Annotated in this window: 47 protein-coding genes and 1 tRNA gene (1 of these 48 cut by a window edge); 28 read left to right on the forward strand and 20 right to left on the reverse strand. The window is 68.7% G+C overall.

All coding sequences use genetic code 11. The features are described from left to right. The 4 genes in view from AB0L91_RS14560 to AB0L91_RS14575 are tightly spaced (at most 5 nt apart) and all read right to left on the reverse strand, a layout consistent with a single transcriptional unit that may run on beyond the window. A protein-coding gene (locus AB0L91_RS14560) for a nitronate monooxygenase (protein ID WP_365010098.1) crosses the window boundary here: on the reverse strand, positions 1-596 show its 5' portion. Its footprint begins 490 nt before the window's first position; 596 of the gene's 1086 nt are visible here — the first part of the coding sequence; the start codon lies at positions 594-596; the stop codon falls past the left edge of the window. Beyond that, positions 593-1339, reverse strand: coding sequence for a CoA-transferase (locus AB0L91_RS14565; RefSeq protein WP_357346259.1), 747 nt, complete (start codon positions 1337-1339; stop codon positions 593-595). The genes AB0L91_RS14560 and AB0L91_RS14565 overlap by 4 nt, the downstream gene beginning before the upstream one ends. Then, positions 1336-2217: a CoA-transferase gene (locus AB0L91_RS14570; protein ID WP_357346260.1), complete on the reverse strand. Its 882-nt coding sequence runs from the start codon at positions 2215-2217 to the stop codon at positions 1336-1338. Before AB0L91_RS14570 ends, AB0L91_RS14565 begins: the two co-directional genes overlap by 4 nt. A gap of 5 nt (positions 2218-2222) precedes the next feature. Then, positions 2223-2987, reverse strand: a complete 765-nt coding sequence (locus tag AB0L91_RS14575) for an enoyl-CoA hydratase family protein (protein WP_355270823.1) — start codon at positions 2985-2987, stop codon at positions 2223-2225. A 69-nt stretch (positions 2988-3056) separates the two neighbouring features. Here AB0L91_RS14575 and AB0L91_RS14580 point away from each other — a divergent pair, with 69 nt between their 5' ends. From AB0L91_RS14580 to AB0L91_RS14600, 5 genes are all read left to right on the forward strand, one after another. Continuing rightward, on the forward strand, positions 3057-3833 hold the full coding sequence (locus AB0L91_RS14580) for an SDR family oxidoreductase (RefSeq protein WP_355270825.1): 777 nt from the start codon (positions 3057-3059) through the stop codon (positions 3831-3833). Between the two features lie 28 nt (positions 3834-3861). Continuing rightward, complete coding sequence (locus AB0L91_RS14585; RefSeq protein ID WP_357346261.1) at positions 3862-4776, forward strand: SDR family oxidoreductase; 915 nt, start codon at positions 3862-3864, stop codon at positions 4774-4776. Positions 4777-4977: 201 nt separating this feature from the next. Then, complete coding sequence (locus AB0L91_RS14590; RefSeq protein ID WP_365010104.1) at positions 4978-6243, forward strand: hypothetical protein; 1266 nt, start codon at positions 4978-4980, stop codon at positions 6241-6243. An 11-nt stretch (positions 6244-6254) separates the two neighbouring features. Beyond that, positions 6255-6770 (forward strand): ImmA/IrrE family metallo-endopeptidase, encoded by a 516-nt coding sequence (locus tag AB0L91_RS14595; protein WP_019044757.1) that lies wholly within the window; start codon positions 6255-6257, stop codon positions 6768-6770. After that, positions 6767-7801, forward strand: a complete 1035-nt coding sequence (locus AB0L91_RS14600) for a hypothetical protein (RefSeq protein ID WP_355270831.1) — start codon at positions 6767-6769, stop codon at positions 7799-7801. Before AB0L91_RS14595 ends, AB0L91_RS14600 begins: the two co-directional genes overlap by 4 nt. A 130-nt stretch (positions 7802-7931) precedes the next feature. Here the strand turns inward: AB0L91_RS14600 and AB0L91_RS14605 are convergent, their stop codons facing one another. Beyond that, entirely contained in the window at positions 7932-8348 is a 417-nt protein-coding gene (locus AB0L91_RS14605) for a helix-turn-helix domain-containing protein (RefSeq protein WP_019044759.1), read from the reverse strand. Positions 8349-8713: 365 nt separating this feature from the next. After that, entirely contained in the window at positions 8714-9877 is a 1164-nt protein-coding gene (locus tag AB0L91_RS14610; protein WP_355270832.1) for a steroid 3-ketoacyl-CoA thiolase, read from the reverse strand. Positions 9878-10009: 132 nt separating this feature from the next. On the opposite strand from AB0L91_RS14610, the gene AB0L91_RS14615 reads away from it, so the two are divergent. Continuing rightward, entirely contained in the window at positions 10010-11308 is a 1299-nt protein-coding gene (locus AB0L91_RS14615) for a cytochrome P450 (protein ID WP_365010108.1), read from the forward strand. A gap of 60 nt (positions 11309-11368) precedes the next feature. On the opposite strand, the gene AB0L91_RS14620 is transcribed toward AB0L91_RS14615, so the two are convergent. Genes AB0L91_RS14620 through AB0L91_RS14640 form a run of 5 tightly spaced genes read right to left on the reverse strand, consistent with a single transcriptional unit; the run spans position 11369 to position 15847 of the window. Beyond that, positions 11369-11791, reverse strand: coding sequence for a nuclear transport factor 2 family protein (locus AB0L91_RS14620; protein ID WP_365010111.1), 423 nt, complete (start codon positions 11789-11791; stop codon positions 11369-11371). Next, on the reverse strand, positions 11788-12678 hold the full coding sequence (locus AB0L91_RS14625; RefSeq protein ID WP_365010114.1) for a TIGR03619 family F420-dependent LLM class oxidoreductase: 891 nt from the start codon (positions 12676-12678) through the stop codon (positions 11788-11790). Before AB0L91_RS14625 ends, AB0L91_RS14620 begins: the two co-directional genes overlap by 4 nt. Next, entirely contained in the window at positions 12675-13844 is a 1170-nt protein-coding gene (locus AB0L91_RS14630) for a thiolase domain-containing protein (protein WP_365010116.1), read from the reverse strand. Before AB0L91_RS14630 ends, AB0L91_RS14625 begins: the two co-directional genes overlap by 4 nt. After that, positions 13841-14866: a thiolase domain-containing protein gene (locus tag AB0L91_RS14635; RefSeq protein ID WP_357346265.1), complete on the reverse strand. Its 1026-nt coding sequence runs from the start codon at positions 14864-14866 to the stop codon at positions 13841-13843. The genes AB0L91_RS14630 and AB0L91_RS14635 overlap by 4 nt, the downstream gene beginning before the upstream one ends. Before the next feature lie 9 nt (positions 14867-14875). Next, on the reverse strand, positions 14876-15847 hold the full coding sequence (locus AB0L91_RS14640; RefSeq protein WP_357346266.1) for an OB-fold domain-containing protein: 972 nt from the start codon (positions 15845-15847) through the stop codon (positions 14876-14878). A gap of 61 nt (positions 15848-15908) precedes the next feature. Between AB0L91_RS14640 and AB0L91_RS14645 the strand changes: the two genes are divergently transcribed. After that, positions 15909-16946 (forward strand): LLM class F420-dependent oxidoreductase, encoded by a 1038-nt coding sequence (locus AB0L91_RS14645; RefSeq protein WP_355270843.1) that lies wholly within the window; start codon positions 15909-15911, stop codon positions 16944-16946. A 22-nt stretch (positions 16947-16968) separates the two neighbouring features. Next, positions 16969-18504, forward strand: a complete 1536-nt coding sequence (locus tag AB0L91_RS14650; protein ID WP_357346267.1) for an acyl-CoA synthetase — start codon at positions 16969-16971, stop codon at positions 18502-18504. Positions 18505-18517: 13 nt separating this feature from the next. Here AB0L91_RS14650 and AB0L91_RS14655 read toward each other — a convergent pair whose 3' ends face one another. Beyond that, positions 18518-19516 carry a sigma-70 family RNA polymerase sigma factor gene (locus tag AB0L91_RS14655; RefSeq protein WP_355270846.1) on the reverse strand — a complete coding sequence of 333 codons (999 nt, stop codon included), beginning with the start codon at positions 19514-19516 and terminating at the stop codon, positions 18518-18520. 153 nt (positions 19517-19669) lie between these two features. On the opposite strand from AB0L91_RS14655, the gene AB0L91_RS14660 reads away from it, so the two are divergent. Then, positions 19670-20086: a VOC family protein gene (locus tag AB0L91_RS14660; RefSeq protein WP_355270848.1), complete on the forward strand. Its 417-nt coding sequence runs from the start codon at positions 19670-19672 to the stop codon at positions 20084-20086. Positions 20087-20139: 53 nt separating this feature from the next. Here AB0L91_RS14660 and AB0L91_RS14665 read toward each other — a convergent pair whose 3' ends face one another. Beyond that, entirely contained in the window at positions 20140-20922 is a 783-nt protein-coding gene (locus AB0L91_RS14665; protein WP_365010123.1) for a crotonase/enoyl-CoA hydratase family protein, read from the reverse strand. Positions 20923-20982: 60 nt separating this feature from the next. Here AB0L91_RS14665 and AB0L91_RS14670 point away from each other — a divergent pair, with 60 nt between their 5' ends. Beyond that, on the forward strand, positions 20983-22626 hold the full coding sequence (locus AB0L91_RS14670) for an acyl-CoA synthetase (RefSeq protein ID WP_355270851.1): 1644 nt from the start codon (positions 20983-20985) through the stop codon (positions 22624-22626). Between the two features lie 61 nt (positions 22627-22687). Here AB0L91_RS14670 and AB0L91_RS14675 read toward each other — a convergent pair whose 3' ends face one another. Further along, positions 22688-23866: an FAD-dependent monooxygenase gene (locus AB0L91_RS14675; RefSeq protein ID WP_365010126.1), complete on the reverse strand. Its 1179-nt coding sequence runs from the start codon at positions 23864-23866 to the stop codon at positions 22688-22690. Between the two features lie 99 nt (positions 23867-23965). Here AB0L91_RS14675 and AB0L91_RS14680 point away from each other — a divergent pair, with 99 nt between their 5' ends. After that, positions 23966-24547: a TetR family transcriptional regulator gene (locus AB0L91_RS14680; protein ID WP_365010129.1), complete on the forward strand. Its 582-nt coding sequence runs from the start codon at positions 23966-23968 to the stop codon at positions 24545-24547. A gap of 112 nt (positions 24548-24659) precedes the next feature. Here the strand turns inward: AB0L91_RS14680 and AB0L91_RS14685 are convergent, their stop codons facing one another. After that, positions 24660-25757 (reverse strand): acyl-CoA dehydrogenase family protein, encoded by a 1098-nt coding sequence (locus AB0L91_RS14685; RefSeq protein ID WP_357346271.1) that lies wholly within the window; start codon positions 25755-25757, stop codon positions 24660-24662. Between the two features lie 22 nt (positions 25758-25779). After that, positions 25780-26973, reverse strand: coding sequence for an acyl-CoA dehydrogenase family protein (locus AB0L91_RS14690; RefSeq protein WP_357346272.1), 1194 nt, complete (start codon positions 26971-26973; stop codon positions 25780-25782). A gap of 188 nt (positions 26974-27161) precedes the next feature. On the opposite strand from AB0L91_RS14690, the gene AB0L91_RS14695 reads away from it, so the two are divergent. The 12 genes from AB0L91_RS14695 (at position 27162) to AB0L91_RS14750 (ending at position 38707) form a co-directional block, all read left to right on the forward strand. Further along, complete coding sequence (locus tag AB0L91_RS14695; protein ID WP_019044780.1) at positions 27162-27350, forward strand: ferredoxin; 189 nt, start codon at positions 27162-27164, stop codon at positions 27348-27350. Positions 27351-27393: 43 nt separating this feature from the next. Then, positions 27394-28296, forward strand: a complete 903-nt coding sequence (locus AB0L91_RS14700) for a 3-oxoacyl-ACP reductase (RefSeq protein ID WP_365010132.1) — start codon at positions 27394-27396, stop codon at positions 28294-28296. A gap of 324 nt (positions 28297-28620) precedes the next feature. Continuing rightward, on the forward strand, positions 28621-29385 hold the full coding sequence (locus AB0L91_RS14705; protein WP_355271716.1) for an ABC transporter permease: 765 nt from the start codon (positions 28621-28623) through the stop codon (positions 29383-29385). A gap of 5 nt (positions 29386-29390) precedes the next feature. After that, entirely contained in the window at positions 29391-30242 is an 852-nt protein-coding gene (locus AB0L91_RS14710) for an ABC transporter permease (RefSeq protein WP_355270863.1), read from the forward strand. 4 nt (positions 30243-30246) lie between these two features. Further along, positions 30247-31452, forward strand: coding sequence for an MCE family protein (locus AB0L91_RS14715; RefSeq protein WP_365010135.1), 1206 nt, complete (start codon positions 30247-30249; stop codon positions 31450-31452). Next, entirely contained in the window at positions 31449-32477 is a 1029-nt protein-coding gene (locus AB0L91_RS14720; RefSeq protein WP_365010138.1) for an MCE family protein, read from the forward strand. Before AB0L91_RS14715 ends, AB0L91_RS14720 begins: the two co-directional genes overlap by 4 nt. After that, the gene (locus AB0L91_RS14725) at positions 32470-33537 is read left to right on the forward strand and encodes an MCE family protein (protein ID WP_357346275.1); all 1068 of its coding nucleotides are present in this window, start codon (positions 32470-32472) and stop codon (positions 33535-33537) included. The genes AB0L91_RS14720 and AB0L91_RS14725 overlap by 8 nt, the downstream gene beginning before the upstream one ends. After that, complete coding sequence (locus AB0L91_RS14730; RefSeq protein ID WP_365010142.1) at positions 33534-34799, forward strand: MCE family protein; 1266 nt, start codon at positions 33534-33536, stop codon at positions 34797-34799. Before AB0L91_RS14725 ends, AB0L91_RS14730 begins: the two co-directional genes overlap by 4 nt. Continuing rightward, positions 34796-36022, forward strand: coding sequence for an MCE family protein (locus AB0L91_RS14735; RefSeq protein ID WP_365010144.1), 1227 nt, complete (start codon positions 34796-34798; stop codon positions 36020-36022). Before AB0L91_RS14730 ends, AB0L91_RS14735 begins: the two co-directional genes overlap by 4 nt. Continuing rightward, positions 36019-37422 carry an MlaD family protein gene (locus AB0L91_RS14740; RefSeq protein ID WP_365010147.1) on the forward strand — a complete coding sequence of 468 codons (1404 nt, stop codon included), beginning with the start codon at positions 36019-36021 and terminating at the stop codon, positions 37420-37422. The genes AB0L91_RS14735 and AB0L91_RS14740 overlap by 4 nt, the downstream gene beginning before the upstream one ends. After that, positions 37419-38222 carry an Mce protein gene (locus AB0L91_RS14745; protein WP_365010150.1) on the forward strand — a complete coding sequence of 268 codons (804 nt, stop codon included), beginning with the start codon at positions 37419-37421 and terminating at the stop codon, positions 38220-38222. Before AB0L91_RS14740 ends, AB0L91_RS14745 begins: the two co-directional genes overlap by 4 nt. Next, the gene (locus AB0L91_RS14750; protein ID WP_365010153.1) at positions 38219-38707 is read left to right on the forward strand and encodes a h domain protein; all 489 of its coding nucleotides are present in this window, start codon (positions 38219-38221) and stop codon (positions 38705-38707) included. The genes AB0L91_RS14745 and AB0L91_RS14750 overlap by 4 nt, the downstream gene beginning before the upstream one ends. 39 nt (positions 38708-38746) lie before the next feature. On the opposite strand, the gene AB0L91_RS14755 is transcribed toward AB0L91_RS14750, so the two are convergent. The 4 genes from AB0L91_RS14755 to AB0L91_RS14770 all read right to left on the reverse strand — a co-directional run bounded on the left by AB0L91_RS14755 (position 38747) and on the right by AB0L91_RS14770 (position 42739). Beyond that, positions 38747-40198: a HAMP domain-containing sensor histidine kinase gene (locus tag AB0L91_RS14755; protein ID WP_365010155.1), complete on the reverse strand. Its 1452-nt coding sequence runs from the start codon at positions 40196-40198 to the stop codon at positions 38747-38749. Continuing rightward, positions 40195-40911 (reverse strand): response regulator transcription factor, encoded by a 717-nt coding sequence (locus AB0L91_RS14760; protein WP_355270880.1) that lies wholly within the window; start codon positions 40909-40911, stop codon positions 40195-40197. The genes AB0L91_RS14755 and AB0L91_RS14760 overlap by 4 nt, the downstream gene beginning before the upstream one ends. A gap of 67 nt (positions 40912-40978) precedes the next feature. Then, positions 40979-42514, reverse strand: a complete 1536-nt coding sequence (locus tag AB0L91_RS14765; protein WP_357346282.1) for a trehalose-6-phosphate synthase — start codon at positions 42512-42514, stop codon at positions 40979-40981. A gap of 66 nt (positions 42515-42580) precedes the next feature. After that, the gene (locus AB0L91_RS14770; protein WP_019044795.1) at positions 42581-42739 is read right to left on the reverse strand and encodes a hypothetical protein; all 159 of its coding nucleotides are present in this window, start codon (positions 42737-42739) and stop codon (positions 42581-42583) included. 172 nt (positions 42740-42911) lie between these two features. Between AB0L91_RS14770 and AB0L91_RS14775 the strand changes: the two genes are divergently transcribed. The 5 genes from AB0L91_RS14775 to AB0L91_RS14795 all read left to right on the forward strand — a co-directional run bounded on the left by AB0L91_RS14775 (position 42912) and on the right by AB0L91_RS14795 (position 45300). Further along, on the forward strand, positions 42912-43745 hold the full coding sequence (locus AB0L91_RS14775) for an alpha/beta hydrolase (RefSeq protein ID WP_365010159.1): 834 nt from the start codon (positions 42912-42914) through the stop codon (positions 43743-43745). 120 nt (positions 43746-43865) lie between these two features. After that, the gene (locus AB0L91_RS14780) at positions 43866-44102 is read left to right on the forward strand and encodes an MbtH family protein (protein ID WP_022565839.1); all 237 of its coding nucleotides are present in this window, start codon (positions 43866-43868) and stop codon (positions 44100-44102) included. A 127-nt stretch (positions 44103-44229) separates the two neighbouring features. Beyond that, a tRNA-Thr gene (locus AB0L91_RS14785) sits at positions 44230-44301 on the forward strand. A gap of 170 nt (positions 44302-44471) precedes the next feature. Further along, a complete protein-coding gene (locus tag AB0L91_RS14790; protein ID WP_365010161.1) occupies positions 44472-44693 on the forward strand; it encodes a hypothetical protein in 222 nt (73 codons plus the stop codon). A gap of 196 nt (positions 44694-44889) precedes the next feature. Further along, entirely contained in the window at positions 44890-45300 is a 411-nt protein-coding gene (locus tag AB0L91_RS14795) for a DUF4189 domain-containing protein (protein ID WP_365010162.1), read from the forward strand. Positions 45301-45467: the final 167 nt, after the last annotated feature.

Genomic DNA, 45467 nt, shown 5'->3' on the forward strand with positions numbered 1-45467 from the left:
AGGAAGCGAGTGCCCATCGCGACACCGGCCGCGCCGTAGGACAGCGCGGCGGCCAGGCCGCGCCCGTCGAAGAAGCCGCCCGCCGCGATCACCGGGATGTCGACGGCGTCGAGCACCGACGGCAGCAGCAGCGTGGTGGCGACCGGGCCGGTGTGCCCACCGCCCTCGCCGCCCTGCACGATCACCGCGTCGGCGCCCCAGGAGGCCACCTTCACCGCGTGCTTGGCGGCGCCGATCGACGGAACCACCACCACACCGGCGTCTTTCAGCTTGGCGATGAGGTTCTGCTTCGGCGCGAGCGCGAAGGAGGCGACCTTGACCTGCTCGCGGATGAGCAGGTCGATGCGCGCGGTGGCGTCGGTCGCGTCGGCGCGGATGTTCACGCCGAACGGCTTGGTGGTGAGCGACTTGGTCTTGGCGATCGCCGCCTCGAGCTCCTCGAAGGTCATCGTGGCCGAGGCCAGGATGCCGAGGCCGCCCGCGTTGGCGGTGGCCGCGACCAGGCGCGGACCGGCGACCCAGCCCATGCCGGTCTGCACGACCGGATGCTCGATGCCGACCAGCTCGGTCAGCGGAGTATGCAGCCGCGCGCTCACGCCGCCACTTCCTTCTCCCGGAAGCCCTTGGGGTCGAGCACGGTACGGATGATCCGCAGTTCTTCCTCGGAGGGCAGCCGGGTCTCGCCCGCGGTTCCCAGCTCGGCGACCTCGAAGGAGGTGTTCTCGGCGACCTCGTCGGCGCTCACGCCCGGATGCAGCGACAGCGCGCGCAGGGTGTGGTCGGGGCCGTTGAAGTCGAACACGCCCAGGTTGGTCACCACGCGGTGCAGGTGGTGGAAGCGGTAGGCCGGGTTCTCGGGATCGATGCGGTCGTAACCGATGCCGGAGATGATGTCGACCTGATCGACGAACACCCGCTTGTTGTGCCGGGGCACGAAGTAGCTGGTGGCGTGGTTGATGGTGTTGCCCGGCGCGCCGCGCACGCCGAACATCTGCCGGGTCGGCTGTTGCAGCGGACCGAAGGCCGACAGGTTCTGGTTGCCGAACCGGTCGATCTGGTTGGCGCCCATCACCACGTGCCGACGGCCGGAGGCGACCACGTCGAACACCTTGGAGAACGGAATCCAGCCCTCGACCGGGGCTTTCGCGCCGATCGCCGGAACCTCGGCGAAGAACAGCGCCTCGCCGTCGGACAGCAGCAGGTCGGGCTCGAAGGTGAGCCGGGCCAGCCGGGCACCGATGGTGGTGACCGTCGACATCGGGCTCGCCATGATCTCACCGGCTCCGCGGAAGATCTCTGCGGCGGCGACCACGCAGACTTCAGCACGGGTAATCGTCATAGCTTCTGCTCCTCGGCGAAAGCGGTAACAGCGGCCTGGTATTCGTCCTCGGAGACATCCAGGTAGCGAGCCTTGAACTCGGCCCACGACTCGGGAGTCGCCGCGGCGGCCACATAGTGCTTCTGGAACTTCTCGTCGCGGCCGTAGCTGCCGGAGAAGGTGAAGTGCGCGCCGCCGGGCGATTCGACGACGCCGTCGACCAGCATGCGGTTGAGGATGATCGACTGCTGCGGAACGGCTTTCACCAGTTCCTCGGTCTCGACGATGCGATCCACCGAGACGTAGCGCCGTTCGGCGGCCAGGCAGTAGAGATCGTCGAAGTACGGGTCGACGCCGGTGTAGGCGGCGTTGCCGTGCTTGTCGGCCAGATCCAGGTGCACGAAGGCGGCGTCGAGGTTCAGCGCCGGCATGGCGACGAGCGTCTCGGTCCGGCCGTCGGCGGCCGGGTACGGCGACTGGACCGTCGCCAGCTCGCCGTCCCAGAAGTCGATGACCGAGGAGCCGAGACCGGCCCGGATCGGCAGGAACGGCAGCCGGGCGGCCGCGGCCTGCAGACCGCACTTGACCATGCCCTCGTCCATCTCGCGCACGGTGATCGCGCCCTCGGTGCGCGCCTTGGCGAACCACGGATCGTAGAAGGGCGCCGAATCCAGCGAGACGAAGCCGTAGTACGCCTTGCGCACCTTGCCCGCCGAGCACAGCAGGCCCAGGTCGGGGCCGCCGTAGGTGACCACGGTCAGATCGGTGACGTCCGAGCGCAGCAGCGCGCGCACCAGCGCCATCGGCTTGCGCCGGGAACCCCAGCCGCCGATGCCGATGGTCATGCCGCTGCGCAGCTCGCCGACGACCTCGTCGAGCGTCATTCTCTTGTCGCGCATGGCGTCTACTTCTCCTTCTTCTGCGCGGCGAGATCGTCGTCGAAACGCGCCCGGATCTCATCGGCGACGCCGGCGAGGTTGAGCTCCATGGTGAAGCCCTGCTCGTAGCGGTAGGAGCGGTGCACGTCCTGCACGTCGATGCCGTTGAGCGCGCGCTTGGCGGCCCGGATCACGCGGCCGTCCTTGTTCGCGATGTTCTTGGCGACCTCCATGGCCGCGGCGTCGAGCTCGGCGCGCGGCACCACCTGGTACACCGAGCCGTAGTGGTGCAGCTGCTGGGCGGTGAGCTTGCCCGCGGTGTAGAACATGGTCCGCATCAGGTGCTGGGGGACCAGCCGGGCCAGGTGGGTGGCCGCGCCGAGCGCGCCACGGTCCACCTCGGGCAGGCCGAAGGTGGCGTCGTCGGAGGCGATGATCACATCCGAGTTGCCGACCAGGCCGATGCCGCCGCCGAGGCAGAAGCCGTTGACGGCGGTCACCACGGGGACCTCGCAGTCGTAGACGGCCGCGAAGGCGTCGAAGCAGCCGTGGTTCGCGCGGATCAGCGCGGTGTGGCCGGTGTCGGCGTTCATCTCCTTGATGTCGACGCCGGCGTTGAAGCCGCGGCCCTCGGCCCGCAGCACGACCACCCGGGTCTCCGGATTACGCCCGGCCGCCCGGACGGCGTCGGCCAGGGCGAACCAACCGTCGGACGGTAGTGCGTTGACCGGCGGGTAGTCGACAGTGACGACTTCGACGCCCTCGGTTTCGGTGTGACGGTTTATCCCCATCGCAAGTCCCATCGTGCGCGCCTCGGCGAACCCGAGACAAAGCAAGCAATTGCTTGGTAGGTTAGCACGGTGGCTGTAGAAATCGACCTTTCCGAGCAGATCGTTCTGGTGACAGGCGGAGTCCGCGGTGTCGGCGCCGGTATCAGCCGGGCCTTCCTCGCCGCGGGCGCGACCGTGCTGACCTGCGCGCGCAGGCCCGCCGACGAACCGATCACGGTGGGGGATCGCGGCACCGAACACCTCACCTGCGATGTGCGTGACCCCGACGCCGTCGCCGCGATGTTCGCCGAGATCGTCGCCAGGCACGGCCGGATCGACCATGTGGTGAACAACGCGGGCGGTGCCCCGTTCGCGATGGCCGACGCCGCGAGCCCCAAGTTCCACGCCAAGATCGTGGAGCTGAATCTGCTCGCGCCGCTGCTCATCTCGCAGCAGGCCAACGCGGTCATGCAGAAGCAGGACGCGGGCGGCTCGATCGTGATGATCACCAGCGTCAGCGGGCACCGGCCGTCGCCGGGCACCGCCGCCTACGGCGCCGCCAAGGCGGGCCTGGACAACCTGGCCACCTCGCTGGCCGTCGAATGGGCGCCCAAGGTTCGGCTCAACTCGGTGGTCGTCGGCCCGGTGGAGACCGAGCTCAGCCACCTGCACTACGGCGACGCCGACGGCGTGGCGGCCGTGGCGCGGACGGTGCCGCTCGGCCGCCTCGCCAACCCCGCCGACGTGGGCAACGCCGCGCTGTTCCTGGCCTCCCCGCTGGCCGCGCACGTCAGCGGCGCCACCCTGCTCGTCCACGGCGGCGGCGAACGCCCGGCCTTCCTGGACGCCGCCAACGCCAACCACTAGACCCACCGATAGACACAGGAGCTTTCACATGGACGACCAGCAGTTGATCTGCGCGGGCCGCACCGTCATCGTCACCGGCGCAGGCCGCGGGATCGGCCGCGCGCACGCGCTGGCCTTCGCCGCGGCGGGCGCGAAGGTGGTGGTCAACGATGTCGGCACCGCGCTCGACGGCGCCGCGACCACCGAGACCCCGGCCCAGCAGGTGGTCGACGAGATCGTCGCCGCCGGTGGCGAGGCCGTCGCCAACTACGACGACGTCGCCGACTGGGAGGGCGCCCGCAACCTGATCCGCCAGGCCGTCGACACCTTCGGTGGTCTGGACGTGCTGGTCAACAACGCCGGTTTCGTGCGCGACCGGATGCTGGTCAACCTGGGTGAGGACGAGTGGGACGCGGTGGTCCGCGTGCACCTCAAGGGCCACTTCGCCACCATGCGGCACGCGGCCGAGTACTGGCGCGGCGAGGCCAAGGCCGGTCGTCCGGTCGACGCCCGCGTCATCAACACCAGCTCCGGCGCCGGTCTGCAGGGCAGCGTCGGCCAGGGCAACTACGGTGCGGCCAAGGCGGGTATCGCCGGTCTCACCCTCACCGCTTCGGCCGAGTTCGGCCGCTACGGCGTGACCGTGAACGCCATCGCGCCCGCCGCCCGCACCCGGATGACCGAGACGGTCTTCGCCGACACCATGGCCGCCCCGGACGCGGGCTTCGACGCCATGGCGCCGGAGAACATCTCCCCGCTCGTCGTGTGGCTCGGCAGCACCGAGTCGGCGGGCGTGACCGGCCGGATGTTCGAGGTCGAGGGCGGAAAGGTGGCGCTCGCGCAGGGCTGGCGGCACGGCGCCCCGGTCGACCGCGGTGCCCGCTGGAACCCCGCTGAGCTGGGTCCGGTGGTGGCCGAACTGATCGAGAAGAGCACTCCGCCGGAGCCGGTGTACGGCGCATAGCAAACTCTATGAGCGCAGGCCGGGGAAACCTCCCCGGCCTGCGCTTATGGCATGTCACACACGTTCAGGGGGCTGGACGACTCTTGCTCTCTTCTGCGTGGAATCAGGGGTGGGTTTACTATGGGCTACTGTTCGTCGATCCCGGAATGTGTCGCGACCGGGGGTAATGCTGCGCTGAAAAACTAAGGGGATGACAAGCGCATGGCCGTTGGTCGCATCTTGCGCGTACTTGCCGCTGCGAGCGTGCTGGCCGGTTCCGCTCTACTGGGTCCGGCGGTAGTCGCCGTCGCCGCGCCGGAGAAACCGCCGACTCCCGCCGCGCAGGCGCCGGGGAGTGGCAGCAGCGGCCAGGACGACAACAGTCCGAACAACGGTGGTCAGAACACCGGCAAGCCCACCGAACTGCGCCTCCCCAGCGGTTCCGGTGCCGGCACTCAGGGCAACAACAACGGTCAGAGCGGCGCCGACGGCACCACCGGGCCCGGCCAGGCCGATCCGCAGCGCCCCTCGGGTGCGCCGGTCGCCGGCGAGGGCGAGTGGCAGCCGCTGACCATCCCCGGCCAGGTCGCCCAGGACATCCCCAAGAAGGAAGTCGCCGGTTCCGGTTCCGCCGCGGGTTCCGCGGCCGCCGGTTCGGCGGCGGGCTCGGCGGCCGCGGGCGCGGTCCTCGGTACGGGCTCGGCCGGTCTCGGCCTGCTGCTCGGTTCCGGTTCGGCGGGTGTCGGCGCGATTCTCGGCACCGGATCGGCGGGCGTCGCCGCGGTCCTCGGTACCGGCTCGGCGGGCGCGGGCGCGGTCCTCGCGACCGGTTCGGCCGGTGCGGCCGCGATTCTCGGTACGGGTTCGGCCGGTGCGGCCGCGGTGCTCGGCACCGGTTCGGCCGCCGTCGGCTCGGCCGCGGTGGGCACCGGGTCCGCCACCCTCGGCCTCGGCTCCGCCCTGCTCGGCACCGGTTCGGCCGCGGTGGGCTCGGCCGGTATCGGTTCGGCCGCCGTCGGTTCCGCGGGCACTGGTTCGGCCGCGGTCGGTTCGGCTGCCGTCGGTTCCGCCGCGGTCGGCTCCGCCTCCCCGCTGCTGTTGCTGCTGCTGCTCCAGGTCCCTTCCGTCCCGGCCGCGCCGGCCCTGCCCTCGATCGCGATTCCGCCCGCGCCCGGCGCGCCGTCGGTCTCCGCCCCGAATATCGCTGTGGCAGCACCGGTTCCGGCCGCGGCGCCGCCCGCGGTCGAGGCGCCCGCCGCGCCGCCCGCGGCCGCCGCGCCGGCGCCCGCCGCCAAGCCGAACCCCGAGTTCAAGCCGACCAGCGACAACAGCGGTCTGCCCGAACCGAAGCTGCTGTCGGTGATCGGCGGCCTGATCGCGTTGACCCTGGCCGGAACCGGTTCGGGCGCAGTGAGTTTCCAAGGTGCCGCGGCCGCCCAGGCACGGGTGAACGCGGCGCGTGCCGAATTCTTCGGACCGAGGTCGTGAGGGGATCTTCGATGAGCAAGAGCAAGACCCAGAGCACCTCCCGGTCCTACCGCCGCGTCGCCGCAGCGGTCGACGCGGTGTGCGCGGTCGCCGCCGACTCCGACGCGACCACCCTCGATGAGGTGGTCGCGGCGATCTCGCTGGAGCGGCAGCGTGAAATCGAGATCACCAGCGCGCAATTGGGCCCGGGCGTGTGCGGCCAGCGCCGGTTCTACCCGGAACGCGACATCATCGTCCTGGCCGATGCCCTGCCGAGCCGGGATCACACCCTCGCGCACGAACTCGGCCACATCGTCTTCGACCACGAAGGTGCCCCCGCGGTGGAGACGACGCTCGAGGTCAGCGACGACCTGATCGCCTACATGCTCAGTCAGCGCGCCCACGCGCAGATCGTCGACGACGGCGCCGACGATCTCGCCGAGTGGGAGGCCGAGACCTTCGCGGCCATGCTCATGACCCGGCTGCGCGTCTTCAACAACCGGGGCGCAGGCGTCTCGGTCCTTCGATTCGATGAGGCACTCGGATGACACTCTGGTTGACAGCCCTGCTGGTCTGGGTTGCCGCGGGTGCGCGAGTGGGTCGCGTGCTGGTGAAGCCCGCGACGACCGCCCGCGTCGCCATCGTCGTCGCGGTCGCCGCTGTCGCGCTCGCGTCGACCGTCGCGATTCCCGATATCGCGGTGGCCGTCGATAATCTGCTGCCCGGCGGGGTGCGTAGCGGGTGGTTGTCCACCGGCATCGTGGATTCGGCGTGGATTCTGTTCACCACCGCCACCTCGGTGGTCGCCTCGGCCGCGTGGCCGGTGGTCTCGCGGCGCAATCTGCGCCAGATCGCGATGGTGGTCTACGGCATCGGCGCGCTCGCCATCGCGATCACGCTGGGGTGGTCGTTCACCTTCGGCTGGATCGTGGTCGCGCTCGGCGCGGTGTTCATCGTGACCACCGGTCTGCGCAACCTGGATTGGACCACCCTGGGTCGCGGCATCGCGATCTACACGGCGGGAACGGCTTTGGTCGCCGTGCTCGCGGTCGCCAACGCGGGCCGCGCCTTCCAGCACGCCGAGCCGTCCCCGCCCGGCGAGCCGACCTGGGGCTGGCAGGCCTGGGAGATCGCGAGCCTGCTGATCGCGTTCGGCGCGGTGTCGATCGTGGTCGAGTTGTGGTGGCGGGCCCGGATTCTGCTGCGCCGGATCCGGCCGTTGCACAAGCTGATGGTCGGCCGCTTCCCCGATGTGGTCGCGCCCGAGCAGAACGCCACGTCGACGCAGCTCAAGGCGTCCGACCACGTGGCCCAGGTGATGGACGCGCTGTACCTGCTCTCCGGCAGCGGCATCGTCATCCCGGCGGCGGGCGAGCCGCCCGCGTCGGTACCGGAGCGGGCCGCGGTCGTCGCCGAGTGGGTGCGAGATCCGTTGGGGGACTTGTTCGTCGACGCGCGCTGGATCGCGCCCCCGCCCGGAGTGAGTCCGCGCGGCTGGGTGCTGGCGATCGCCTCCGAGTACGACTCGGCGGTCGCCGCCGCGGGCGCCGCGCCGAAGAGCGCCGCCGCTTCGAGCTGAAACGAGTACAGAGAACGGGCCTGAGCTGGTGGATCACACCGTCTCAGGCCCGTTCACTGTGCACGTATCCGTCTGTCACGGCCGGTCCCAGGACACCATCAGGTGCGTCAGGCCGACCGCTCTGTGGTTCCTATTCCGTTCCGTCCGGCGGAATTTCGGGCAAACCTTCGCTCGCCCGCAACTTCTCCGCCATGGAGGTGAGCAAATTCTGTGATTCTTCCGAGAGGTCGAATGCCCTGCTGGACAGTCGACGCAGCCCGTAGCCCTGCAGCTGCGCGAGCAGCTCCAGGTCGTGATCGATCTTGGCCGCGTAGATGTCGTTGAAGAAGTAGTCAGGCTTGACCTTGAAGAACTTCGCCAGGGCGGCCACCGTCTCGTCGGACGGGTTCGTTCGTTGTCCCGACCGCAGCTGCGAGAGATACGGCTTCGAGATCGGATGCCCGGAGGCAGTCAGCGCAGCCGCAACCTCTGCGTTGGTGTGCGGCTTGCGCCCCGGGGGATGCACGGTTTCGAACAGCTTGTTCAGCCGCGCCGCGAAATCAGCCATTGTGAGCCGCCCAATTCCCTTCACTGTACTAACAGTCGTTATCTCGGATACGTATCATTGATATTAGCGGCTCAGTAACTGAAAACCTACGCCTGATTCAGGATTTCTCTACGGTTTCCGACGCTCACCTGCGTGCAGGGGCCGCGACGGTCGCGTTTGCGGGTCACGCCAACGACTCTTGTGGAGCCGGAGGGTGCCCGGGTTCGTGCCCGTCGCGGGGTTCTTCAACCTTAGGTCGATGGTAGCCCAAAGTTAGCTGATGTCTCATGTTCCCCCTCGCCCCCTGGATTGTGTGGCGTACGACACGTTCCGGGCGCCCTGGGATGAATGTTCAACCTGGGCGCCCGGTTTCGGTGATCGTCAGTCTACAGGCGTTCGATGATCGTTCCGGTGGCGAGTGCGCCGCCTGCGCACATGAGCACCATGGCCGTGCCCTTGCCGGTTCGCTCCAGCTCGTGCAAAGCCGTCGTGATGAGCCGGGAGCCGGTGGAGCCGACCGGATGCCCGATTGCGATCGCACCGCCGTTGACATTTACCCGGTCCATGTCCGGCTGATGTACAGAAGCCCACGAAAGTGCGACGGAGGCGAATGCTTCATTGATCTCGAAAAGGTCGATATCCGAAATCTTCATTCCGGAGCGCTCGAGCAGCCGGGTGCACGCCTGCACCGGGCCGTCGAGGTGGAACTCCGGCTCCGCGCCGACGAGCACCTGGGTGCGGATGCGGGCCCGCGGGCGCAAACCCTTGTCGCGCGCGACGGTTTCGTCCATCAGCAGCACGGCGGCGGAGCCGTCGGAGATCTGCGACGAGGTGCCCGCGGTGTGGATGCCGTCGGCGACGACCGGCTTGAGCGCGGCCAGGCCCTCGAGCGTGGTGGCGCGCAAGCCCTGGTCCCTGGTCATCTCGAACTTCTCGCCGGTGGCGTTGCCCTCGCTGTCGAGCACCGGCGCCGAGACCGGGAGCACCTCGCGGTCGAAGCGGCCCTCGGCCCACGCCTGGGCGGCCAATTGCTGTGAGCGCAAACCGAATCCGTCGATATCGGCGCGGGTGATGCCGCGCCTGCGGGCGATTCGCTCGGCGGCGCCGAACTGGTCGGGCAGGTCGATCGACCACGACGCGGGCCTGCGCGGGCCCGCCTCGGTGCCGACGTTCGCGCCCAGCGGCACCCGGCTCATGGCCTCGACGCCACACGCCATGCCGACGTCGATCGCGCCGGTCGCGATGAGGCCGGCGATGAGGTGGTTGGCCTGCTGGGCCGAGCCGCACTGGGCGTCGATGGTGGTGGCGCCGGTCTGCCAGGGCAGGCCCGCGTGCAGCCACGCCACCCGGGTGACGTTGTTGGACTGCTCGCCCGCCTGGGTGACGCAGCCGCCGATCACCTGCTCGACCTCGGCCGGATCGATGCCGGCCCGATCGAGCAGCCCGCGCTGGGCCAGTCCGAGCAGTTCGGCCGCGTGCAGTCCCGAAAGCTGTCCGCGGCGCTTACCGATCGGAGTACGCACGGCCTCGACGATGACGGGTGTGCCCATCTGATTCTCCCTCGTAACTGCAACAAGTTCTGTTCCTGTGCCCAGGGTAAAACCGCGTGGTTCTTCCGTCACGGCAACCCCTGTGCTTGAATGATTGTAGAACGTGTTTCAGTTTGTCGAAGGAGACATCTGGTGGTAGATCCGCGCACCGAACACGCCGGCCCCGGTCACGCGACGGGTACCCGGCCGAACCTGCCGGACGGGTTCGACGTCACCGACCCCGATATCTACGCCGAGCGTGTCCCGGTGGAGGAGTTCGCCGAGCTGCGGCGGGCCGCCCCCATCTGGTGGAATGCGCAGTCGCCCGACGTCGGCGGTTTCCATGACGACGGCTTCTGGGTGGTGAGCAAGCACGCCGACGTGAAGGAAGTGTCGCGACGCAGCGATGTGTTCTCCACCTACGAGAACACCGCGATCCCGCGCTTCAACGACGACATCCAGCGCGAGCAGATCGAGCTGCAGCGCTTCGTCATCCTCAACAAGGACGCGCCGGAGCACACCAAGCTCCGCAAGCTGATCGCCAAGGGCTTCACCCCGCGCGCGGTCAACGGCCTGCGCGCCGAGCTGTCGGACCGGGCCGAGAAGATCGTCAAGGCGGCCGCCGAGGCGGGCTCGGGCGACTTCGTCACCCAGGTCGCCTGTGAGTTGCCGCTGCAAGCGATCGCCGAGCTGATCGGCGTGCCGCAGGAAGACCGGATGAAGGTCTTCGAGTGGTCCAACGACATGACCGGCTACGACGATCCCGACAATGTCGACATCGATCCGGTCGCCGCGTCGATGGAACTGCTCGGCTACTCGTACCAGATGGCCGAGGCGCGCAAGGCCAACCCGACCGACGACCTGGTCACCACGCTGATCGAGGCCGACGTCGACGGCGAGGCGCTCACCCCGGAGGAGTTCGGCTTCTTCGTCATCCTGCTCGCGGTCGCCGGTAACGAGACCACGCGCAACGCCATCAGCCACGGCATGGTCGCGTTCATGGAGAACCCCGACCAGTGGGAGCTCTTCAAGAAGGAGCGCCCGGCCACCGCGGTGGACGAGATCATCCGCTGGGCGACCCCGGTCACCTCCTTCCAGCGCACCGCGCTCGAGGACACCGAGCTCGGCGGCGTGCAGATCAAGAAGGGGCAGCGTCTGGTGATGCTGTACCGGTCGGCCAACTTCGACGAGGACGTCTTCGAGAACCCGGAGAAGTTCGACATCATGCGGGCCGACAACCAGCACCTGGCCTTCGGCGGCACCGGCGCGCACTTCTGCGTCGGCGCGAACCTGGCCCGGCTCGAGGTCGACCTGATCTTCAACGCGATCGCCGACCACCTGCCCGACATCACCAAGGTCGCCGACCCCAAGCGCCTGCGCTCGGGCTGGCTCAACGGCATCAAGGAACTGCCGGTCGACTACAAGACCTCCGGGTGCCCGGTAGCGCACTGATATCCCGGAAACGAAACAGCCCCGGACCGAAAGGTCCGGGGCTGTTCTCGTCGGTGCGGTTCAGGACACCTTGCGGGTGGTGGCCATGGCGCGGTCCACCTCCCAGAACGCGCGCAGGGCGGCGATCTTGCCCTCGGCGTCGACCCTGTAGGTGAACACGCCCTCGGCATCGATCACGTGACCCGCCATGGTGGTGCGGATCTTGCCGGTGAAGGCGATCTCGTTGCCGCAGGCGAAGGAGTCCTCGAAGAGGAACTCGATCGACTCGGTCAGCGCGATGGCCTTGTCCCAGAACGCGCCGATCGCCTCGTGGCCGCGATGGCCGACGCCCTCGGGGTCGAAACCCGAAGGGCCGACCGGATCTTCGACGATCCCGTCGGTCGCGAACAGGGCGATCCACGCCGCCCGGTCCCTGGCCCGCACCGCGGCCTGGGAGGCCAGGCCCGCCGCGCGCGCCGAGCGGTCCACCGTTGTCTCGGTCATGACTCGTCCTTCCCGATGATGGGGTCGGCGATGTACTTCGCGGCGAATTTGCGCAGCGAGTCCTGCTTGGCCGCCAGCTCGCCGTCGAAGCCGATCCCGTCGGAGAGCCACGGCACCACGATGGTGTCGGTGACGCCGGCGTCGGCCAGATCCTGGTAGCCGTCGCGACCGAACTTGTCGATGCACACGGCCTGGATCTCGAACGGCACGTCGGACCGGTCGTACTCCGCGCGCAGCTCGTGCAGGCTGGCGATGGTGGTGACCAGGTCGTCGAACTTCATCATCGCCGAGGTCCAGCCGTCACCGATCTTGGCGGCCCGGCGCAGCGCGGGGCCGGTGTGCCCGCCGACGTAGAACGGCACCCGCTCGCTCGGCGCCGGGCTGATCTGCAACTCGTCGAAGTCGAAGAACTCGCCGTGGTACTCGACCATGCCGCCGTCGAGCACCAGCCGGATGATCTCGATCATCTCGTCGACCCGGGCGCCGCGACGGGCGTAGGGGACCCCGCACCACTCGAATTCCTCGGGGGCCCAGCCGATCCCGATGCCGAAGCCGAAGCGGTTGCCCGACATGTTGGCGATCGAGCCGACCTGGCGGGCCAGCAGCAGCGGATTGCGCGAGCCGAGCTTGAGGACGTTGGTGTAGAACCGCAGCGTCGTGGTCACCGCGGCCATCGAGGCCGCGGCGATCAACGGGTCGACCCACGGCGTCTCCGGACCCCAGAACCGGCTGCCGTCCGGGGTGTACGGGTAGTCGGCCGCCTGGGACTTCATGTAGAACAGCGAGTCGGGCAGGCCGATCGAGGCGAATCCGCATTCTTCGGCCGTCTTGGCCAGCTCGGTGAGCTGGTCGAGCGGGCTCAGCGCGACACCGAGGGTGAACTTCATTCCGGTCGCTCGCTTCCCACGACCCACATCGAGAAGTACTGGGAGCCACCGCCGTACGCGTGGCCCATCGCCTTGCGGGCGTTCTCGACCTGGTAGTCGCCCGCGCGGCCCATGACCTGCTTGGCCGCTTCGGCGAAGCGGATCAGGCCGGAGGCGCCGATCGGGTTGGAGGAGAGCACGCCGCCGGACGGGTTCACCGGGATGCGGCCGCCGATCTCGGTCTCGCCCTTGTCGGTGAGCTTCCAGCCGTCGCCCTCGGCCGCGAAGCCCAGGTTCTCCAGCCACATCGGCTCGAACCAGGAGAACGGCACGTAGATCTCGGCGACGTCGATCTCCTCGAGCGGGTCGGTGATCCCGGCCGACTTCCACAGCGCGGCGGCCGCGTCCCGGCCCGCCTGCGGATTCACCTGGTCGCGGCCCGCGAAGGTGGTCGGCTCGGTGCGCATCGCGGTGCCGTGCACCCAGGCGACCTTCTTGCCCTGGGCCTCGACCACCGCGGCGGCCTCGGCATTGCCGATCACCAGGGCGCAGGCGCCGTCGGAGGACGGGCAGGTCTCGTCGAACCGGATCGGGTCCCACAGCATCTGCGAGGCCAGCACCGACTCCATGGTGATGTCGGGCTGGTGCAGATGGGCGAGCGGGTTCTTGGCGCCGTTGCGCCGGTCCTTCACCGCGACCATCGCGCCGATGTGCCCCGGGGCGTTGGAGCGGCGGATGTAGGAGCGCACGTGCGGGGCGAAGTAGCCGCCCGCGCCCGCGCCGACCGGCATGGTGAACGGCACCGGAATCGACAACGCCCACATGGCATTCGACTCCGACTGCTTCTCCCACGCGATCGCGAGTACCTTGCCGTGCACGCCCGCCTGCACCAGGTTGGCGGCCACGACACCGGTGGAGCCGCCGACCGAACCGGCGGTGTGCACGCGCAGCAGCGGCTTGCCGACGGCACCGAGGGCCTCGGCGAGATACAGCTCCGGCATCATGACGCCCTCGAAGTAGTCGGGCGCCTTGCCGACGACGACGGCGTCGATGTCGTCGATGGTCAGGCCCGCGTCGTCGAGCGCGCGATCGATCGCCTCACGGCACATGCCCGCCATGGACACGTCCGAGCGCTTCGTCACGTGATGGGTTTGGCCGGTGCCGAGCACCGCCGCGGGGAAGCTCATCGTGCCTCCGATTCCAGAACGGCGACCAGGTTCTGCTGCAGCGCGGGGCCACTGGTCGCATGAGCGAGGGTCCGGTTCGCGCCGCCGGAGATGATGGCGGTGGCGGCATTGCCGATCCGCTCCAGACCGGCCGCGAACATCGGGTTGGCGGCGAGTGCGCCGCCGGACGGGTTGATCGTGGTCCCGGCGGGCAGGCCGATGGCCTCGGCCAGGATCAGCTGCTGATGACTGAACGGCGCGTGCAGCTCGGCCAGGTCGAAGCCGGTGGTGTCGCCCCGGGTGGCCGCGGCGGCCGCCGCGGTGGCCGACGGCGCGCGGGTGAGGTCGCGTCCGCCTAGCGCCTGGGCATCGATGTTGTGCGCGATTCCGGTGATCCACGCCGGGCGCTCGCACAGTTCGCGGGCCCGATCGCCGACCGCGAGCACGATCGCGGCGGCACCATCGGTCACCGGCGCGATGTCGTGGGCGCGCAGCGGATCGGCGACATACGGCGCGGCCAGCAGTGCGTCGATGTCACCACCGGCGACGGCGGCCATCTCCTGCTCGGTCCAGCGGCCCGCGTCCAGCCCGGCCCTGGCCTGCAGACCCGCGATCGACACGGCGTCCGGCCACAGCGGCCCGACCAGGTACGGATCGAGCTGCATGGTCAGTACCTGCTGGATGGACGCCGCGGCCGAGGACTTGCCGAAGCCGTAGACGAGCGCGGTCTCGGCCTGGCCGGACAGCAGCTTCACCCACGCCTCGTACAGCGCCCAGGCCGCGTCCATCTCGACGTGCGACTCGTTGATCGGCGGCACGGCGCCGATCGCGTCGACCGCGGAGATGAACGAGAAGGCGCGACCGGCCAGGAAGTCCGACGACCCGGAGCACCAGAAGTCGATATCGGACTTGGTGATGCCGAGATCGGCGTAGAGCTGCTGGAAGCACGGCACGAGCATCTCGACGCCGTTGGTGGTGCCGAAGGTCTCCGGCACGTGCGGTGCGTGGGCGAATCCCACCACCGCGATTTCTGGTGTACTCAACGTCGCCTCTCAGAGGTGGTGCTGGTAGGACTCGTACGGGGCATCTGGCTCGCCGGACGGCCGGAAGTGATCGATATTGGCCAGCGCGTGGCCCCATTCCTCGCGGGGTTTCCACACCGCCTCGACCCGCATGCCCATCCGCACCTCCGACGCATCGCAGCCGAGAACCAGGTGCAGGAACGGGATGTCGGCGCCGTCGAGGAGCACGTAGGCGGCCACATACGGCGGCTTGATGCGCTGGCCGAGGAACGGCACGTTGACGATGCAGAAGGTGGTCACCGTGCCCCTGTCGGGCAGTTCCACCAGATCGTCGGTGGGCGTACCGTCGGTCGGGTTGGCCCCGCGCGGCGGGAAGTACACCTTGCCACCGGCCTCGGACCGGCCGCCGATCAGTTTGCCTTCGGCCAGACCGCGCAGGTAGACGCTCTCCTGAGGGGACGCGGTGTGCTTGTAGCTCAGATCGACGGGGGTGGTCAGCACGGTCACCGGCTCGGCGGGGTCGCCGGCGGGTGCCGCCTGCTCGACGGTCTCGCCCGGCTCGAAGCAGGCGATATCGGTGATGCTGCCGGTCGGCTCGTCGGCCCACCGGACACGCACCCGCATTCCGGTGTGCACTTGCGCGGGGTCGGTCACGTCCAGCGCGTGCAGCAGTGCCGTGTCGGCACCGTCGAGCTGGATCAACGCCCATGCGAACGGGCGGTCGAACGGCTGTCCTTGCAGCGGTTCGGCCACCCACGTCCACGACTGCACCGTGCCGGTCGGCGCGACCTCGACCAGCTCGGCCAGCGGGGCCGAGGTGATCGGGTCGTATTCCTGCGCCGGCACCAATACCCGGCCGTCACTGCCGCGCACGCCGAGTATCCGGCGGTCGCGCAGTCCGGTCAGGAAGGCGCCGATGATGGGTCCGACGGACCTGGTGTAGTCGAACTGCACCCGAAGGGGTGCACTCAATACTTCCACTGCGGTATTCCCCTGGGTCACGATATCGAGTAGAACAGGTTCTTATTCTGCTGGCAAGGATTCGCCGGAAAGGGCGTCGGTCATGAAATTCGGACTGCAACTCGGTTACTGGGGTGCGCAGCCGCCCGCCAACGCAGGCGAGCTGGTGATCGCGGCCGAGGAAGCGGGCTTCGACGCCGTGTTCGCGGCCGAGTCGTGGGGCTCGGACGCCTTCACGCCGCTGGCCTGGTGGGGCTCGTCGACCGAGCGGGTTCGCCTCGGCACCTCGGTCGCGCAGCTCTCGGCCCGCACGCCCGCCGCGGCGGCGATGCACGCGCTCACCCTCGATCACCTCAGTGGCGGCCGGGCCATTCTCGGCCTCGGTGTCTCCGGGCCGCAGGTGGTGGAGGGCTGGTACGGGCAGCCGTTCGCGCAGCCGCTGCGCCGCACCCGCGAGTACGTCGACATCGTGCGCCAGGTGCTGGCCCGCGAGGCCCCGGTGACCTCCGACAGCAAGTACTACGGCCTGCCCTACGCCGGTCCCGGCGCCACCGGCATGGGCAAGCCGCTCAAGCCGATCGTGCATCCGCTGCGCGCCGACCTGCCGATCTGGCTGGGTGCGGAGGGTCCGAAGAACGTCGCCCAGACCGCCGAGATCGCCGACGGCTGGCTCGCGATCTACTACGCCCCGCGCCTGGCCGGCATGTACAACGAGTGGCTCGACGAGGGCTTCGCGCGGCCCGGCGCCCGGCGCAGCAGGGCCGATTTCGAGATCGCCGCCAGCGCGCAGGTGGTCCTCACCGACGACCCGGCCGCCGAGATCGAGCGGATGCGCTGGGTGACCTCGCTCTACATCGGCGGCATGGGCGCGCCGGAGCTGAACTTCCACGCGCAGGTCTACAAGCGGATGGGGTACAGCGCCGAAGTCGACGAGATCTCCGCGCTGTTCCAGGCGGGACGCAAGGCCGAGGCCGCCGCCGCGGTGCCCGACGAGCTGATCACCGACACCGCGATCTTCGGCGACGAGGCGCACGTCCGCACGCGACTGAAGGAATGGGAGGACGCCGGCGTGACGATGATGCTGATCTCGGTTTCCGACGCCGAACAACTTCGTCGGCTTCAAGCCCTTGTAACCGAGTAGAACAGGTTCTAAATTCGATGGGGTGAGCAGCCAGCAGACAACGGAAGTCCTCGGACTGTGGAATATCGCCGCGGCCGATCCCGAGCGGATCGCCGTCGTCGACCCGGACGGCAGGGAGATCACCTATCGAGAATTGGCCACCCTCGCCAACCGCTACGCCAACGGACTACGCGGCATCGGATTGCGCACCGGCGACGTGGTCGTCAGCATGCTGCACAACGGTGTGGAGGCGATCGCCGCGTACTTCGCCGCCTATCAGGCGGGGCTGTACATCGTCGCGGTGAACTGGCACCTCACCGCGCCGGAGATCGCCTACATTCTCGGCGACAGCGAGGCCGCGGCCTTCCTGGCCAGTGAGCGGTTCGCCGCCACCGCCGCCGAGGCCGCCGACCTCGCGAACCTGCCCGCCGACGCCCGCTTCTCGGCGGGCACCATCGAGGGCTTCCGCCCGGTGTCGTGGCTCGGTGCCGCCGACACCGGCCGCCCCGACGAGCGCTCGGTCGGCGCGCCGATGCTCTACACCTCGGGCACGACCGGTCGCCCCAAGGGCGTTCGCCGCCCGCTGACCGGCGCCGATCCCGACCAGGTCCCCGCGCCGAACAAGGCCTTCTTCGCCCTGTTCGAGCTCGCGCCCTACGACGAGCACGTGCACATCTGCGGCTCGCCGCTCTACCACACGGCCGTGCTGAACTTCTCGACCATCTCGATCCAGATGGGCCACAAGCTGGTGCTGATGGATCGCTGGGACGCCGAGGACATGCTCGCGCTGATCGAGCGGCACAAGGTGACGCACAGCCACATGGTGCCCACCCAGTTCCATCGCCTGCTCGCCCTGCCCGAGGACGTGCGCGCCCGCTACGACGTGTCCTCGCTGCGCAGCATGGTGCACGGCGCCGCGCCGTGCCCGCAGGCGACCAAGCGGCAGATGCTCGAGTGGTGGGGTCCGGTCGTCACCGAGTACTACGCGGCCACCGAGGGCGGCGGCACGGTGATCAACGGGACCGAGTGGCTGAACAAGCCCGGCTCGGTCGGCAAGGCCTGGCCGTGGTCGGTCATCAAGATCCTCGACGAGACCGACGGCTCCGAACTGCCCGCGGGCAAAGAGGGCATGGTCTACATGAAGATGGGCGCGTCCAGCTTCGAGTACCACCACGCCAAGGAGAAGACCGAGGAGTCGCGCGTCGGTGACCTGTTCACCGTCGGCGACATCGGCTACCTCGACGAGGACGGCTACCTGTTCCTCTGCGACCGCCGCTCCGACCTGATCCTGTCCGGCGGCGTGAACATCTACCCGGCCGAGATCGAGGGTGTGCTGATGAGCCACCCGAAGGTGGCCGACGTGGCGGTTCTCGGTGTGCCCGACCCGGATTGGGGCCAGCAGGTCAAGGCGTTCGTGCAGCCGGTCGACGGCGCCGCGGGCGACGACGCGCTCACCGCCGAGATCCTCGAGTTCGCGGCCGGTCAGCTCGCCAAGTACAAGCTGCCCCGCACGGTGGAATACCGCGCGGAGCTGCCCCGTGATCCCAACGGCAAGCTGTACAAGCGCCGCTTGCTCTGAAAGATATTCCCGCTCAGACGGCTTCGCGCCACTCCGGCGCGAGCCCGAAGAGCGGGAACAACTTCTCGGTGTCGAGGAAGAAGTTCAGGCCCGAGATGGTGTCGCCCTCGAGCTCGAGCACGGTGATCGACCACGGCACCCATACGCCGGGCTCCCCGCTGGGCTTGTAGTGGCCGAAGGCGGGCAGGCCGTTGGCGCCTGCCAGCGGAACCATGCGCGAATCGCGGCACGCGCTGCCCGTGCTGAGCATGAACGCGGCCACATTCTCCGGCCCGGAGATCCAGAGATCGAAGGGCGGCATCGACAGCGCCACATCGGCTTTGAGCAGCGTGGTGAGCGCGTCCATATCGTAGGCCTCGAAGGCCTTCACGAAATCGTCGACCAGCTTGCGCTGCTCGGGATCGGTCTCGTCGAAACCGTCGGTGACGGTCGGCTGGACCTTCGACATGGTGGCGCGGGCCCGTTGCAGCGCGCTGTTCACCGACGCGGGCGACATCATCAGCGCCTCGGCGGTCTCACCCGCGGAGAAGCGCAGCACCTCACGCATGATCAGGATGGCGCGCTGGGTCGCGGGCAGATGCTGGCAGGCCGCCACGAACGCCAGGCGCAGCGTGTCCTTGGTCGAGGCGTGCTCGGCCGGGTCGGCGCCGAAGGCGAGCGCGTTCGGGATCGGCTCGATCCACACGTAGTCGGGCTGCGGGGCCGGCAGCGGCGAATCGGGGCGGCCCGGACCGTTGAGGTCCATCGGTCTGGCCCGGCTCTGCGGCCGGTCGAGCATGTCCAGACAGATATTGGTGGCGATCTTGTACAGCCACGAGCGCAGGCTCGCGCGGCCCTCGAAGGAATCGTAGGAGCGCCAGGCGCGGGTGAAGGTCTCCTGCACCGCGTCCTCGGCCTCGAACGAGGAGCCGAGCATGCGGTAGGCGTACGCGCACAATTCGCGCCGGTGGGTTTCGAATTCGGCCAGGACTTCGGGGTCGGGGCCGGTGGTAGCGGTTGTGGCGTCGCTCATAGTTTCCCACGATGCCACAGGGGTCCGACACTCGACAGAGGAGAAAACGGACCATCGAAATTTCGCGAACTTCGCCGTGTCTCGATGAATTCGCCGTCGCCGCCGCGTCTACATGAACGAGACCGCAACGACGTTCCCGAAAGGCTGACACCCATGAGCAGCAAGATGATCTTCATCAACCTCCCCGTCGCCGACCTCGACCGCTCGAAGAGCTTCTACGAGGCGCTCGGCTGGAAGGTCAACGAGGATTTCACCGATCAGAACGCGTCGTGCATCGTCATCGACGACAACATCTGCCTGATGCTGCTGACCAAGCCCTTCTTCTCGACCTTCAGCACCCGTCCGATCGCCGACACGATCAACACCGCCGCCGCCGGCTACGCGCTGTCGCTGGCCAGTGCGGCCGAGGTCGACGCGCTGACCGACGCCGCCGTCGCCGCGGGCGCCACCGAGGAGAAGAACGAGGACAAGCGGGCGCAGGAGGCCCAGGTGGGGATGCACGGTCGGACGTTCATCGACCCCGACGGCCACCAGTGGGAGCCGTTCTACATGAACTACCCGGGCGCGTAGGCACCCCGGTGGAACAGGGCGCGAGGCTGCTGCCCGCGCCCTGTTCGCGGTGACTACTGCCCGGTGAAGTTCGGCTTGCGCTTCTCCGCGAAGGCGCGCGGCCCTTCCTTGGCATCGGCGGACCGGAACACCTCCATGCCGATCTTCGCCTCGATCGGGAACGCCTCGTTCTCCGGCATCGCCTCGGTCTCGCGCAGCGTGCGCAGCATCGCCTGGACGGCGAGCGGGCCGTTGGCGGCGATCTGGCCCGCCAGCGCCAAGGCCTTGTCGAGCGCGGTCCCGTCGGGGACGACGTGGCCGATCAGGCCGATCTCCTTGGCCTCGGCGGCGGTGATGTGCCGTCCGGTCAGCAGCAGGTCAGCGGCCACGGTGTAGGGGATCTGCCGAGCCAGCCGCACCGCGGAACCGCCGAGCGGGAACAGGCCCCAGCGGGCCTCGGAGACGCCGAACTTGGCGCCTTCCCCGGCCACGCGCAGGTCGGTGCCCTGCAGGATCTCGGTGCCACCGGCGATGGCCGGGCCCTCGACCGCCGCGATCAGTGGCTTGCTCAGCCGCCGCCCTTTCAGCAGCGCGGGGAGGTAGGCCGGGTCCCAGGTGCCCGCGGTGGCGGTGTCGCCCGGATGCTGCGAGCTCATCGCCTTCAGGTCCATCCCCGCGCAGAAGGCCCCGCCCGCGCCGGTGAGGATCGCGACGCGGATATCGGGATCGCTGTCCACCTGGTCCCAGGCGTCGCGCATGATCGCCATCATCTCGCCCGAGAGGGCGTTGCGAGCCTCCGGCCGGTTCATCGTGACGATGAGGACGTGGTCTCGCTTCTCGACCAGACAGTGGGCCATTTCGATATCTCCTGACGTTCGAGCTTGTCAGAAACAGTAACACGTTCTATTTTTGTCTTTGTGAGCTACAACATAGCCGATCTCGTCGAACACGCCGTCGACCTGATGCCCGACCGGATCGTGCTGGTCGGCGAACATCGCGAGTCGACCTACGCCGAACTGGAGGAGCGGGCCAACAAACTGGCCCACTACCTGCTGGAACAGGGTGTGAAACCCGGCGACAAAGTCGGAATCTACTCCCGTAACACCGTCGAAGCCGTCGAGGCGATGGTGGCGATCTTCAAGGCGCGGGCGGTGATGATCAACGTCAACTACCGCTACGTCGAGAACGAGTTGCTGCACATCTTCGACAACTCCGACATGGTCGCGCTGATCCACGAGCGCCGCTACACCGACAAGGTCGCGGCGGTCCGCCCGAAGGTGCCCGGCCTGAAGACGGTGCTCGTCGTCGAGGACGGCACCGACGGACCGACCGCGCCCGACACGGTGGAGTACGAAGCGGCGCTGGCCGCCTCCTCCGGTGAGCGCGACTTCGGCGAGCGCTCGCCCGACGACATCTACATGCTCTACACCGGCGGCACCACCGGCCTGCCCAAGGGCGTGATGTGGCGGCACGAGGACGTGTGGCGGGTGCTCGGCGCCGGCATCAACTTCATCACCGGTGAGTACACCAAGGACGAGTGGGAGCTGGCCAAGATCGGCGCGGCCAACCCGCAGATGGTGCGTTTCCCGATCCCGCCGATGATCCACGGCGGCGCGCAGTGGGCCACCTTCCACAGCCTGTTCGGCGGCGGCAAGGCCGTGATGATCCCCGAGTTCAGCGGGCACGGTGTCTGGCAGGCCGTCGACAAGCACAAGATCAACCTGATCTTCATCACCGGCGACGCGATGGCCCGGCCGATGCTCGACGCGCTGGAGGAGGGCAACCCGGAAACCGGTGAGCCCTACGACCTCTCGTCGCTGTACGTGCTCGCCAGCAGCGCGGCGCTGTTCTCGCCGCCGCTCAAGGACAAGTTCCTCGAGCTGCTGCCCAACCGCCTGCTCACCGACTCCATCGGTTCCTCGGAGACCGGCTTCGGTGGTCTGGCGACGATCGCCAAGGGGCAGACCCACACCGGCGGTCCGCGGGTGAAGATCGACGCGGCCACCCAGGTGCTCGACGAGGAAGGCAACCCGGTCGAGCCGGGCTCCGGCGTCGTCGGCCTGCTGGCGCGCAGCGGCCACATCCCGCTCGGCTACTACAAGGACGAGGTCAAGTCGGCCGCGACGTTCAAGGAGTTCAACGGAGTTCGCTACGCGATCCCCGGCGACTTCGCCCGCGTCGAGGAGGACGGCACCGTCACCATGCTCGGCCGTGGTTCGGTGAGCATCAACAGCGGTGGCGAGAAGATCTACCCCGAAGAGGTCGAGGGCGCGCTCAAGGCGCATCCGGAGATCTTCGACGCGCTGGTGGTCGGCGTCGAGGACGAGCGCTGGGGCCAGCGGGTCGTCGCGGTGGTGCAGTGTCGCGGCGCGAACCGGCCGACGCTGGCCGAGCTGAAGCCGGTGCTGACCCAGGAGATCGCGTCCTACAAGCTGCCCCGCAGCCTGTGGTTCGTCGACGAGATCAAGCGCTCGCCCGCGGGCAAGCCGGACTACCGCTGGGCCAAGTCGCAGACCGACGAGCGGCCTGCCGACGAGCACGCCGACGCGGGCTCCGCGTAGGTAATCGACAGCACCAGGGGCCCTTCCGGCAATGTCGCCGGGAGGGCCCCTGTCGCGTGCGTCAGCGGTTGGCGAGTTCGGCGAGCTGGTAGGCCAGCTTGCCGCGGACCGCGGGGATGCCGGTGAGCAGGCGCAGCGCGGTGTTGCGCGCGGTGCGGGCCGGGCTCGACTGCAGGGTGGCCATCCGGGTCATCCGGTCGGTGAACGCGACGACGTCCAGCGCGATCGGCCTGCGCACGGTCTCGTACTCGTCGAGCAGCGCGTCCGGTTCGCCGGCGACCACCTTCGCCAGCAGCCGGGCGAGCAGCGCGGCGTCCTGGATGCCGGTGTTCATGCCCTGGCCGCCCGCCGGGCTGTGCACGTGGGCGGCGTCGCCCGCGAGCAGGATCCGGCCCGCGCGGTAGTGGTCGGCGACGCGGTGGTGCACGCGGAAGCGTGAGCTCCACAGCACCTCGTCGACGCGCACCTCGCCCGCCGGGCCCCTGGCGTCGAGGAGGGTCTGGATGTCCTCGCGCGTCGGGTGCTCGGGGGCCTCGTCGACGGTGGCGACGACGCGGTAGCGCTCCTCGGCCGGGTCGGGCAGCGGGGCGACCACGGTGACGCCCTCGGGCGAAAGGTGCAGCGAGACTTCCGAACGCGGGGTCGGCCAGCTCATCCGGACATCGGCCAGGACGAACGAGGCGGGGTAGGTGTCGCCGGTGAAACCGATGCCCGCCTGGTCGCGCACCGCGCTGTGCATGCCGTCGGCGCCGATCACGTAGTCGGCGGTGATGGTGCCGGTCGTGTCGTCCGCGGTGCGGTATTCGACGGTGACGTGGCCGTTCTCGTCGGCGACCCGCGCGACGGTGATCGGGCGGTGGACGGTGCCGCCCAGCGCGTGCAGCCGGTCGAGCAGGACCTGCTCGGTGACGTCCTGCGGGATCATCAGGGTGTAGGGGTAGGCCGTCGGCAGGTCGCCGAACTCGATGGTGGCCAACGTCTTCGGGCCGTCGTGCACCTTGAAGGTGGGGACCTGGATGCCGCGGGCGAGCAGTTCCTTCGCGATGCCGAGTTCGTCGAGGACCTCCAAGGTCCTGGCGTGCACGACCGCGGCGCGGGAGGTGTTGGCGCCCTCGCTCAGGCGATCGAGCAGGACATGGTCGACGCCGGCTTCGGCGAGCACGATCGCGGCGGTGAGACCGGCGGGGCCCGCGCCGACGATGACGACGGACGTGGCTTCGGGCAGTGGGGTGGCGGACATTGCGGCTCCTGGTCAACGCTTGTTTGCCAACGCTTGTAGGCATAAAGGTAAACCGGGTCGTCGGTGAAAGTCAACAGTTGTTGGCCTACACTTGTTGGCATGACTTCCGCCGACCAGGAGACCCCGGCCCGCCGCTCGGACGCCACCCGCGCCGCCATCCTCGCCGCCGCGCGCGCCCGCTTCGCCGCCGACGGCTACGCGAAGGCGACCATCCGTGCCATCGCCGCCGATGCCGCGATCGATCCGTCGATGGTCATGCGCTACTTCGGCAGCAAGGACGGCCTCTTCGCCGCCGCCGCCCAGATCGACCTGGACCTGCCCGACCTGGGCGCCGCCGACCCGGACACCATGGGGGAGCTGCTGATCCGCCGCTTCCTCACCATCTGGGAGGACAACGACAACACCGTCCTGCTGATCCTGCTGCGCTCCTCGATCACCGACGACGCGGTCGCCGCCCGCTTCCGCGAGGTCTTCGCCCAGCAGGTCCTGCCCGCGGTCCTCCGCTTCGGCACCCCCGCCGACGCCCCCCGCCGCGCCGCCCTCATCGTCACCCAGCTGCTCGGCCTCGCCCTGTGCCGCTACGTCCTGCGCCTACCCCCGGTAGTCGACCTGACCCCGCACCAGATCACCACCGACATCGCCCCCACCCTCCAGCGCTACCTGACCTCGGAACCCGGCTGAGGGACCACACTTCTGGCGAACCGCTTCGCGCGATAGGCGCGGGTGGGTGAACGCGGCAGGGCCCGTGCGGATCGGGGGAACGATCCGCACGGGCCCTGCTGTGTGCGAGCGGCTAGCCCGCCAGTTCGGCGCCGAGGGCGAGGAGGTGGGGAGTGGCGCCGCCGAGGGCGAATTCGTTGTGCTTGGCGGCGGTGAAGTAGTTGTGGGTGATGTGGTCGCGGTCGATGCCGAGGCCGCCGTGGACGTGGACGACGGTGTGGGCGACCTTGTGGCCCGCGTCGGCCGCCCAGAACTTGGCGATGTGGATGGATTCGGTGGCGGGGAGGCCTTCGGCCACGCGCCAGGCGGCCTGGGTGACCGTCAGGCGCAGGCCACCGATGTCGATGGAGGCGTCGGCCAGGCGCTGGGCGACGGACTGGAACGAGCCGATCGGCTTGCCGAACTGCTCGCGGGTGCGGGTGTGCTCGGCGGTCAGCTCGAGCGCGCGCTCCAGGGTGCCCAGCTGCAGGGCCGACAGGCCGAGCCAGGCGTGCTCGCGCAGCCAGGTGAGGACGTCGGCGCCGGACTCGATGGAGCCGAGCAGCGTGGCCGGGGTGGCCGCGAGCTCGACGACGAACTCGGGGCTCAGGTCGACGACCTGCTGGGCGGTGCGGGTGACCGACGCGTCGTCCGGGTCGACCACGAAGACGCCGACACCGTTGGAGGTGATGGCGGGCACCAGGATGCGCTCGGCTCGATCGGCGAAGGGGACGGTGGTCGCGGTACCGGTCAGGGTCCAGGCCGCGCCCGCGGGCTCGGCGACGATGCCCGGCGCGGCGGTGGTCGCGCGCAGTTCCTCGGCGAGGGCGGCGGTGAGCACGATCTCGCCCGCGCCCGCCCGCGCGGCCAGCTGCCGCTGGTCGGCGTCGCCGAACTTCGCCAGCGCGCCCGCGCCGACGACGATCGACCACAGGTAGGGCACCGCGGCGACGACGCGGCCGAGCTCACGCAGGATCGCGGTCTGCTCGAGCATGCCGAAATCGCTGCCGCCCAGCTCTTCCGGCAGGGCCGCGGCCAGCACGCCGGTCTCGGCGAGCGACTTCCAGAGCTGCTCGTCGTAGCGGCCCGCGGTGTCGAGTTCGCGCAGCCGGTCGGCGGTGACGAGCTTGGCGCAGATCTCGCCGGTCAGCCGGGCGAGATCGGTCTGGGCTTCGGTGGGGGTGAAATCCATGAGGGGATACCGGCTTTCGGGATCAGCGGGCGGACGCGGGCTGGCGCAGGGCGGTCATGGCGATGATGTCGCGCTGCACCTCGTTGGTGCCGCCACCGAAGGTGAGGATGAGCGCGGCCCGGTGCATCCGCTCGAGCCTGCCGAGCATCACCGCGCCGGGGGAGTCCTGGCGCAGGTAGCCGTGCGAGCCGACGACCTCCATCAGCAGGCGATAGGCCTCGGTGGCCAGCTCGGTGCCGTAGACCTTGCACGCGGAGGCGTCCCACGGCTTGGGTGCCGCCTCGCCGCCCTGGTCGGCGCGGCTGGCGATCTCCCAGTTGAGCAGCTTGAGGTACTCGACCTTGGCGTAGACGCGCGCCAGATTCAGGCGCACCCACTCCTGGTCGATCACCCGCTTGCCGTCGGAGGTGGTGGTCTCGCGCGCCCACTGCACCGTCTGGTTGACCGCGAGCGAGAGCGGCCCGGCCGAGGTCAGCGCGACGCGCTCGTGGTTGAGCTGGTTGGTGATCAGCGACCAGCCGCCGTTCTCCGGCCCGACCATCGAGGAGGCGGGCACCCGGACGTCCTGGTAGTAGGTGGCGCTGGTGTCGGGCCCGGCCATCGTGTGCACCGGCGTCCAGGAGAAGCCGTCGACATCGGTGGGCACGATGAACATCGAGATGCCCTTGTGCTTCTTGGCCGTCGGGTCGGTGCGCACCGCCAGCCAGATGTAATCGGCGTAGGCGATGAGGCTGGTCCACATCTTCTGGCCGTTGATGACGAAGTCGTCGCCGTCGCGCACCGCGGCGGTGCGCAGCGAGGCCAGGTCGGTGCCGGCGCCCGGCTCGGAGTAGCCGATGGCGAAGTGCAGCTCGCCCGAGGCGATCTTGGGCAGGAAGAACTTCTTCTGCTCCTCGGTGCCGTACTGCATGATCGTCGGCGCGACCGAGTTCAGGGTGAGGAACGGGACGGGCGCGCCCGCGATGGCGGCTTCCTCGACGAAGATCAGCTGATCCATCGTCGTGCGGTCCTGGCCGCCGTACTCCTTGGGCCAGCTCAGCGTCAGCCAGCCGTCCTTGCCCATCTGGCGGACGACGTCGCGGTAGACAGTGCCCTCGCCGTACTCGCCGGTCTGCAGGCTCAGCGCCGCGCGTCGTTCCGGCGTCATCAGCTGGGCGAAATACTCGCGCAGCTCGGCGCGCAATTCTTCCTGCTGCGGCGTATACGCGACGCGCATGGTTCCTACCTCGGTCTCAGCTGCGAAAACGGACGTCGGCGGGGCGCAGGGGATGGGCCCCGCCGAAACCGATCATTGCATATGAACTGGAACATGTTCCAGTATTGACGGTGAATCGACAGCTGTTCCGCCTCGCGGGCCGTGCTGTCTGGGTTAGTGTCGCGGAGACCGCGTGGAAGGAAGTTCTCATGAAGATCATCGTCGATTTCGACCGGTGCGAAGCGAACGGCGTATGCGTAGGAATCGCCCCTGACATGTTTGAACTCGATGACGACGACAATCTGCACGTGCTCGAGGGCGATGTGGCCGACGATCGCGTCGCCGATGTCGAGGAAGCGGTGGCGCAGTGTCCCAAGGCCGCGCTGCGGTTGGCGTGATCCGCTCTTGTCGGATAGTGAAACACGTTCTAAAGTCGGCCCGATGAGTGTGATGCAGACTTCACTGGACGGCCGAGTCGCGATCGTGACCGGCGCAGGCGCCGGTCTCGGCCGGGCCGAGGCCCTCGCGCTGGCCACGGCGGGCGCGGCGGTGGTCGTCAACGACCTCACCGAGGACGCCGCCGCCGAGACCATCGCCGCGATTCGCGAGCTGGGCGGCAAGGCGGAGTTCGTCGGCGGCAGCATCGCCGAGCGCTCGACGGCCGACGCGCTGATCGCGACCGCCCAGGAATCCCTCGGCGGCCTCGACATCGTCGTCAACAACGCGGGCATCACCCGCGACCGCATGCTGTTCAACATGTCCGACGAGGACTTCGACGCGGTGATCGCCGTGCACCTGCGCGGCCACTTCCTGCTCTCGCGCAACGCGGGCGCCTACTGGCGCGCGGCGTCCAAGGCCGCCGGCGCGCCGGTCTACGGCCGGCTGGTCAACACCTCCTCGGAGGCGGGCCTGCTCGGACCGGAGGGCCAGGCCAACTACGGCGCCGCGAAGGCGGGCATCACCGCGCTGACGCTGTCGGCCGCGCGTGGCCTGTCCCGCTTCGGCGTGCGGTCCAACGCGATCTGCCCCCGGGCCAGGACCGCGATGACCGAGGCCGTGTTCTCCGAGGCGCCCGAGGGCTCGGTCGACCCGCTCGCGCCCGAGCACGTCGCCAAGCTCGTCGCCTACCTCGCCTCGCCCGCCGCCGACGCGGTGAACGGTCAGGTCTTCGTCGTCTACGGCCCGATGGTCGCCCTGATGGCGGCTCCCGAGGTGGAGGCCCGCTTCGACGCCGCCGGCGCCGAATGGGCCGAGGAAGACCTCGCCTCGACGCTGCACGGCTACTTTGCCGAGCGGCCCGCCGACCACACGTTCTCGGCCCGCGCGCTCCGCGATCTGGGCTGATCTTCCTTCCACCGATTTGCCGGGTGTTGGCTCGCCGCGCGCCACGACGGGCATGTCTGCCGAGTTGTGTTGATCACAGGTCCAGGTGTTGGTAGACATGAGCGTCGGGGTGTGTGGCGGCTCACAGGAGGTAAATGGCATTCGGTCAGGATTCGTTTCAGTTTCCTCGACATATTTCGCGAAAAAGTCCTGGTAATAGTCTCCCCAAACGGCAGACATCAACAGGAACATGTTCTAGTCTTTGGGCAGTCTTCAGATCGGGGTGGCGGTGAAGTACGGGTGCGCGGGCAGGTCTGCCCGCCCGTCGGACAAGGAGGAAACCGAGTGAACGACCTCCTTGCTGTGCCGTTGCGGGCAGTTGGCGGATTCTTCGAACTCGGCGCGAATGTGGCGCGAGCCGCGTTCCGCCGTCCCTTCCAGTGGCGCGAATTCGTCGACCAGTCGTGGTTCGTCGCCCGCGTCTCGATCGTGCCGACATTGCTCGTCGCGATTCCGTTCACGGTGTTGGTGGTCTTCACCCTCAACATCCTGTTGCGCGAGATCGGCGCCGCCGACCTCAGTGGCGCGGCGGCCGCGTTCGGCGCCGTCACCCAGGTCGGACCGATCGTCACGGTGCTGATCGTGGCGGGCGCCGGCGCCACCGCGATCTGCGCTGACCTGGGCGCACGCACCATCCGCGAAGAGATCGACGCGATGATGGTGCTCGGCATCGACCCGATCGCCCGGCTGGTCGTCCCCCGAGTGCTCGCCTCGATGTTCGTCGCGCTGATGCTCAACAGCCTGGTCTGCACGGTCGGCATCGTCGGTGGCTTCATGTTCTCGGTGTTCCTGCAGGGCGTGAATCCGGGCGCCTTCGTCAACGGGATTCCGCTGCTCACCAATCTGCCCGAGTTGATCCTCTCGGAGGTCAAGGCCGGGCTGTTCGGATTGATCGCCGGAATGGTTGCCTGTTACCTCGGTTTGCAGGTGAAAGGCGGGCCGAAGAGTGTCGGTGACGCGGTGAACCAAACAGTCGTATTCGCCTTCATGGCGCTGTTCGTGGTGAATGTCGTCGCCACCGCGATCGGCCTGAAATTCACGGTGCGGTGACCACGATGGCATTCGTTGTTCGCAGTAAGTTCCCCCGGACGGTTCGCCGTTTCGATCGCGCCTCGAAATCCCTGGATTCGTTGGGCGACAAGGCGATCTTCTTCGTCCAGGCGCTCGCCTCGGTGCCCAGGGCGCTGGTGCACTACCGCACCGAGACGATCCGGCTCATCGCCGAGATCAGCATGGGCTCCGGCGCGCTGGCCGTGATCGGCGGCACCGTCGTGATCGTCGGGTTCCTCACCCTCATGGCCGGTGGCACCATCGCGGTGCAGGGCTACAGCTCGCTCGGCAATATCGGTGTCGAGGCGCTGACCGGCTTCTTCGCCGCCTTCCTCAACGTCCGCATCGCGGCACCGGTGATCTCCGGTATCGGCCTGGCCGCCACCATCGGCGCCGGCGCGACCGCGCAGCTGGGCGCCATGCGGGTGGCCGAGGAGATCGACGCGCTCGAATCGATGGCGGTGCGCCCGGTTCCGTTCCTGGTCGGCACCCGGGTGCTGGCGGGCATGATCGCGATCGTCCCGCTCTACGCCCTGGCGGTGATCGCCTCCTTCGTCGCCAGCCGCTTCGCGACCGTGGTGATCTACGGGCAGTCGGCCGGTGTGTACGACCACTACTTCTCGACGTTCCTCATCCCGAGCGACATTCTCTGGTCCTTCGGGCAGGCGATCGTCATGGCGATGGCCGTGATGCTGATCCACACCTACTTCGGTTACAACGCCGCAGGCGGTCCGGTCGGCGTCGGCGTCGCGGTCGGCAACGCGGTGCGCGCCTCGCTGGTCGCGGTCGTCATGGTGACCCTGATGATCTCGCTGGCCATCTACGGCACCTCCAGCAACTTCCACCTCTCGGGATAGCGCGATGCATACATCACGGATCGTCGCCGCACTGCAGGGCGGGCTCGGGCGAAAGCTCGCCGCGCTCGCCCTGGTCGCCCTGCTCGTCGGGGCTGTGGCCTTCGCACTCGCGCTGTTCCAAGGCGCGTTCACCACCACCGCGGTGGTGCTGGTGGACACACCACGCACCGGCCTGGTGCTCGACCCCGATGCCAAGGTGAAGGTGCGCGGCGTCGAGATCGGCCGCGTCACCGATATCGCCCTGCACGACGAGGGCGCGCAGCTGCGGCTGGAAGTCGACCCCGATCAGCTGAAGCTGGTGCCGTCCAACGCGGGTGTCGATATCCGCTCGACCACCGTCTTCGGCGCCAAGTACGTCAACTTCATCGTGCCCGAGCAGCCGGCCTCGACCGCGCTGGCCCCGGGCAGCACGGTGTCGGCCAGCGCGGTGACCGTCGAATTCAACACGCTGTTCCAGCACCTGTCCGACGTGCTCGCCCAGGTGGAGCCGGAGAAGCTGAACGCGACACTGACCGCGCTCGGCACCGCACTCGAGGGCCGCGGCGACAAGCTGGGCGAACTGCTGGTGAGCTCGGACCGCTACCTGCGCGAGATCAACCCTTACCTGCCTACGCTGCAACAGGATCTGGACAAGACGGCCCAGGTGTCCGACATCTACGCCGACGCGTCCGGCGCGCTGTTGCGCACCGTGGACAACGCCACGGTCACCTCGCGCACCCTGGCGGAGCTGCAAGCGCAGTTCGACGACGTGCTGGTGAACGTGATCGGCCTGTCCGACACCACGGGTGCGGTGCTGCGGGAGAACGAAGCCAACATCGTCACCGCGCTCGACCTGCTGCGACCGACGACCAGCCTGCTGTTCGAATACGCGCCCGCGCTCGGCTGCCTCATCGACGGAATAGGTCCGATCATGCCGTTGGCCAACGAGGTATTCGGCGGTGTCCTGCCGGGCGTCGGCATGCACGCCTCCTTCATGCCCGGCCAGAAGCCCTACAGCTACCCCGAGGATCTGCCCAAGGTGAACGCGACCGGTGGACCGCACTGTGAGGGTGTCGTGACCCGGGTGCCGGACAGTCACGCGAACTACGTGGTGACCGATACCAGCGAGGGTGCGCCGTACACCCCGCGTACCGCGCCGCCCGCCCTGAACGACAGCGCACCAATGGTGTTCCAGCTCCTGCTGGACGGACTGCCGGGAGTGACACGGTGAAAAACACGGCGACGACGGTCAAGCTCGCGATCTTCTCCGTGGTGATGACCCTGGTCTTCGCCGGCCTGGCGATCGTGCTCAGCCAAGCGCGTTTCTCCAGCGAGAACGGCTACAAGGCGGTCTTCACCAGCTCCTCGGGCATGGTGCCGGGGGCGAAGGTGCGCATCGCCGGCGTCCCGGTGGGCTCGGTGACCTCGGTGAAGGTCGGCGACGACGATCTCGCGCACGTCGAGTTCGACGTGGACACCAAGTACTCCGTGCTGTCGAGCACCCGCCTGGCGATCAAGTACGAGAACCTGGTCGGTGACCGGTATCTGGAACTGATGGAAGGTCCGGGCTCGGCTCGCGTGCTGCCGGAGGGGTCCACCATCGGCAAGGAGCAGACCGCGCCCGCATTGGACCTGGACCTGCTGCTCGGCGGCTTCAAGCCGCTGCTGCGTGGGCTCGACCCCGGCCAGGTCAACGACCTGACCTCGGCGCTGCTGCAGATCTTCCAGGGCCAGGGCGGCACGCTGGTCTCGCTGCTCAACAGCGGCGGCAACTTCTCCCGCACCCTCGCCGACCGCGACGCCCTGATCGGCAGCGTGATCGACAACCTGAACACGGTGCTGGCCACCATCGACGATCGCGACGAGCAGTTCACCACCACGATCGACGAATTGCAGCGCCTGGTCAGCGGATTGGCCGCCGAACGCGACCCGATCGGCGCCGCGCTCCCGCGGATCGCCGGTGCGACGAAGGAACTCAACGACTTGCTGACCACAGCACGTCCCGATCTGCGCAACACCATCGAGCAGACCGGCCGGCTGGCCACCAACCTCGACAACGGCTCCGACCAGCTCGAATGGGTGTTGGGGAAGCTGCCGGACACCTACAAGAAACTGATCCGCATCGGCTCCTACGGCGCGTTCCTGCAGCTCTACATCTGCGGCACCGTCCTGCTGGTAGACGGCCCGAACGGTCAGCCGATGGAAGTGCGAATCCCGGGTTCGCAGGCGAGCGGAAGGTGTACGCCGAATGAGTGAGAGCAAGTCGTCGGCCGCCACCATCGGCGTCGTCGGCATCGTGCTGGCGGTGACGATCTCGCTTGCCACGTTGCAGTACACCAAGCTGCCGTTCATCCGCTCCGGCGCGACGTTCACCGCGTTCTTCGCCGACGCGGGCGGGCTGGTGCCCGGCGACCCGGTGCATGTGGCCGGCGTGCGCTCCGGCGAAGTCGACGATGTGTCGCTCGACGGCCCGAAGGTGCTGGTGAAGTTCACCCTGGACGAGTCGATCGTGCTGGGCGAGAAGACCTCCGCCGCGATCAAGACCAACACGGTGCTCGGTCGCAAGTCCCTCGATGTGGTGCCGACCGGACCGGGTGCGTTGCGTACCTCGGATACCATCCCGCTCGATCGGACCACCTCGCCGTACTCGCTCAACGAGGCGCTCAGCGATCTCGGCGGGACCGTCCGCGATCTCGACATGGATCAGATCGACCAGACACTGGACGCCCTCTCGGCCGCCTTCGCCGACACTCCGGGCCCGCTGCGCAACGCACTCGACGGCGTCACCGCGCTCTCGCGCAGCATCAACACCCGCGACCAGGCGCTCACCGATCTGCTCGGCCGGGCGCAGAACGTCACCTCGATCCTGGCCGACCGTAGTTCGCAGCTCAACGCGTTGCTGCTCGACGGCAACAACCTGCTCGGCGAGCTCGACAACCGCCGCGCCGCCATCAACCAGCTCATCGTCTACGTCGACGCGGTCGCCAAGCAGCTCTCCGGGCTGGTCGCCGACAACGAGGCGCAGATGAAACCGACGCTGGACCGGCTGAATTCGGTGCTCGCGCTGTTGCAGCGCAACAGGGAGAACCTGACCCAGGCGCTCGAGAACGTCGGCCCCTACGCCTCGGCGCTGGGCGAGCAGGTCGGCAGCGGCCCGTGGTTCAACGCCTACGTGGTGAACGCGACGAGTACCACGCTGCGTCCGCTGGTCGACGCGCTGGTCTGGCCCGAGCATGTGCCGCAGGACCTGCTCGACTACCTCACCCATCCGGCGCCGCCGAGCATCGTGCCTTCCGAGGAGGACCCGCCGCGATGAACATCGCATCGAAAGTTCGTGGCGTGCCACGTTGGACGCTCGGGGTCGCCGTGGCGGTGATCGTCGCCTTGGTCGCGGTCGGGGTCTACTTCAGCCTCGGCATCGGGAAGACCAAGATCACCGCGGCCTTCACCTCGACCAACGGCCTGTACGCGGGTGACGAGGTGCGAATGCTGGGTGTGACGATCGGCAGAATCGACGCGATCGAGCCCGGCGAAGGCCGGGTGCTGGTGCGGATGTCCGTCGACGGCGACGTCGACCTGCCCGCCGACGCGCGCGCCGTGCTGATCGCGCCCTCGCTGGTGTCGGCCCGGTTCATCCAGCTGGCACCCGCCTACGAGGGTGGTCCGAAGCTCGCCGACGGTGCCCAGATTCCGATCGAGCGCACCGCGGTGCCGGTGGAGTGGGACGACATCAAGGCCGAACTGTCCAACCTCGCGACGGCTCTCGGGCCCGTCGGGGACGACGAGCAGGGTTCCTTCGGGCGCTTCGTCAACACCGCGGCGGACAACCTCGACGGCAACGGCCAGAAGTTCCGCGACACCCTGCGCGAACTGTCGGCGACGCTGACCACGTTGTCCGACGGGCGAACCGACCTCTTCGGCACCATCCGCAACCTGCAGAAGTTCGTCGAGGTGCTCTCGGCGAGCAACGAGCAGATCGTGCAGTTCGGCGGCCGCCTGGCCTCGGTGGCCTCGGTCCTCGCCGGCGCGTCGGAGGAACTCGGTGCCGGCCTGGACAGCCTGGATGTGGCGCTCGCGGACGTGAAGCGCTTCCTCGACGGCAGCGGTGCCGAACTCACCGAAGGCGTCGAGCGATTGGCCGATGTCACCCAGATCCTGGCCGACAAGCGGCCGGAGATCGAACGGCTGCTGCATTCCGCGCCGACCGCGCTGGTGAACTTCTACCAGATCTACCAGCCGGCCCAGGGCGCGCTCAGCGGCTCGGTGGCACTGCCCAATACGGCCAACCCGTTGAGTTTCCTCTGCGGCTCCATCCGGGCGCTCGAGATGAACGACTCGGACCGGTCGGCGGATCTGTGCGCGGAATTCGTCGCCCCGGTGATCAGCTCGCTGGCGATGAACTACGCGCCGATCATGCTCAACCCGGTCCTCGGCACCACCGCCCTGCCCGGCCAGCTGACCTACAGCCCGCCGAGTTTGGAAGCGGAGGTGGACCCCGCGAAGGTGCCCCCGACGGCTGCGCCGATCACCGTGCCGAGCGGTCTCGCCGGACTCGCCGTTCCAGGAGGACAACGATGAGGCCCCAACGAATGCTCGCCGGGCTGGCGGTGGGCGTCGCCGTGACGCTCGGCGCGACCGGCTGTCAGTGGGACGGGCTGAACTCACTGCCCATGCCGGGTTCCGAGGGCACCGCTCCCGGTTCGTACACCGTGCGCATCCAGATGCCCAATGTCACCACGCTGACCAGGAATTCGCCGGTGCGGGTGGACGATGTCGAAGTCGGCAATGTCACCGGCATCGAGGTCGAGGGCTGGCACGCGCTGGTCACGGTCTCGCTGAATCCCGACGTGAAACTGCCCGCCAACGCGGTCGCCAAGATCGGCCAGACCAGCCTCCTCGGCAGCAATCACCTCGAGCTGTCCGCGCCGACCGATACGCCCGCCCAGGGTCAGTTGCGCAACAACGATGTGATCCCGCTGGATCGGGCCGGTGCCTACCCGACCACCGAGCAGGTGCTGTCTTCGCTGTCGGTCGTGCTCAACGGCGGCGGCATCGCTCAGCTCGAGACGATCACCAGGGAGATGAACGCGGCGCTCAACGGTCGCGAGGCCGAGATCGCCGACCTGCTGCCCCAGCTCAACGAGCTGACCACCGGCCTGGAAAAGCAGACCGGCAACATCATCGCCGCGATGGAAGGCCTGGACCGGGTGGCGGGCAGCTTCGCCGCCCAGAAGGACGTGCTCGCCCGCGCGCTCGACGAGATCCCGCCTGCGCTGACGGTGCTCGCCGACCGCACCGCCAACATCACCAGGGCGGTCACCGCGCTCGGCGAGCTCAGTGACGTGACCGAGCGGATCATCCAGACCAGTGGCGACGACCTGAAGGCCAACCTGGCCAGCCTCGGCCCGGTGCTGGAAACCCTGGCGAACACCGGCACCAACCTCATCGCGGCGATGGCCGTGCTGCCGACGTTCCCGTTCCCGATCAAGAACATCGACAACGCGATCAAGGGTGACTACCTCAATCTCTTCATCACCTTCGACCTGACCGGAAAGCGGCTGGACACCAACTGGCTCACCGGCACGCCGCTCGGTGGCCGCTTCGGTGGTGTCGAGGGTGTGCTCGGTACCTTCGCGCCGTCGACGTCGACCGACGCGGGCGACCCGAGCAAGGTCCCGGCGGCGCCCGCTCCCAGCGCGGCGCCGACGCCGACCCTGCCCGGCCTGCCGCCGATCCCCGGCCTGCCCTCCATTCCCGGCATCACCGTGCCGCTGCCCGGCCAGGAAGGAGCGGGTCGATGAAACTGACCAGGTTCGTCCATATTCAGCTCGCGATCTTCTCCGTCCTCACCGTGATCGGTCTCGTCGTGATGGGCGGGACGTACATCCAGATACCGGCGATGCTCGGGATCGGGCGCTACGGGGTGACGGTCCAGCTCGCCGCCACCGGCGGGCTGTATCCGACCGCGAACGTCTCCTACCGCGGCACCAATATCGGCAAGGTGGAGGCGGTCCGGCTCACCTCGGCCGGGGTCGAGGCAGATCTGTCGATCGACAGCGACTACAAGGTGCCCAAGGACTCGATCGCCTGGATCCGCAGTGTCTCGGCGATCGGTGAGCAGTACGTCGACCTGGTGCCCGAGCCCGGCGCGGGCTCCGGCGATCTGCGTGACGGCTCGGTGATCCCGGTGGAACGCACCAGGCTGCCCCAGGACGTCGGCTCGCTGCTCGACCAGACCGACAAGCTGCTCTCGACCGTCGCCGATACCCGGCTGCGCCAGGTGATCGACGAGGCGTTCAAGGCGTTCAACGGCGCTGGCCCGGACCTGCAACGGTTCATCGACTCGGCGGCGCTGCTGTTGCAGCAGGCCGAGACCGATGTGGAGCCGACCAAGAAGCTGCTCGATCAGATCGGCCCGCTGCTGGACACCCAGATCCAGTCCGATGCCAATATCCGTTCCTGGACAGCGGATCTCGCGACCCTCACCGATCAACTCCGCGAGCACGATCCGACATTGCGAAACCTGTTGCACGACAGTCCTTCCGCGATGCAGAAGGTGAACGAGCAGTTCCAGAGTCTGCGCCCGACGCTGCCGTTGCTGGCGAGCAATCTGGTGAGTCTCGGCCAGGTCGGCGTGACGTATCACGCTGGTGTCGAACAACTCCTGGTCGTTTTCCCGCCGCTGATCGCGGCGTTCAAGACCATCCTGCGCGGTCCGACCAAGTACGGCGCGATGGTCAACTTCATGACCGCGGTCCAGGACCCGCCCGCCTGTACCACCGGCTTCCTGCCCGCCGACCAGCGGCGCGAGCCGAGTGACTTCACCCCGATCGACACACCCCAGGGGCTGTACTGCAAGGTGGCACAGGATTCTCCGATCGAGGTGCGCGGCATCCGCAACAGCCCGTGCATGGAGAATCCAGGCGTTCGGGCGCCCACTCCCGAACTGTGCCGGACCGGGTACGTGCCCCTGGGCACCAACCCGCCGTTCGGCGCGCCGCAGCCGGTCGCACCGGCCTCGGCTCCGACCGGCGCGTCCACGGGCGGTGTGACCCCCGCCTCAGCGCGCCCCTATGATCCGTCCACAGGCACCTATCTGGGCACCGACGGACGTACGTACCGGCAAGGCGACATCGCTTCCGACGGCTCGGGCACTGTCCCGGCCAGCTGGCAGGCGATGTTGAAGGAGCAGCAACGATGAGTGACAACGACAACCGCCGCCCGCGCAGGCGGGCCGCACGGTCGGCCGGTCCGCCGGTCGACGAGCCGACGCAGGCCACGGTCAGCATCCGCAAGGACGACGCCGAGGTCACCGAGGTCGTGACCGCCGCGGCGGCTCCGGCCGAGACCGTGCCGGTGGCCGACAAGGCCGTGCCGGCGGATGTCGTTCCGGCCGCCGCGGACAAGACCGTGGTCCTCCCCGTCGCCGACGAGACCGTCGTCCTGGACAAGGCCGCTGTCGCGGCGGAGTCCGACGCCGACCTCGACGACGACGGCGCCGACGCGGCGACGCCGACCGGCCGCGGCCGGATCCTCGCCCTCGCCGCCGCGGTCGTCCTGGTGCTCGCGCTGGTCGTGGGCGCCGGTTTCGCCGCCTTCGCGGTCCGCTCGGTCGACGCCGACGAGGACCTGCGCGCGGAGTACACCCAGACCGCCCGCCAGGCGGTCATCAACCTCACCACCATCCGCGCCGACTCCGCCAAGGAGGACATCGACCGCATCCTGTCGGTGGCCTCGGGCGAGTTCAAGACGGAATTCGACGGTCGCCTCGATCCGTTCATGGACGTGGTGAAGCAGGCCAAGGTGGTGTCGCACGGCGAGGTCGTCGAGTCGGGCATCGAGTCGGCCGACGACACGACCGCCAAGGTGCTCGTCGCCGCGAAGCAGACGGTGAGCAACAGCGGCTCGGCCGAACCGCAGCAGCGTCAGTACCGGTTCCGGGTGACCGTCACCAAGGGCGATACCGGCATGACCGTCTCGAAGGTGGAGTTCGTCGGATGAGCGGGAACCGCGTAAAGATCGTCTTCGGCGGCCTCGGTGTCCTCGGCCTGATCGCCGCGGTGATCCTCGGCCTGAGCGGCTACCAGCTCTACCAGCACAGCCGCACCGAGCAGGCCCGCACCGACGCGCTGACCACGGCCGGCCGCACGGTGACCGCCATGTTCAGCTACGAGCCGGGCACGGTCGACACCGAGCTGCCCAAGGCCGCGGACAACCTCACCGAGGAGTTCCGCGCCGACTACCTGAAGCTGATCGAGCAGGCCATCGCGCCGGGCGCCAAGGAGAAGCAGCTCACCGTCAAGGCCACCGCGCAGGCCGAGGGCGTCGTCTCCGCCGACCCCGAGCACGTGGTGGTGTTGCTCTACCTGAACCAGCTGACCACCAGCAAGGATTCCCCGCAGGGCACCACCTCGGGTAGCCGGGTGCGGGTGTCGCTGGACAAGGCCGACAACCGCTGGCTGGTCGCCCAGGTCACGCCGGTCTGAGTCAGCGCGACACGGATGTTCCCGTCGGCCCGGCCTGATTCAGGCCGGGCCGCGGTCGTCGCGGGGCAGCCGGACCACGAAGGTCGCGCCGCCGCCCGGTGTCGGCCCGACCGTCACCTTGCCGCCGTGCGCGGCGACCAGCGCGGCCACGATGGACAGCCCGAGCCCGGTGCCGCCGCTGCTGCGAGTGCGTGAGGCGTCGGCGCGGTAGAAGCGTTCGAAGATCCGCGCCGATTCCGCCGCGGACAGCCCGGGGCCGGTATCGGCGACCTCGAGCAGCACCTCGTCGGCGGCGGGCGTGAGCCGCACGGTGATCGACGTACCGTCCGGCGTGTGCGTGCGTGCGTTGTTCAGCAGGTTGGTCAGGATCTGGCGCAGGCGGTGATCGTCGCCGAGGATCTCCAGGGTGCCGGTGCCGTCGGCGATCTCGAGGGTGATCGGCCGGTGCTCGCCCTCGGCGGCCGCCACCGCGCGGGCGCTGTGCACGGCGTCGCCGGCGATCGCGAGCAGGTCGACCGGCTTCAGGTCGACGGGGCGTTGCGCGTCGAGCCTGGCCAGCATCAGCAGGTCCTCCACCAGCAGGCCCATCCGCTGGGCCTCGTGTTCGATGCGGTTCATGAACATCGCCGGATCACCCGTCGCGCCCTGCCGGTACAGCTCGGCGAAGCCGCGGATGGTGGTGAGCGGGGTGCGCAGTTCGTGACTGGCGTCGGCGACGAAACGCCGCATCCTGGCCTCGGATTCGCGGGCGGCGGCCTCGGAGGCCTCGGTCGCGGCGAAGGCCTGCTGGATCTGGGTGAGCATGCTGTTGAGCGAGCGCGAGAGCCGGTCGACCTCGGTGTCGTTGCCGCGCACCGGAACCCGCCGATGCAGCTGACCTTCCGCGATCGCCGCCGCAGTGGCCTCGACTCGGCGCAGCGGCCGCAGGCTGCCGCGCACCACGAAGTAGGCGGCCACGGCCAGGGCAATCAGCACGATCGCGCCGACCACGACCTGCAGCACGACGAGCTTGCGCACCGTTTCGATGTCGTCGGTCAGCGGCCACGCGACCGTCGCCGACGCGCGGTGCCCGTTGACGGTCAGCACCCGCCACTGGTCGGTCGAGTCGCCCTGCGAGCCGACGGTGACCGGTTGCAGCGCGGGGGGATCCGGGAGATCCGGCTTGGCGTCGGTGCCGAAGACGTTGTCCAGGGTGATGTTCCGGGTGCCGTCGGTGCTCTCGGCCTCGAGGTAGTACCGCCCCGGCGGCTGCCGGTCCGGCGACGGCGCGGGCAGGGCGGGCGCGGGCATCCCGACCCGGCGCTCCCATTCGACGGCGGCGTCGGTCAGCTGCTGGTCGGTGCGGTTCTGCAGCGAGTTCTCCATCGCCTTGGTGACGACGAAACCCGAAGCGACCAAACCGAATCCGGCCATCGCCACCAGCATCAGCACCAGCGTCACGCGCAGCGGGATCGCCGAGAACCGCCGGGCGACACGCGCGCGCAGGCTCATCGCGCGGCCGACTCCCGCATGACGTACCCGACGCCGCGCAGGGTGTGGATCAACCGCTGGTCCCCGGTGTCGACCTTCTTGCGCAGATACGACACGTAGGTCTCCACCACGCCGACCTCGCCGCCGAAGTCGTAGCGCCACACGTGATCCAGGATGCGGGGTTTGCTGAGCACGCTGCCCGCGTTCACCATGAAATAGCGCAGCAGCGTGAACTCGGTGGGGGACAGGGCCACCGGCTCGCCCGCCTTCCACACCTCGTGGGTGTCGTCGTCGAGCTCGATGTCGGCGAAGCGCAGCCGGGTGCTGGCCTGCTCGGGCGCGGTGCGGCCGGAGCGGCGCAGGATCACCCGCAGCCGGGCCACCACTTCCTCGAGGCTGAACGGCTTGGTGACGTAGTCGTCGGCGCCGAGGGTGAGTCCGGTGATCTTGTCCTCGACCTCGTCGCGGGCGGTCAGGAACAGCACCGGCGCGTCGATGCCGTCGGCGCGCAACCGGCGCAGCAGGCCGAAGCCGTCCATGCCGGGCATCATCACGTCGACGATCAGCGCCTCCGGGCGGAACGCGCGGGCCTTGTCCAGGCCCTCCGCGCCGTCGCTCGCCGTCGCCACCTCGAAGCCCTGGTAGCGCAGGCTCACCGCCAGCAACTCGACGATCATCGGTTCGTCGTCGACGACGAGCACCCTGGCTTCGGGTGCTTCCGGCACACCACTCATGGATCTCATGCTCCACCACCCGGCTGGGAAGTGGCTGGACCCGCGCTGTGAGGTAGCTGTGAGCGCGTCAGCGGGATTCGCGGAAGACGTCCTCTTCCTCGCTGAGCAGGGCCGATCCGGCGACATTGCCCTGGGACAGGGCGTCGAGGAAGGCGCGGGCCCAGCGCTCGACGTCGTGGGTCAGCACCTGGCGGCGCATCGAGCGCATCCGGCGGCGCTTGGTGTCGCGGTCGTCGTCGAGCGCGCCGACGATGGCGTCCTTGACGCTGTCCAGGTCGTGCGGGTTGCACAGGTAGGACTGGCGCAGCTCGGCCGCGGCGCCGGTGAACTCGCTGAGCACCAGGGCGCCGTTGAGGTCGCTGTGGCAGGCCACGTACTCCTTGGCCACCAGGTTCATGCCGTCGCGCAGCGGCGTGACCAGCATGGCGTCGGCGGCGACGAAGAAGGCGATCAGCTCGTCGCGGGGGATCGGGCGGTGCAGGTAGTGCACGACCGGGTAGCCGACCCGGGCGAACTCGCCGTTGATCCGGCCGACCTGGCGCTCGATGTCGCCGCGCATCTTGATGTAGCTCTGCACCCGCTCCCGGCTCGGCGTTGCCAGCTGCACCATCACCGTCTCGGCCGGGTCGACCCGGCCCTCTTCCAGGAGTTCCTGCAGCGCGTTGAGCCGGATGTCGATGCCCTTGGTGTAGTCGAGGCGGTCGACGCCGAGCATGATGTTCTTCGGATTGCCCAGCTCGGCGCGGATCTTGGCGGCCCGCTCGCGGACCGACCTGCGCCGGGAATGCTCGTCGAGCTCGGCGGAGTCGATCGAGATGGGGAACGCGCCGACGCGCACCGTGCGGAAGCCGACCTGCACGACGCCCAGCTTGGAGCGCACCCCGATGGTCCCGCGTGAGGTGGGCTGACCGGCTAGTCGCCGGGCCAGGTAGAGGAAGTTCTGCGCGCCGCCGGGGAGATGGAAGCCGATCAGGTCGGCGCCGAGCAGGCCCTCGACGATCTCGGTCCGCCACGGCATCTGCATGAACAGCTCGACCGGCGGGAACGGGATGTGCAGGAAGAATCCGATGGTGAGGTCGGGGCGCAGCATGCGCAGCATCTTCGGCACCAGCTGCAGCTGGTAGTCCTGCACCCAGACGGTGGCGCCCTCGGCGGCCACCTTGGCGGTCTCCTCCGCGAAGCGGCGGTTGACCTCGACATAGGCGGCCCACCAGGCCCGGTCGTAGACCGGACGCACGATCACATCGTGGTACAGCGGCCACAGCGTGCCGTTGGAGAACCCCTCGTAGTAGTCCTCGACCTCCTGCGCCGTCAGCGGCACCGGATGCAGTTCCAGACCGTCTTCGATGATCGGCTCGACCTCGACGTCCGGGACGCCCGCCCAGCCGACCCACGCCCCCTTGTTGCTGCGCAGTACCGGCTCCAGGGCGGTCACCAGACCACCCGGGCTGCGCTTCCACCTGGTCGTTCCGTCGGGCAGACGCTCGAGGTCGACCGGCAGCCGGTTCGCGACGACCACGAATCCCGAGCCGGCACCGCTGGGTGCGGCCGCGACGGGTTCGCTGTTCTCGGACGGACGGTCGTTGGACTGTTTATCGATCATTTGGTCCACTCACGCATCCTTTGCGCGTCGCAGGGTCCCGCTTTGAGATTGTGGTCGTCAGGAGGGTCAGCTGGGGCCGATGCCGAGCATCGACAGCAGCATCCGGCACTCGTCGGCGTCTTCGGCGTACGCCGCGACGACCCGCTGTGCCTGGCGAGCGGTCTCGTCGGCCAGTGGCTCGAGCTCGTCGTCGGCGATGTCGTTGGCGCTGCTCTTGGCGGCCATAGTGGTTCGTCCTCCCGGTTTCCAAACGCTCTGCGTGCGAGTAGTCAATACTATCGGTCGCCTGTGCACGGCCGATGAACTCCCGACCCGATCACCCCACCCCGGTGCAGGGTCGTGGCGGTCCCGTTACCGTGAGTGTCGGACAGCTCCACCCCGCAGAGAGGTTTGTTTCATGCCAGTGGCCACGGTGAACGGCATCGCACTGAACTATCAGGTCAAGGGCGACCGTACCAAGGGCACCGACGTCAAGGGCGGCGGTCCGCTGGTGGTGTTGATCATGGGCACCGGATCGCCGGGCCGGGTGTGGGAACTCCATCAGGTGCCCGCGCTGGTGGCGGCCGGGTACCGGGTGTGCACCTTCGACAACCGGGGTATCGCGCCGTCGTACGAGGCGGCCGGTGGCATGCGGATCGAGGAGCTGGTCGCCGACACCGCGGCGCTGATCGAACTCCTCGGCGAGGGCCCGGCCCTGGTCGCGGGCACCTCGATGGGCGCGCGGGTGGCCCAGGAACTGGCCCTGGCCCGCCCCGACCTGGTCCGCAAGGCCGTGTTCATGGCCGGTCACGGCAGGCTGGACCAGTTCCAGAAGACGCTGTCGGCCGGTGAACAGGACCTCGACGCCGCCGGTGTGCAGCTGCCCGCCAAATTCGAGGCGGCGCTCACCGCCGTGATGAATCTGTCGCCGGCGACCATGTCCGACACCAACGCCGCCCGCGACTGGCTGGACCTGTTCGAGTTCACCGGCGGGCCCGCGACCCCGGGCATCCGCGCGCAGCGGGCGATGGACCACGAGTTCGACCGGGTGGCCGCCTATCGCGCAATCACGGTGCCCTGTCTGGCAATTGGCTTCGCCGATGATAGGATGATTCCGCCTTATCTGTCGCGGGAAGTCGCCGACGCCATCCCCGGCGCCAGGTACCAGGAAATCCCGGACACCGGCCACTACGGCTACCTGGAACGCCCCGAGGCGGTCAACAAGATCCTCCTCGATTTCTTCGCGGTCTGACCGCCGAGGCTGAGGTAACCACCTACCAGTAACGTCAGCCTTGCTAGGGTCGACACAACGCCCGGGGCCTCGCACCCCGAAGCGATCCCGTACACAGCGCCAGTATCCAGTGAGGTGAAATTGAGCACCAACCCCTTCGACGACGAGGACGGCCGCTTCTTCGTTCTGGTCAACGACGAAGAGCAGCACTCCCTGTGGCCCGCTTTCGCGGAGGTCCCGGCGGGTTGGCGTGTCGTGTTCGGCGAAGAGAGCCGGGCCGCGTGCGTCGAGTACGTCGAGAAGAACTGGACCGACATGCGTCCCAAGAGCCTGCGTGACGCGATGGCCGCCGACGATGCGGCCCGCGCCCAGTCCTGAGCAGTAACACCGATACTGCGCCGGGACATCGCTGAGCGCGACGGCCGCGTGGCACCTCTACCGATGCCACGCGGCTGCCGCGTCCCGCTATGATGATCGCTGCCCTCCGGGGCGCCTGTTCGTACCCGCCTCCTTAGCTCAGTGGTAGAGCACCGCTCTTGTAAAGCGAAGGTCGTCAGTTCAATCCTGACAGGGGGCTCTCGCAGAACCCGACCCGTGCAACGGGTCGGGTTCTTTGTCGTTCGTGGTGCGCGACGGCAGGTCGTGCCCCGGAAAGCAGGGGCGAGAGATCCGCTCCGAAACAGTGGTGTTTCTCACTAGGCTCACTCGCACGCCGAACACCGGCGTACCTGTTCGAGAGGGATCCTCGTGAAACGCTTCGCCATCCTCGCCGCCGCCGTCACCGCGATCGGCGCCGCCTCCGCCGGGTTCGCCACCGCGAGCCCGGCGCAGTCCGCCCCCGATCAGCTCGCGACGGCCCAGCCGGTTGTCCTGGTGACCGGCTCGGCGGTGATCGACCTGCTCTCCTTCCTCGCCGCGGGCTGTATCGGTAGCGCCCCGACTCTGCCCGCGCACTGCGTCGCGGACTGACCGCTCGGTCCTTCTCGGGTCGGACCCCCGGCCTGCGTCTCCGTGCGCGACGGGGGTCTGTCCATGTCGTCGCATCGTTCTCGGGCGGGGTATTCGCCGTGGCCCCAAGACTTTTGGGGCCACCTCGCGTCTATGTGCTGCGGTATCTTCCATGCGATCGCCGCACCAGCCGGCGCGCAGAGGAAGTCGTTCCCCCATGTTCAAGAAGTCCTTTGCGGCCGCAGTGCTCTCGGTGAGCGCCGCTGCCGTCCTCGCGGCACCGCCCGCCACCGCCGACCCGGTCAACTGGGGCGCCGTTTCCCTCAGCACGTGGGGCAATGTCTACGCGTTCTCGGTCAACCATCCGACGGAAGCCGACGCTGTTCGAGCCGCCGACCGGGCGTGCAAGGGTCAGGGCATCATCGACTGCCGGACGATGGTGACGTTCGCGGACGGCTGCGGTGCGGTCGCGACGAGTCCGCTCGCGATCGTCGCGGGGTTCCCGATCGTCGGCTTCGGTAAAGGGGCGAACCCGGGGGAGGCGATCGCGGACGCCACCCGCAATCTCCCTACCGGCACCGGAAGCGCCGGCTCGTTCGATCGCGACTACGCCTGCACCGTGCTCTGATCAAAAGGCTGTGTGACGGTAGGTCGTGCCCCAGAAAGCAGGGGCGATCGATCCACTCCGAAACAGTGGCTTTTCTCACTAGGCTCACTCGCACGCCGAACACCGGCGTACCTGTTCGAGAGGGATCCTCGTGAAACGCTTCGCCATCCTCGCCGCCGCCGTCACCG

The organism is Nocardia sp. NPDC051833 (assembly GCF_040681225.1).
Lineage (GTDB): Bacteria > Actinomycetota > Actinomycetes > Mycobacteriales > Mycobacteriaceae > Nocardia.

Excerpts from the sequence above, each read along its gene's own strand:
- AB0L91_RS14565 (WP_357346259.1), bottom strand. The coding sequence starts at position 1,339 with ATGACGATTACCCGTGCTGAAGTCTGCGTGGTCGCCGCCGCAGAGATC.
- AB0L91_RS14570 (WP_357346260.1), bottom strand. The coding sequence starts at position 2,217 with ATGCGCGACAAGAGAATGACGCTCGACGAGGTCGTCGGCGAGCTGCGC.
- AB0L91_RS14575 (WP_355270823.1), bottom strand. The coding sequence starts at position 2,987 with ATGGGGATAAACCGTCACACCGAAACCGAGGGCGTCGAAGTCGTCACT.
- AB0L91_RS14585 (WP_357346261.1), top strand. The coding sequence starts at position 3,862 with ATGGACGACCAGCAGTTGATCTGCGCGGGCCGCACCGTCATCGTCACC.
- AB0L91_RS14590 (WP_365010104.1), top strand. The coding sequence starts at position 4,978 with ATGGCCGTTGGTCGCATCTTGCGCGTACTTGCCGCTGCGAGCGTGCTG.
- AB0L91_RS14595 (WP_019044757.1), top strand. The coding sequence starts at position 6,255 with ATGAGCAAGAGCAAGACCCAGAGCACCTCCCGGTCCTACCGCCGCGTC.
- AB0L91_RS14600 (WP_355270831.1), top strand. The coding sequence starts at position 6,767 with ATGACACTCTGGTTGACAGCCCTGCTGGTCTGGGTTGCCGCGGGTGCG.
- AB0L91_RS14605 (WP_019044759.1), bottom strand. The coding sequence starts at position 8,348 with ATGGCTGATTTCGCGGCGCGGCTGAACAAGCTGTTCGAAACCGTGCAT.
- AB0L91_RS14610 (WP_355270832.1), bottom strand. The coding sequence starts at position 9,877 with ATGGGCACACCCGTCATCGTCGAGGCCGTGCGTACTCCGATCGGTAAG.
- AB0L91_RS14620 (WP_365010111.1), bottom strand. The coding sequence starts at position 11,791 with ATGACCGAGACAACGGTGGACCGCTCGGCGCGCGCGGCGGGCCTGGCC.
- AB0L91_RS14625 (WP_365010114.1), bottom strand. The coding sequence starts at position 12,678 with ATGAAGTTCACCCTCGGTGTCGCGCTGAGCCCGCTCGACCAGCTCACC.
- AB0L91_RS14630 (WP_365010116.1), bottom strand. The coding sequence starts at position 13,844 with ATGAGCTTCCCCGCGGCGGTGCTCGGCACCGGCCAAACCCATCACGTG.
- AB0L91_RS14645 (WP_355270843.1), top strand. The coding sequence starts at position 15,909 with ATGAAATTCGGACTGCAACTCGGTTACTGGGGTGCGCAGCCGCCCGCC.
- AB0L91_RS14655 (WP_355270846.1), bottom strand. The coding sequence starts at position 19,516 with ATGAGCGACGCCACAACCGCTACCACCGGCCCCGACCCCGAAGTCCTG.
- AB0L91_RS14660 (WP_355270848.1), top strand. The coding sequence starts at position 19,670 with ATGAGCAGCAAGATGATCTTCATCAACCTCCCCGTCGCCGACCTCGAC.
- AB0L91_RS14665 (WP_365010123.1), bottom strand. The coding sequence starts at position 20,922 with ATGGCCCACTGTCTGGTCGAGAAGCGAGACCACGTCCTCATCGTCACG.
- AB0L91_RS14675 (WP_365010126.1), bottom strand. The coding sequence starts at position 23,866 with ATGTCCGCCACCCCACTGCCCGAAGCCACGTCCGTCGTCATCGTCGGC.
- AB0L91_RS14680 (WP_365010129.1), top strand. The coding sequence starts at position 23,966 with ATGACTTCCGCCGACCAGGAGACCCCGGCCCGCCGCTCGGACGCCACC.
- AB0L91_RS14685 (WP_357346271.1), bottom strand. The coding sequence starts at position 25,757 with ATGGATTTCACCCCCACCGAAGCCCAGACCGATCTCGCCCGGCTGACC.
- AB0L91_RS14690 (WP_357346272.1), bottom strand. The coding sequence starts at position 26,973 with ATGCGCGTCGCGTATACGCCGCAGCAGGAAGAATTGCGCGCCGAGCTG.
- AB0L91_RS14695 (WP_019044780.1), top strand. The coding sequence starts at position 27,162 with ATGAAGATCATCGTCGATTTCGACCGGTGCGAAGCGAACGGCGTATGC.
- AB0L91_RS14700 (WP_365010132.1), top strand. The coding sequence starts at position 27,394 with ATGAGTGTGATGCAGACTTCACTGGACGGCCGAGTCGCGATCGTGACC.
- AB0L91_RS14710 (WP_355270863.1), top strand. The coding sequence starts at position 29,391 with ATGGCATTCGTTGTTCGCAGTAAGTTCCCCCGGACGGTTCGCCGTTTC.
- AB0L91_RS14715 (WP_365010135.1), top strand. The coding sequence starts at position 30,247 with ATGCATACATCACGGATCGTCGCCGCACTGCAGGGCGGGCTCGGGCGA.
- AB0L91_RS14725 (WP_357346275.1), top strand. The coding sequence starts at position 32,470 with ATGAGTGAGAGCAAGTCGTCGGCCGCCACCATCGGCGTCGTCGGCATC.
- AB0L91_RS14730 (WP_365010142.1), top strand. The coding sequence starts at position 33,534 with ATGAACATCGCATCGAAAGTTCGTGGCGTGCCACGTTGGACGCTCGGG.
- AB0L91_RS14735 (WP_365010144.1), top strand. The coding sequence starts at position 34,796 with ATGAGGCCCCAACGAATGCTCGCCGGGCTGGCGGTGGGCGTCGCCGTG.
- AB0L91_RS14740 (WP_365010147.1), top strand. The coding sequence starts at position 36,019 with ATGAAACTGACCAGGTTCGTCCATATTCAGCTCGCGATCTTCTCCGTC.
- AB0L91_RS14745 (WP_365010150.1), top strand. The coding sequence starts at position 37,419 with ATGAGTGACAACGACAACCGCCGCCCGCGCAGGCGGGCCGCACGGTCG.
- AB0L91_RS14750 (WP_365010153.1), top strand. The coding sequence starts at position 38,219 with ATGAGCGGGAACCGCGTAAAGATCGTCTTCGGCGGCCTCGGTGTCCTC.
- AB0L91_RS14755 (WP_365010155.1), bottom strand. The coding sequence starts at position 40,198 with ATGAGCCTGCGCGCGCGTGTCGCCCGGCGGTTCTCGGCGATCCCGCTG.
- AB0L91_RS14760 (WP_355270880.1), bottom strand. The coding sequence starts at position 40,911 with ATGAGTGGTGTGCCGGAAGCACCCGAAGCCAGGGTGCTCGTCGTCGAC.
- AB0L91_RS14765 (WP_357346282.1), bottom strand. The coding sequence starts at position 42,514 with ATGATCGATAAACAGTCCAACGACCGTCCGTCCGAGAACAGCGAACCC.
- AB0L91_RS14770 (WP_019044795.1), bottom strand. The coding sequence starts at position 42,739 with ATGGCCGCCAAGAGCAGCGCCAACGACATCGCCGACGACGAGCTCGAG.
- AB0L91_RS14775 (WP_365010159.1), top strand. The coding sequence starts at position 42,912 with ATGCCAGTGGCCACGGTGAACGGCATCGCACTGAACTATCAGGTCAAG.
- AB0L91_RS14795 (WP_365010162.1), top strand. The coding sequence starts at position 44,890 with ATGTTCAAGAAGTCCTTTGCGGCCGCAGTGCTCTCGGTGAGCGCCGCT.